The sequence below is a fragment of the Anaerococcus hydrogenalis DSM 7454 genome (assembly GCF_000173355.1).
GTDB lineage: Bacteria > Bacillota > Clostridia > Tissierellales > Peptoniphilaceae > Anaerococcus > Anaerococcus hydrogenalis.
In genome coordinates, this window is the sequence record NZ_ABXA01000043.1 from 1 (window position 1) to 57330 (window position 57330).

61 protein-coding genes and 2 pseudogenes (1 of these 63 only partly in view) are annotated in these 57330 nt (G+C 28.5%); 45 read left to right on the top strand and 18 right to left on the bottom strand.

From position 1 onward, the window contains the following. Positions 1-8: 8 nt before the first annotated feature. The 5 genes from ANHYDRO_RS06955 to ANHYDRO_RS10775 form a co-directional block, all read right to left on the bottom strand. Positions 9-545, bottom strand: a complete 537-nt coding sequence (locus ANHYDRO_RS06955; RefSeq protein WP_004815001.1) for a 5-formyltetrahydrofolate cyclo-ligase — start codon at positions 543-545, stop codon at positions 9-11. Further along, a complete protein-coding gene (locus ANHYDRO_RS06960; RefSeq protein WP_004815003.1) occupies positions 545-1237 on the bottom strand; it encodes a radical SAM protein in 693 nt (230 codons plus the stop codon). The genes ANHYDRO_RS06955 and ANHYDRO_RS06960 overlap by 1 nt, the downstream gene beginning before the upstream one ends. Beyond that, complete coding sequence (locus ANHYDRO_RS06965) at positions 1237-2112, bottom strand: YihY/virulence factor BrkB family protein (RefSeq protein WP_004815004.1); 876 nt, start codon at positions 2110-2112, stop codon at positions 1237-1239. Before ANHYDRO_RS06965 ends, ANHYDRO_RS06960 begins: the two co-directional genes overlap by 1 nt. Continuing rightward, complete coding sequence (locus ANHYDRO_RS10770) at positions 2109-3263, bottom strand: alpha/beta hydrolase family protein (protein WP_004815007.1); 1155 nt, start codon at positions 3261-3263, stop codon at positions 2109-2111. The genes ANHYDRO_RS06965 and ANHYDRO_RS10770 overlap by 4 nt, the downstream gene beginning before the upstream one ends. Positions 3264-3333: 70 nt before the next feature. Next, entirely contained in the window at positions 3334-4017 is a 684-nt protein-coding gene (locus tag ANHYDRO_RS10775) for a hypothetical protein (protein ID WP_004815008.1), read from the bottom strand. 114 nt (positions 4018-4131) lie between these two features. Here ANHYDRO_RS10775 and hpf point away from each other — a divergent pair, with 114 nt between their 5' ends. The 12 genes from hpf to ANHYDRO_RS07020 all read left to right on the top strand — a co-directional run bounded on the left by hpf (position 4132) and on the right by ANHYDRO_RS07020 (position 16186). Then, positions 4132-4662 (top strand): ribosome hibernation-promoting factor, HPF/YfiA family, encoded by a 531-nt coding sequence (gene hpf / locus ANHYDRO_RS06975; protein WP_004815010.1) that lies wholly within the window; start codon positions 4132-4134, stop codon positions 4660-4662. Positions 4663-4765: 103 nt separating this feature from the next. Beyond that, entirely contained in the window at positions 4766-5572 is an 807-nt protein-coding gene (locus ANHYDRO_RS06980) for a prephenate dehydrogenase (RefSeq protein ID WP_004815012.1), read from the top strand. Beyond that, positions 5572-6603 carry a 3-dehydroquinate synthase gene (aroB, locus tag ANHYDRO_RS06985; RefSeq protein WP_004815013.1) on the top strand — a complete coding sequence of 344 codons (1032 nt, stop codon included), beginning with the start codon at positions 5572-5574 and terminating at the stop codon, positions 6601-6603. The genes ANHYDRO_RS06980 and aroB overlap by 1 nt, the downstream gene beginning before the upstream one ends. After that, positions 6590-6961 carry a 3-phosphoshikimate 1-carboxyvinyltransferase gene (locus tag ANHYDRO_RS11230; RefSeq protein ID WP_004815016.1) on the top strand — a complete coding sequence of 124 codons (372 nt, stop codon included), beginning with the start codon at positions 6590-6592 and terminating at the stop codon, positions 6959-6961. Before aroB ends, ANHYDRO_RS11230 begins: the two co-directional genes overlap by 14 nt. Then, complete coding sequence (locus ANHYDRO_RS06990) at positions 6924-7820, top strand: 3-phosphoshikimate 1-carboxyvinyltransferase (RefSeq protein WP_262359362.1); 897 nt, start codon at positions 6924-6926, stop codon at positions 7818-7820. Before ANHYDRO_RS11230 ends, ANHYDRO_RS06990 begins: the two co-directional genes overlap by 38 nt. Then, a complete protein-coding gene (locus ANHYDRO_RS10780) occupies positions 7821-8321 on the top strand; it encodes a chorismate mutase (protein ID WP_004815019.1) in 501 nt (166 codons plus the stop codon). It abuts the gene before it with no gap. Then, entirely contained in the window at positions 8269-9309 is a 1041-nt protein-coding gene (locus tag ANHYDRO_RS06995) for a shikimate kinase (protein WP_004815020.1), read from the top strand. The genes ANHYDRO_RS10780 and ANHYDRO_RS06995 overlap by 53 nt, the downstream gene beginning before the upstream one ends. After that, positions 9290-9721, top strand: a complete 432-nt coding sequence (aroQ, locus tag ANHYDRO_RS07000; RefSeq protein WP_004815022.1) for a type II 3-dehydroquinate dehydratase — start codon at positions 9290-9292, stop codon at positions 9719-9721. Before ANHYDRO_RS06995 ends, aroQ begins: the two co-directional genes overlap by 20 nt. 120 nt (positions 9722-9841) lie before the next feature. Then, positions 9842-12556, top strand: a complete 2715-nt coding sequence (secA, locus tag ANHYDRO_RS07005) for a preprotein translocase subunit SecA (protein WP_039914356.1) — start codon at positions 9842-9844, stop codon at positions 12554-12556. Continuing rightward, a protein-coding gene (prfB, locus tag ANHYDRO_RS07010) for a peptide chain release factor 2 (protein WP_187366933.1) occupies positions 12557-13662 on the top strand; the annotation gives its coding sequence in 2 pieces (ribosomal slippage) (positions 12557-12866 and positions 12866-13662; 1107 coding nt in all). Between the two features lie 40 nt (positions 13663-13702). Continuing rightward, the gene (gene trpS / locus ANHYDRO_RS07015) at positions 13703-14800 is read left to right on the top strand and encodes a tryptophan--tRNA ligase (RefSeq protein ID WP_004815029.1); all 1098 of its coding nucleotides are present in this window, start codon (positions 13703-13705) and stop codon (positions 14798-14800) included. A 135-nt stretch (positions 14801-14935) separates the two neighbouring features. After that, positions 14936-16186, top strand: a complete 1251-nt coding sequence (locus ANHYDRO_RS07020; protein ID WP_004815032.1) for a dicarboxylate/amino acid:cation symporter — start codon at positions 14936-14938, stop codon at positions 16184-16186. Positions 16187-16222: 36 nt separating this feature from the next. Here the strand turns inward: ANHYDRO_RS07020 and ANHYDRO_RS07025 are convergent, their stop codons facing one another. Both ANHYDRO_RS07025 and ANHYDRO_RS07030 read right to left on the bottom strand, forming a co-directional pair. After that, the gene (locus ANHYDRO_RS07025; RefSeq protein ID WP_004815033.1) at positions 16223-17341 is read right to left on the bottom strand and encodes a HAMP domain-containing sensor histidine kinase; all 1119 of its coding nucleotides are present in this window, start codon (positions 17339-17341) and stop codon (positions 16223-16225) included. Continuing rightward, positions 17338-18012, bottom strand: a complete 675-nt coding sequence (locus ANHYDRO_RS07030) for a response regulator transcription factor (protein WP_004815036.1) — start codon at positions 18010-18012, stop codon at positions 17338-17340. Before ANHYDRO_RS07030 ends, ANHYDRO_RS07025 begins: the two co-directional genes overlap by 4 nt. A 104-nt stretch (positions 18013-18116) precedes the next feature. Here ANHYDRO_RS07030 and ANHYDRO_RS10060 point away from each other — a divergent pair, with 104 nt between their 5' ends. The 3 genes from ANHYDRO_RS10060 to ANHYDRO_RS07040 are packed head-to-tail and all read left to right on the top strand — an operon-like array spanning position 18117 to position 20098. Next, complete coding sequence (locus ANHYDRO_RS10060) at positions 18117-18272, top strand: CD1871A family CXXC motif-containing protein (RefSeq protein ID WP_004815038.1); 156 nt, start codon at positions 18117-18119, stop codon at positions 18270-18272. A 1-nt stretch (position 18273) separates the two neighbouring features. Next, on the top strand, positions 18274-19155 hold the full coding sequence (locus ANHYDRO_RS07035) for a 4Fe-4S binding protein (RefSeq protein WP_039914409.1): 882 nt from the start codon (positions 18274-18276) through the stop codon (positions 19153-19155). Then, positions 19145-20098 carry a TlpA family protein disulfide reductase gene (locus tag ANHYDRO_RS07040; protein ID WP_004815043.1) on the top strand — a complete coding sequence of 318 codons (954 nt, stop codon included), beginning with the start codon at positions 19145-19147 and terminating at the stop codon, positions 20096-20098. The genes ANHYDRO_RS07035 and ANHYDRO_RS07040 overlap by 11 nt, the downstream gene beginning before the upstream one ends. A gap of 58 nt (positions 20099-20156) precedes the next feature. On the opposite strand, the gene ppdK is transcribed toward ANHYDRO_RS07040, so the two are convergent. Continuing rightward, positions 20157-22787, bottom strand: a complete 2631-nt coding sequence (gene ppdK, locus ANHYDRO_RS07045) for a pyruvate, phosphate dikinase (protein WP_004815045.1) — start codon at positions 22785-22787, stop codon at positions 20157-20159. Next, positions 22780-23601, bottom strand: a complete 822-nt coding sequence (locus ANHYDRO_RS07050; RefSeq protein WP_004815046.1) for a pyruvate, water dikinase regulatory protein — start codon at positions 23599-23601, stop codon at positions 22780-22782. The genes ppdK and ANHYDRO_RS07050 overlap by 8 nt, the downstream gene beginning before the upstream one ends. Positions 23602-24023: 422 nt before the next feature. Here ANHYDRO_RS07050 and ANHYDRO_RS07055 point away from each other — a divergent pair, with 422 nt between their 5' ends. The 7 genes from ANHYDRO_RS07055 to ANHYDRO_RS07085 all read left to right on the top strand — a co-directional run bounded on the left by ANHYDRO_RS07055 (position 24024) and on the right by ANHYDRO_RS07085 (position 32120). Continuing rightward, a complete protein-coding gene (locus ANHYDRO_RS07055) occupies positions 24024-26651 on the top strand; it encodes a valine--tRNA ligase (RefSeq protein WP_004815049.1) in 2628 nt (875 codons plus the stop codon). Further along, positions 26651-27379 (top strand): class I SAM-dependent DNA methyltransferase, encoded by a 729-nt coding sequence (locus ANHYDRO_RS07060; protein WP_004815050.1) that lies wholly within the window; start codon positions 26651-26653, stop codon positions 27377-27379. The genes ANHYDRO_RS07055 and ANHYDRO_RS07060 overlap by 1 nt, the downstream gene beginning before the upstream one ends. Before the next feature lie 2 nt (positions 27380-27381). Further along, complete coding sequence (locus ANHYDRO_RS07065) at positions 27382-27588, top strand: cold-shock protein (RefSeq protein WP_004815052.1); 207 nt, start codon at positions 27382-27384, stop codon at positions 27586-27588. Beyond that, entirely contained in the window at positions 27585-28586 is a 1002-nt protein-coding gene (locus ANHYDRO_RS07070) for an alpha/beta fold hydrolase (RefSeq protein WP_004815054.1), read from the top strand. The genes ANHYDRO_RS07065 and ANHYDRO_RS07070 overlap by 4 nt, the downstream gene beginning before the upstream one ends. A gap of 57 nt (positions 28587-28643) precedes the next feature. Continuing rightward, complete coding sequence (pcp, locus tag ANHYDRO_RS07075; protein ID WP_004815056.1) at positions 28644-29285, top strand: pyroglutamyl-peptidase I; 642 nt, start codon at positions 28644-28646, stop codon at positions 29283-29285. Between the two features lie 455 nt (positions 29286-29740). Beyond that, positions 29741-30496: an ABC transporter ATP-binding protein gene (locus ANHYDRO_RS07080; RefSeq protein ID WP_004815059.1), complete on the top strand. Its 756-nt coding sequence runs from the start codon at positions 29741-29743 to the stop codon at positions 30494-30496. Continuing rightward, complete coding sequence (locus ANHYDRO_RS07085) at positions 30489-32120, top strand: hypothetical protein (RefSeq protein ID WP_039914362.1); 1632 nt, start codon at positions 30489-30491, stop codon at positions 32118-32120. The genes ANHYDRO_RS07080 and ANHYDRO_RS07085 overlap by 8 nt, the downstream gene beginning before the upstream one ends. 211 nt (positions 32121-32331) lie before the next feature. Here the strand turns inward: ANHYDRO_RS07085 and ANHYDRO_RS07090 are convergent, their stop codons facing one another. Continuing rightward, complete coding sequence (locus ANHYDRO_RS07090) at positions 32332-32604, bottom strand: YkvA family protein (protein WP_004815061.1); 273 nt, start codon at positions 32602-32604, stop codon at positions 32332-32334. 171 nt (positions 32605-32775) lie between these two features. Between ANHYDRO_RS07090 and ANHYDRO_RS07095 the strand changes: the two genes are divergently transcribed. Both ANHYDRO_RS07095 and ANHYDRO_RS11235 read left to right on the top strand, forming a co-directional pair. Beyond that, a complete protein-coding gene (locus tag ANHYDRO_RS07095) occupies positions 32776-33267 on the top strand; it encodes a macro domain-containing protein (protein WP_004815063.1) in 492 nt (163 codons plus the stop codon). 74 nt (positions 33268-33341) lie between these two features. Then, positions 33342-33470 carry an LDCC motif putative metal-binding protein gene (locus ANHYDRO_RS11235; RefSeq protein ID WP_004815065.1) on the top strand — a complete coding sequence of 43 codons (129 nt, stop codon included), beginning with the start codon at positions 33342-33344 and terminating at the stop codon, positions 33468-33470. Positions 33471-33503: 33 nt separating this feature from the next. Here the strand turns inward: ANHYDRO_RS11235 and wrbA are convergent, their stop codons facing one another. Then, positions 33504-34094: an NAD(P)H:quinone oxidoreductase gene (gene wrbA, locus ANHYDRO_RS07100; RefSeq protein ID WP_004815066.1), complete on the bottom strand. Its 591-nt coding sequence runs from the start codon at positions 34092-34094 to the stop codon at positions 33504-33506. A 159-nt stretch (positions 34095-34253) separates the two neighbouring features. Here wrbA and ANHYDRO_RS07105 point away from each other — a divergent pair, with 159 nt between their 5' ends. Both ANHYDRO_RS07105 and ANHYDRO_RS07110 read left to right on the top strand, forming a co-directional pair. After that, positions 34254-35186 (top strand): hypothetical protein, encoded by a 933-nt coding sequence (locus ANHYDRO_RS07105; RefSeq protein ID WP_004815067.1) that lies wholly within the window; start codon positions 34254-34256, stop codon positions 35184-35186. 136 nt (positions 35187-35322) lie between these two features. Further along, positions 35323-36396, top strand: coding sequence for a TIGR04086 family membrane protein (locus ANHYDRO_RS07110; RefSeq protein WP_004815069.1), 1074 nt, complete (start codon positions 35323-35325; stop codon positions 36394-36396). A gap of 25 nt (positions 36397-36421) precedes the next feature. On the opposite strand, the gene ANHYDRO_RS07115 is transcribed toward ANHYDRO_RS07110, so the two are convergent. From ANHYDRO_RS07115 to ANHYDRO_RS07125, 4 genes are read right to left on the bottom strand one after another with little or no spacing between them, the layout of a single operon-like run. After that, positions 36422-37399 (bottom strand): hypothetical protein, encoded by a 978-nt coding sequence (locus ANHYDRO_RS07115; protein WP_004815070.1) that lies wholly within the window; start codon positions 37397-37399, stop codon positions 36422-36424. After that, positions 37365-37832 carry a hypothetical protein gene (locus tag ANHYDRO_RS10785; RefSeq protein ID WP_004815073.1) on the bottom strand — a complete coding sequence of 156 codons (468 nt, stop codon included), beginning with the start codon at positions 37830-37832 and terminating at the stop codon, positions 37365-37367. Before ANHYDRO_RS10785 ends, ANHYDRO_RS07115 begins: the two co-directional genes overlap by 35 nt. A 45-nt stretch (positions 37833-37877) precedes the next feature. Then, positions 37878-39194: a sensor histidine kinase gene (locus tag ANHYDRO_RS07120; protein WP_004815075.1), complete on the bottom strand. Its 1317-nt coding sequence runs from the start codon at positions 39192-39194 to the stop codon at positions 37878-37880. Next, positions 39175-39888 (bottom strand): response regulator transcription factor, encoded by a 714-nt coding sequence (locus tag ANHYDRO_RS07125; protein WP_039914367.1) that lies wholly within the window; start codon positions 39886-39888, stop codon positions 39175-39177. The genes ANHYDRO_RS07120 and ANHYDRO_RS07125 overlap by 20 nt, the downstream gene beginning before the upstream one ends. 159 nt (positions 39889-40047) lie before the next feature. Between ANHYDRO_RS07125 and ANHYDRO_RS07130 the strand changes: the two genes are divergently transcribed. The 3 genes from ANHYDRO_RS07130 to ANHYDRO_RS07140 all read left to right on the top strand — a co-directional run bounded on the left by ANHYDRO_RS07130 (position 40048) and on the right by ANHYDRO_RS07140 (position 41788). Further along, positions 40048-40296 carry a GlsB/YeaQ/YmgE family stress response membrane protein gene (locus ANHYDRO_RS07130; protein WP_004815078.1) on the top strand — a complete coding sequence of 83 codons (249 nt, stop codon included), beginning with the start codon at positions 40048-40050 and terminating at the stop codon, positions 40294-40296. A gap of 68 nt (positions 40297-40364) precedes the next feature. Then, on the top strand, positions 40365-41231 hold the full coding sequence (thyA, locus tag ANHYDRO_RS07135) for a thymidylate synthase (RefSeq protein WP_004815081.1): 867 nt from the start codon (positions 40365-40367) through the stop codon (positions 41229-41231). A 50-nt stretch (positions 41232-41281) separates the two neighbouring features. Further along, positions 41282-41788, top strand: a complete 507-nt coding sequence (locus tag ANHYDRO_RS07140; protein WP_004815084.1) for an AAA family ATPase — start codon at positions 41282-41284, stop codon at positions 41786-41788. Between the two features lie 24 nt (positions 41789-41812). Here ANHYDRO_RS07140 and ANHYDRO_RS10790 read toward each other — a convergent pair whose 3' ends face one another. The 3 genes from ANHYDRO_RS10790 to ANHYDRO_RS07155 all read right to left on the bottom strand — a co-directional run bounded on the left by ANHYDRO_RS10790 (position 41813) and on the right by ANHYDRO_RS07155 (position 44743). After that, entirely contained in the window at positions 41813-42211 is a 399-nt protein-coding gene (locus ANHYDRO_RS10790) for a hypothetical protein (RefSeq protein ID WP_004815085.1), read from the bottom strand. Further along, complete coding sequence (locus ANHYDRO_RS10795; RefSeq protein ID WP_004815087.1) at positions 42168-42473, bottom strand: hypothetical protein; 306 nt, start codon at positions 42471-42473, stop codon at positions 42168-42170. The genes ANHYDRO_RS10790 and ANHYDRO_RS10795 overlap by 44 nt, the downstream gene beginning before the upstream one ends. A gap of 119 nt (positions 42474-42592) precedes the next feature. Beyond that, positions 42593-44743: a transglycosylase domain-containing protein gene (locus tag ANHYDRO_RS07155; protein WP_004815090.1), complete on the bottom strand. Its 2151-nt coding sequence runs from the start codon at positions 44741-44743 to the stop codon at positions 42593-42595. A gap of 173 nt (positions 44744-44916) precedes the next feature. On the opposite strand from ANHYDRO_RS07155, the pseudogene hflX reads away from it, so the two are divergent. The 16 genes and pseudogenes from hflX to ANHYDRO_RS07225 all read left to right on the top strand — a co-directional run. Continuing rightward, a pseudogene (gene hflX / locus ANHYDRO_RS07160) lies at positions 44917-46153 on the top strand (GTPase HflX). Then, on the top strand, positions 46128-46775 hold the full coding sequence (locus ANHYDRO_RS07165; protein WP_039914372.1) for a YigZ family protein: 648 nt from the start codon (positions 46128-46130) through the stop codon (positions 46773-46775). The pseudogene hflX and the gene ANHYDRO_RS07165 overlap by 26 nt, the downstream one beginning before the upstream one ends. An 11-nt stretch (positions 46776-46786) precedes the next feature. Then, positions 46787-47524: a YebC/PmpR family DNA-binding transcriptional regulator gene (locus ANHYDRO_RS07170; RefSeq protein ID WP_004815099.1), complete on the top strand. Its 738-nt coding sequence runs from the start codon at positions 46787-46789 to the stop codon at positions 47522-47524. 1 nt (position 47525) lies between these two features. Next, a pseudogene (gene lgt / locus ANHYDRO_RS07175) lies at positions 47526-48288 on the top strand (prolipoprotein diacylglyceryl transferase). 188 nt (positions 48289-48476) lie between these two features. After that, entirely contained in the window at positions 48477-48890 is a 414-nt protein-coding gene (gene mraZ, locus ANHYDRO_RS07180) for a division/cell wall cluster transcriptional repressor MraZ (RefSeq protein WP_039914375.1), read from the top strand. A gap of 1 nt (position 48891) precedes the next feature. Continuing rightward, a complete protein-coding gene (rsmH, locus tag ANHYDRO_RS07185) occupies positions 48892-49812 on the top strand; it encodes a 16S rRNA (cytosine(1402)-N(4))-methyltransferase RsmH (RefSeq protein WP_004815107.1) in 921 nt (306 codons plus the stop codon). A gap of 1 nt (position 49813) precedes the next feature. Beyond that, on the top strand, positions 49814-50212 hold the full coding sequence (locus ANHYDRO_RS07190) for a septum formation initiator family protein (protein ID WP_004815109.1): 399 nt from the start codon (positions 49814-49816) through the stop codon (positions 50210-50212). A gap of 5 nt (positions 50213-50217) precedes the next feature. Next, entirely contained in the window at positions 50218-51168 is a 951-nt protein-coding gene (gene mraY / locus ANHYDRO_RS07195) for a phospho-N-acetylmuramoyl-pentapeptide-transferase (protein ID WP_039914379.1), read from the top strand. Beyond that, positions 51165-52082 (top strand): UDP-N-acetylmuramoyl-L-alanine--D-glutamate ligase, encoded by a 918-nt coding sequence (gene murD, locus ANHYDRO_RS07200; RefSeq protein WP_004815114.1) that lies wholly within the window; start codon positions 51165-51167, stop codon positions 52080-52082. Before mraY ends, murD begins: the two co-directional genes overlap by 4 nt. Beyond that, entirely contained in the window at positions 52061-52474 is a 414-nt protein-coding gene (locus tag ANHYDRO_RS10800; protein WP_004815115.1) for a glutamate ligase domain-containing protein, read from the top strand. Before murD ends, ANHYDRO_RS10800 begins: the two co-directional genes overlap by 22 nt. A gap of 37 nt (positions 52475-52511) precedes the next feature. After that, positions 52512-53081, top strand: coding sequence for a UDP-N-acetylglucosamine--N-acetylmuramyl-(pentapeptide) pyrophosphoryl-undecaprenol N-acetylglucosamine transferase (locus tag ANHYDRO_RS10805; RefSeq protein WP_262359363.1), 570 nt, complete (start codon positions 52512-52514; stop codon positions 53079-53081). Between the two features lie 17 nt (positions 53082-53098). After that, positions 53099-53470: a UDP-N-acetylglucosamine--N-acetylmuramyl-(pentapeptide) pyrophosphoryl-undecaprenol N-acetylglucosamine transferase gene (locus tag ANHYDRO_RS10810; protein ID WP_244261663.1), complete on the top strand. Its 372-nt coding sequence runs from the start codon at positions 53099-53101 to the stop codon at positions 53468-53470. A gap of 275 nt (positions 53471-53745) precedes the next feature. After that, complete coding sequence (locus ANHYDRO_RS07210) at positions 53746-54339, top strand: cell division protein FtsQ/DivIB (protein WP_244261668.1); 594 nt, start codon at positions 53746-53748, stop codon at positions 54337-54339. 33 nt (positions 54340-54372) lie between these two features. After that, positions 54373-55458 (top strand): cell division protein FtsZ, encoded by a 1086-nt coding sequence (ftsZ, locus tag ANHYDRO_RS07215; protein ID WP_039914382.1) that lies wholly within the window; start codon positions 54373-54375, stop codon positions 55456-55458. A 1-nt stretch (position 55459) separates the two neighbouring features. After that, entirely contained in the window at positions 55460-55912 is a 453-nt protein-coding gene (nrdR, locus tag ANHYDRO_RS07220) for a transcriptional regulator NrdR (protein ID WP_004815125.1), read from the top strand. 137 nt (positions 55913-56049) lie between these two features. Continuing rightward, on the top strand, positions 56050-57330 hold the 5' portion of the coding sequence (locus ANHYDRO_RS07225) for a replication-associated recombination protein A (protein ID WP_004815128.1). The gene runs 51 nt beyond the window's last position; the window shows 1281 of its 1332 coding nt (coding positions 1-1281); the start codon lies at positions 56050-56052; the stop codon falls past the right edge of the window.

The following is a 57330-nucleotide window of genomic DNA, read 5'->3' on the forward strand; positions in this document are numbered from 1 at the left end:
AGGATTTTTTAATAATTTTTTTTATCTGTAATTACCAAATCTAATTTTCGGTCAAAATCATTGAAATTTAATTTATAAGATTTATTTATTTGATAAAACAAACCTACATAAAAGGACTTATGATTTTTTAAATAATAATCATAAAAGCCTCCGCCATAGCCAAGCCTATATTTATTTTGATCAAAGGAAAGTCCTGGCACTATGGTAAGGTCAATATTTTCTTTTGTTTCATCTCGTTTTGAAGTTTTTATCTTGTAATTTCCATCAATAAGATCATCAAAGGATTTAAGTAAAACAGGAATCATTTGATGCCTTCCTGTAATTTTTGGAATATAAACTTCCTTTTTATCTAAAAAAGCCTCTTTAATTATTTTTTTTGTATCAATTTCATAATCTGTCGAATAATAAATGAAAATTGACTTGGCATTTTTATAAAAATTACTTTTTGTGACCTTTTCTTTAATTTTTTTATCCCAATTTTTTTTATCATCTAGGTTAATTTTTTTCCTATTATTTATAAAATATCTTCTAAGCTCATTTTTCATCAGCCTACTCCAAAATCTGTAATATTATAAAGGTAGTCAATTTTTGGATTTTCTTTTAATTTGTCGTGATATTTTTTCAAAAACCAATTTACAAGCTCATCATCTCTTTTGACATCTGTTGAATTTTCATTAAAGACATTTACAGTGGCATGGGGGAAATTATTTAAAATAATTTCCATATCCCTATCAATCATTTCTTTTGTCTGTCCCTTTATGCCAACCATAAGGCAGGGAGAATCAAAATACTTTAAAACCTCCTTATAATTTTTAAAACCAGCTCCTTTTTTTAAATAATTTTCACGAAAATCATTGTCAAAAGTTTCAACTCCAGTTTTAATAATTATTTTTTGATTTTTAAAATATTCTCTAATTTCGTGGACTTTGTTTCTGTAAATCCAATGGCATTCAAAAAATAGGGTGTGGATGTTTTTTTCATTGACTATTTCTTTAATCATCTTTTTGGTATTTTCTGTTAACTCAAAAAACGAAGCTGAATCTATTACTTCAAGAACCCCATATTTTCCTGTAACTTTTTTCAAAACTTTTTTATTTATTTGGTCAATTTTTTCTTCATCTATTTCATTATCTTCTATATAGTCGCAAAACCTACATTTTCCCCACCTGCATGGTCTTGCTTTTAAAAGGACTATTTCTCTTTTATATTTTTTATCTATAGTTGAATATCTTTCCATTATCTTAACTTCCTATAATTATTTTTAGTTTTCATATAAGCTGCTATGATTTCTGCTCCCAAAATTATGGTAAGGGAGAATAGTAGCATCCAAACTAAAAGAGCTATTATTCCTGCCAAGGCCCCATAAATTACTGACATATTACTCATGTTTTTTAGGAAATAGGAATATCCAAAACTTGTAATAAAAATCATAAGGCTTGTAGAAATTGATCCTACAAAGGCATCTTTGAATTTTATTTTTATTGAATTATTATATGGTGCAGCCTTGTACAAGAGTGTTAATCCCAAAATTAATATTATTGGTGGAATAATTCCAGAAATTAAATTTATTAGCCAGGTAAATTCATCCAGGGAGAATGAAGAATTTACAATTTTCAAAACATCTTCTATTATTCTTAAGATTCCATTTGAATAAATTTTTAATAAAAACATAAAAATCAAAATAAATATTAGGATAAAGGTATACAAAAATCCAAATATTTTATTTTTTATCATTGAATGATCATCTTCAAGTCCATAGGCTACATTTATGGCAAGAATTATTTTTGAAACTCCCTTTGATGCAGACCAAAGTGCAAAAATTAGGGTGATTGTTGAAATTGTTGAGGCTGAGCCTGAATCAATTATTGATTTTACAATCAACAAAATTACTCCCCTTATTGAATCGGGAAGTAATTTTATAAATTCAATTACCACATCCTCATTTCCCTTCATATATTTTGTAACAAGGTTTAATAAAACCAATAGCATGGGAATTGCTGCTGACAAAAAATAATAAGAAAGGGAAGAGGCAAGGGTCATAAGGTCATGGTTCCTAATTCTTTCTATCAAATTTAAGATGAATTTTTTAATATTAGACGATTTTATTTTCATTTTAAATACCTATCAAACCATTCTTTTATTGCCTCAAGTCTTTTTATTCTTGCTTTTGGCTTGCCTGATCTTGAAAGTTCGTGATTTTCTCCATGGAATATATACATTTTTGCCTCCACTCCATTTTCTTTTATCCTCGTATACATTTGAAGACCTTGTTCCAATGGACACCTATAATCTTCATCTGAATGGATAAACATGGTTGGAGTTTTTACATTTTTAGCATATTTAATAGGAGATTGGTCCCACATTTTTTCTAAATTATCCCAAGGATTTGCTCCTGTTTGGTCAGGTCCAAAATAATATCCTATATCTGAAACCCCATAAAAGGAAGTCCAATTTGAAATTGATCTTTGAGAATTTGCAGCCTTAAAGCGATCATTGTGAGAAATTATCCAATTTGTCATAAAGCCGCCATAAGATCCACCATAAACTCCCATATTATCTTTATCAATTTGTGGGAATTTTTCTATGGCATTATCTGTAAAATTCATCAAATCTTGGTAGTCAATAGATCCATATTTTCCCCTAATATCAGAATATTTTACACCATTTCCACTTGATCCGTGAGGATTTGTGTAAATAATTATATAGCCATCATTAGCAAAAACTTGGTGTTCGTGGTGGAAAATATTTGATAGTTCTGTTTTTGGTCCACCGTGGATTGATAAAAGAGTTGGATATTTTTTATTTTTATCAAAATCCACTGGCAAAATAACATAGCCACGAATTTTATCCCCATTTGATTCATAGAAAAATTCATTAATTTTTCCAAGTTTTGAATTTATTTTATTATCAAGTAAAATCAAATTATTTTTCTTATCTTTTAAATGAGAAAGCCTATCTTCTGTTATATAAAAATAATAAATATTGTCATCAGCTATTACAAAATCTTCTACACATCCAGATATTTCTAGCTTTAATTCTCCCTTTAAATCCATAGAATAAAGCTTAGCTTCTTCCTTTTCTGTAACTATAAAATAAAGCTTATCATCTTTAAACTCAAAACTTCTACAAGATCCATATCTTGCGTCAGTTCCTATTGAATTTCCAAAGGACTTGTCAAAATCATCTGGAGAAATTTTCTCAAAATTTCCTGAACAATCACTTTTAAAAATAAAGGCATCTTCATTTATGCCACCTTTTTTCATATCAGTAGCAATAAAGATTATTTCGTCATTACTAGAAAAAATAAATCATAATAAGAAAAAGTATTTTCTATTATAATTTTCTCTTTTTTATTTTTAAATCTAAAAAAACTAAATCATCTTTTAGCCTTGCTAGCTTATTATCATTTTTTCCTATAACAAGGGCAATTTTATCTAAATTTTTGTTAATTGCAAAGGCATTTAAGGTCTCATTTTCAAATTCTCTAATTTTTTCTAGTTTGTTTTCATCCTTTTTATAAAAATATAAGGACTCAACTTTATCTTTTATATAACCTGACCCATTAAACCAAAAAGGTACATTTGTAACTTCTTTATAAAAAGAATTTTCTTTTTGAGTTTTTAATTGGTCTTTTGATAATTTATTGCTGGCCTTGATTAAAAAATATCCGTTTTTTAAATCTTTGATAAAGGACACATTTTTATCTATTTTAAAATCCAAGGACCCTATTTCCATTGACCTATCCTTTTTATAAAAATAATCAAATTCGTCATCAGATTTTTCCCTATAAATAATATTATCATCCTCATCAAAAATAAAAAGTCCAATATTTTTATTATCAGCAATTTTAAAACTTTTCTTTTTTTCTATATCATAAGCATATAAAAAAGAATCATATTTATTTTTATGAAAATTTGCATTTGTTTTTAAAAATGCAAGATATTTTTGATCGTTTGATATTTCAAGATTTGAATAAAAATCATATTTTAAAATATCATTTATTTTTGTTTTCTCCATACTTCCTCCTCATTTTTATATATTATACATTAATTTTTTAATAAAGAAAAATAAAAGGTTTACCCACAGCTTATCAGGGTATATATATAATATCAAAATGATGGAGGTTCAATTATGAAACTAAATATTAAAGGTAAAAACATCAATGTTTATGAAAGCTTAAAAGAAGAAGCTAAGGAAAAATTTGATAGGCTTGACAAATATTTTAACAAGGAAGAAGAAATGGACCTCAAATTTTCTACCGAAGGTAATTTTAAAAAAGTTGAATCAACAATTTTTCTTAAAGGCGGAACAATTTTAAGGGCTGAGGAAGTAAATGAAGATTTCTCTACAGGAATTGATAAGGTAATAGATGCCTTGGTTCGTCAAATTAGAAAACAAAAAACAAAACTTCAAAGAAACAGAAGAAGTGGAGAATCTATAAAGTTTGAATCCTTTGATAAAGTTGATGAAGAAAAAGAGGATGATCCAATAATTAAAAGAGAAAAAGAAATTCTCCTAAGGCCTATGAGCGATGAGGAAGCTTGTATGCAAATGGAACTTTTAAACCATGATTTCTTTTTATACTTAGATGATCAAGATATGAAAACAAGACTTGTATATAAAAGAAAAGATGGTCATTACGGATTAATTATTCCAGAATAAATAATTTTCACTGCTGCATTTTTTGCAGCAGTTTTTTTGTTTTTACTAATTAAAATATTTTGATATAATATAAAGAAAAATATTTAAATATAAGGAAAGAATAATGAAAAAAATTGCTATAGTAGGTTTAGGATTAATGGGTGGTTCTTTTGCTAAAGCTTTTATAGAGTATAGTGATAATATAGTTTACGGATACGATATTAATGAAAAAACCATAAAAGATGCCCGAAATTTAGGAATAAAAATAATAGATAATAAAAATGAGTTTAAAAATATGGACCTTACAATCATTTGTTTGAATCCTTCAAGTATTAAAAAATTTGTTGAAGAAAATTATAAATATTTATCCAATACAGTTATGGAAATCTCTGGAGTGAAAAATAACTTGTATCCATATATAAAAGACTTATCAAAAAAGTATTCTTTTACCTATAAGTCTATCCATCCAATGGCTGGAAGAGAAGTTTATGGATTTGAATCTTCTTTGAAAGATTTATACACTGATGCTTCTATGATTTATCTTGATGATTTAGATGACGAGGAAATTTTCTTGTTTAAAAAAATTGGTTTTAATAAATTTGTAAAGGCAAGTCTTAAAAAACATGACCAAATGATTTCTTTTACATCCCAGCTTTGCCATGTGATTTCTAATGCCTATGTTTTAAATGAAAAATCCATTGACCATGATGGCTTTTCTGCTGGAAGTTTAAAAGATATGACCAGGGTATCAAAAATTGATGAAAATTTGTGGTCAGAATTGTTTTTATTAAACAAAGATTTTTTGATTAAAGATATAGATCTAATGATAAAAAATTTAAAAGATTTAAAAAGTGAACTTGAAAATGATGACCTAGAAAGGTTAAAAGCCCAACTAAAAAAAGGAAATGATATAAGAAAGAAGATGTGGTAATGAGATTAAGAGTCGATTTAGCAAATCCTTATGATATAGACATAGGGGAGAATGTAATAGAAGAATTAAATACATATTTGAAAGAATTTTATCCAAATTCTAAAATTTTAGTAATTAGTGATGATTATCTTTATAAAATTCACGGAGAAAAACTTGAAAAAGAGCTAGAAGGATTTACTTTTAATAAATACATTTTAAAAAATGGAGAGAAGTCAAAGTCTACAGAAAATTTGATAAGTATCCTAGAATTTGCAGCAGAAAATGAATATAGAAGGTCAGATTTAGTAATAGCCTTTGGGGGCGGAGTAGTTGGAGATATTTCAGGTCTTTTTTCATCACTTTACCTTAGGGGCCTTGATTTTATTATGGTTCCAACTACATTTTTATCTGCGATTGATTCATCTGTTGGAGGCAAAACTGCAGTAAATTTAAAAGCTGGGAAAAATTTGTGTGGAGCCTTTTACCAACCAAAAAAAGTTTTTATTGATACAAATTTCCTAAAAACTTTATCAGATTATTATTTTAAAGATGGTTTGGGAGAGGCCATTAAATATGGAATGATTAGGGATAGTTCCATATTTGATGAAATTTCAAAAGAAAATGTTACAAAATCTTATCCAAACCTTCCATCAATTATAAAAAAATGTCTGAATATTAAAAAAGATTTGGTAAAAGAAGACGAAAAAGATTATGGTATCAGACAAATTTTAAACTATGGTCATACCTTTGCCCATGCCATAGAAATAAAGTCTGATTTTAATATAAGTCATGGCCATGCAGTTGCCCTTGGCATGAAAATTATGGTCAAATATTTTTATGAAGATTTTTACCATGATTTTGTAAAAGTTTTAGAAAAATATGACCTAGACTACGACATAGACTTTGATACAGAAGATATTATAAAAATTTGCAAGGTGGATAAAAAATCCAGAGAAGATAAGATTAATATAATAATTGTTAAAAAACTTGGAACTTGTGAAATTTTAAAGATAGACTTTAATGATTTGAGGAAAATTTATGAAAACAGATGACATTTTAATCCACCCATCAAAACTTGTTGGAGAAATTGATGCAATTTCATCCAAATCTTTTGCCCATAGGGCCCTTATTATGGCAGCTCTTTCAAATAATACTACTAATATTTATATAAATGAATTTTCAAAAGATATAAATGTTACTATAGATGGGCTTAAAAATTTGGGGGTAGGAATTGAAAAAAATGAAAATTATGTAAAAATTATTCCTCCAAAAGAAAAAATAGATCAAGCTTCAATTGATATGTACGAATCGGGATCTTCTTTGAGATTTTTTTACAGGAGTTTCTTCTCATTTTTCAAAAAATACAAAAATAATAGGAGAAAAAAGACTTGCCCAAAGACCAAACCTTGAACTAATTAATAATTTAAGAAAGCATGGCCTAGAAATTTCAGCTGACAAAATTCCCTACACTATAAAAGGAAATTTAAAAGCAGGCCAGTTTGAATTTTTGGAAAATAAATCAAGCCAATATATAACAGCAATTATGCTTGCTGCAAGTAAATTAAAGGGAAAAACTTATATAAAATTATCTGAAAAACCAGAATCTATTGGTTATATTGATATAACAAGAAAAGTTTTAAAGGATTTTAATGTAGATGTAAAAAAAGATAAACACTCCTATATTATCGAAAATCCAGAATTAAAATCACCAAAAAATTATATAGTTGAAGGTGATTGGTCAAATGCTGCTTTTTTTTATGGGGCAAATTTACTTGGTTCAAAAATAAAAATATCTAATTTAGATAAAAATTCCCTACAAAAAGATAGGGAAATTGTTGAAATTTGTCAAAAAATTAAAAAGTGTAAAGAAGAGAACAAAGAATTAAAAATAGATATTTCACAAATACCAGACCTTTGCCCAATAGTTGCAATTTTACTCACATCTTTAGATAAAACTTCCTACATTATTAATGGAGAAAGATTAAGACTTAAGGAAAGTGATAGGTTAGAATCAACTTCAAAGATGTTAAATGATTTGGGAGCAAATTGCCAAATCCTTGGAGACGGTCTTAAAATTTCTGGAAAAATAAGTGGAGGAGTAGTTGATTCTTTTAATGATCACAGGATAGTAATGGCTGCAAGTATAGGATCTTTACTTGCAAAAGAAGACATAATAATAAAAAACTATAAGGCAGTAAATAAGTCCTACCCATCATTTTTCAAAACTTTTGAAAAACTTGGTGGTAGAATTAAATATCTAGGAGCTTAAATGGACGATATAAAAGATATTAGAGAAAATATAAACAAAGTCGATGATAAAATTATAAAATTACTAGAAGAAAGGTTTGACCTTTCAAAAAAAGTAAGGGCCTACAAGATATCTCACAATAAAAAAGTTTATGATCCAATTAGGGAGAAAGAAATTCTAAAAAAAATTCAAGAAAAAAATCCTGAATACGGGAAATATTTCGTAAAAATTTATCAAGAAATAATGGACCAATCTAAAAATCTACAAAGAAATGATAAAAATTATGGACTTTTAGGAAAAAAATTAGGCCATTCTTATTCAAAAATAATCCATGAAAAAATCGGTTATTATGATTACCAATATTTTGAAAAAAACCAAGAAGACTTAGATGATTTTTTTGAAAAAAAAGATTTTAAGGGGATAAATGTTACTATTCCATATAAAGAAAAGGTAATTAAATACCTAGATTTTGTGTCTAATAAGGCAAAAAAAAATTGGGGCTGTAAATACAATTGTAAATAAAAACGGAAAACTTTACGGATATAATACAGATTATTATGGTTTTTTATATAATCTTAAAAAAAATAAAATAGAAATAAGGGATAAGAAGTGTTTGATTCTTGGAAAAGGAGCATCATCAAAAACAGTTGAAGCAGTTTTAAAAGATTTGGGTGCAAAAGAAATTGTATTTTTATCAAGAAGATTTAAACCTTATTTTAAAGATGAAAAAGATTATAGGGATTTTGAAATTATTGTAAATACAACCCCTGTTGGTATGTATCCAAATAATGGAGAATTTTTAGATCATATAAAGCTTGATAATTTTAAAAAATTAGAGGGACTTGTGGATTTAATTTACAATCCAAATATGACAAGAATTTTAATAGAGGCAAAGTTAAAAAACATAAAATATGCCTGTGGGATTGACATGCTTATTGCCCAAGCTGTTAAGGCAAGTGAATTATTTCTGGATAAAACTTTTGACCAAGATCTTATAACAAAAATTAGAAATTCTCTTATGAAAAATCAGCTAAATATAGCCCTCATTGGAATGCCAGGATCTGGAAAAACATCTCTTGGAAGGATATTGGCAGAAAATATGAAAAGAAATTTTATTGACCTTGACTTAGAATTTGAAAAAAAATATGGAAATATAGAAGAATTTTTCAAAAATTATGGAGAAGATAAGTTTAGAGATAAGGAAAGTCAAATCCTTAAAGAATTTTCAAAAAAAACAGGACAAATTATTAGCTGTGGTGGTGGAATTGTAGAAAAAGAAGAAAATTATTATAGGCTTAAAGAAAATTCTATAATTGTTAATGTAAAAAGAGATTTAGAAAATTTAGAAATTGAAGGAAGACCCCTATCAAAAAAATATGACTTAGATTTTTTATATAATAAAAGAAAAGATTTATATGATAAATTTAAAGATTTGGAAGTATATAATACAGATTTAGACAAATGTGCAAAAGAAATTGAGGAGAAATTTTATGAGAATATTAGTAATTAATGGACCCAATATAAATATGCTCGGAATTAGAGAAAGAGAACTTTATGGAAACAAGACTTATAAGGATTTGATTAAATGCATAAAAGATTACACTGATGATAAGGATATAGAAATTGAAATCTACCAATCAAATTCTGAAGGACAAATTATAAATAAAATTCAAGAAGCTTACAAACTTTATGATGGCATAGTTATAAATCCTGCAGCCTACACCCACACATCAGTTGCAATCCTAGATGCCCTAAAAGCTGTAAATATTCCAACAGTAGAAGTTCATTTAACAGATGTTGATAAGAGAGAAGAATTTAGAAAAATATCCTACGTTTCTTATTTTGCAAAAAAAACTATAAAGGGTAAGGGCTTTGAGGGCTATATAGAAGCAATTGATTATTTAGAAGAAAATTTTAAATAGTAAATTTATTTTACAATTGATAGATTTTCATTTAATATTATATTTGTGATAATTTAATCCTATCTTATTGATAAAAGTAATAAAAAAGGTAGGATATACAGTGAATTAGAGGTGAAAGATTTGGCGTTATTAAATATATTTAAAACATTTAGTCAAAAAGAAATTGCCAACAACCAAAAATTAGTTGACAAAATTTTAGCACTAGATGAAGACATGCAAAAATTAACAGATAAACAGTTACAAAATAAAACAAATGAATTTAAAGAAAGACTAAAAAACGGAGAAAGTTTAGATGATCTTTTGGTAGAAGCATTTGCCACAGTAAGAGAAGCAAGTGACAGGGTTTTGGGTATGAAACATTATCCTGTGCAATTGTTGGGAGGCATTGTTCTACATAATGGACAAATAGCAGAAATGAAAACAGGAGAAGGAAAAACTTTAGTTGAAACTCTTCCTGCTTATTTAAATGCCCTTGACGGAAAAGGCGTCCATGTAGTTACAGTAAATGATTACCTTGCAAAACGTGACCAAGAGTGGATGGGAAAAGTTTATTCATTTTTAGGTCTTACTGTAGGTTGTATTATTTATGGGCTTACAAATTCTGAAAGACAAAAAAATTATAACTGCGATATAACTTATGGTACAAACAACCAATTTGGTTTTGATTACCTAAGAGATAACATGGTTATTTATAAGGATAATATGGTTCAAAGAGGACTTCATTATGCCATAGTCGATGAGGTTGACTCAATTTTAATAGATGAGGCAAGAACTCCACTTATAATTTCTGGAGAAGGTGATGAATCTACAGATACTTATAAAAAAGCCGATGAATTTATAAAAGGACTTGAAGGAAGAATTTTAGATCCAAATGAAGACTTAGACCAAGATCCTTTTGATAGGGAATTTGTTGTAGAAAAAGTAGATTTCTTGGTAGATGAAAAAAGAAAATCATCAAACCTTACAGAACAAGGTACAGCTAAAGCTGAAAAATTCTTTGGTATTGAAAATTTATCAGACCCAGAACACTTAGAGCTTGCTCACTACATTAACAATGCCCTAAAAGCAAATACAACTATGACAAGAGACATTGATTATGTTGTAAACAAGGGCGAGGTAATGATTGTAGATGAATTTACAGGTCGTATCATGCAAGGAAGAAGATACTCAGATGGTCTTCACCAAGCAATCGAGGCCAAAGAAGGAGTTGAAGTTCAATCAGAATCAAAAACCCTTGCAACAATTACCTTCCAAAATTACTTTAGGATGTATGATAAATTATCAGGAATGACTGGTACTGCAAAAACAGAGGAAGAAGAATTTTCAGAAATTTATAACCTAGACGTTGTAGAAATTCCTACAAATAGACCAATCCAAAGAGTTGATGATGTAGACTATGTTTATATAAATGAAAATGGAAAATACAATGCAATAATTGAAGAAATTAAAAAAGTTCATGCAACAGGTCAACCAATCCTAGTTGGTACAATTTCAATTGAAAATTCTGAAAAATTATCAAATGCTCTTAAAAAAGAAAAAATTAAACACGTTGTATTAAATGCTAAAAATCACGAAAGAGAAGCTGATATTGTAGCACAAGCAGGTAGACTTAATTCTGTAACAATCGCTACAAACATGGCAGGTCGTGGTACTGATATTATGCTTGGTGGAAATGCTGATCATATGGCGAAACAAAGACTTAAAAGAGAAGGAATTTCTGATGAATTATTAGAACAAGTAGACTCTTTCCAAGAAACAGACAACCAAGAAATATTAGATGCAAGAAAAAAATATAAACATTATAAATCACTTGTAAAACCTGAAATTGATAAAGAAGCTAAAAAGGTAAGAGAAGTTGGTGGTCTTTATATAATTGGTTCTGAAAGACACGAGTCTAGAAGAATTGATAACCAATTGAGAGGACGTTCAGGAAGACAAGGAGACCCAGGAAAATCTAGATTTTTCATCTCATTAAAGGATGATCTAATTAGATTAAATGTAGGAGAACAAATTTCTAAATTTGTAGAAAATTACAATTATCCAGAAGATGAACCAATTGTATCAAGAATGGTTACAAGATCAATTGAAAAGGCTCAAACAAGAGTTGAAGCAAATAACTTTGCAACAAGAAAAAGAGTCCTCCAATATGATGATGTAATGAATAAACAAAGAACAATAATCTATAACGAAAGAAAACAAGTTCTTTATGGAGAAAACATGAGAGATTCTATCTTATCAATGATAAAAGATTCAATTTCTCAAGCTGTATATTCATTTACAAACCCACAAATTAAACCGGAAAATTGGGAAATGGTAGCCTTACTAAACCATTTAAAATCTATAGCAATCCCGGTTGAACTTTTAAGATTTGAAAATATTAACGATTATACCCAAGAAAAATTAATAGATTATATTTACCAAACAACCTTAAATAAATATGAAGAAAAAGAAAAACAATTTGGTGAAGATAATATGAGAGAAGTTGAAAGGGTAGTTCTTCTAAGAGTAATTGATACAAAATGGATGGAACACATCGATGCAATGGATCAAATGAGAAAAGAAATTGGTGTAAGAGCTATGGGAAATGATGATCCTGTTCGTGCTTACACAAACTCTGGATTTGAAATGTATGAAGAGATGACAAATTCTATCCAAGAAGAAACTGTTAGACTTATGATGGGTGTTGAAATAAGACAAAATATTGAAAGAAAACAAGTCTTAAAACCTGATGAAGAAAGTGTTGAAAACGCAGAAAGTCCTGACCAAGCAACAAATAGGGCTGAAAGAAGAAGATTAAAAAGAGAAGCAAAAAAAGGAAATATTAAGGGTAATTAGATGGCAGAAATTTATGAGTTAAGAGAAATCATTAAAGAACTTGATAAAAATCTTAAAATGATTGGAGCTCATCTTGATCCTGATAATCTTTTTAAAGAAATAAAAAATATTGAAAAAGAAACCTTAAAAGAAAATTTTTGGGATGATAGTCAAAAAGCCCAAGAAATTATGGCTGATCTTTCAGATAAAAAAGATGATTATAAAACTTTTATAAATTTAAAAGAGGAATTAGAAGATCAATCAGATCTAATTGATATAATTGAAGAAACAAACGAAGAGTTAGATAGTTTAGTTGATGTAGAAAATTCTTTAAATATGTTAAAAAAGAAATATCATCTTTTAAAATAAAAACTGAACTTGACGGAGAATATGATAAAAATAATGCATATATGGTAATTCATGCAGGCGCTGGTGGTCTTGAGGCTACTGATTGGGCAGAAATGCTTATGAGAATGTACACAAGATTTTTTGAAAGACGAAATTTTAAATTTGATATTACAGATTTAAACAATGAAGAAGCCGGTGGAATAAAGTCTGCAACTATTCATATCAAAGGATCTTTTGCTTATGGATATTTAAAAGGAGAAAGAGGAGTTCATAGACTTGTTAGAATTTCTCCTTTTGACTCATCTAAAAGGCGCCATACATCTTTTGCATCAATAGATATTTTTCCAGAGCTAAATGATGATATGAGTGTTGAAATTGATCCTAAAGATTTAAGGATTGATACTTATAGGGCAAGTGGAGCTGGCGGCCAACACGTCAATAAAACTGATTCTGCTGTAAGAATTACCCATATTCCTACAGGAGTAATTGCCTCAAGTCAGGCTGAAAGAAGTCAAACTCAAAATAAGGAAACTGCTATGAAACTTCTTTTAGCAAAACTTACTCAAATTAAGGAAGAAGAACATAGAGAAAAAATTGAAGATATTCAAGGAAACTACACCCAAATAGCATGGGGAAGTCAAATAAGATCTTATGTTTTTCATCCGTACACTTTGGTTAAAGATCATAGAACAAATTTCGAAGTTGGAAATGTAGAAAGTGTTATGGATGGAGATATTGATGGATTTATAGATGCATATTTAGCTAATAAGGGAGAGTAATAATCTTTCCCTTATTTTTTATTAAATAAAAGGAGAAAAAATGAAAGATATAATATTAACCGGTGATAGACCAACAGGAAAACTTCACTTGGGCCATTATGTTGGATCTTTGAGAAATAGGGTTAAAATTCAAAATGAGGGAAATTATGACAAAATGTATGTTATGATTGCTGATGCCCAAGCTCTAACAGATAATTTTGATAATCCTACAAAAATCAGGGAAAATATAACTGAGGTTATGCTTGATTATTTGTCAGTAGGACTTGATCCTGAAAAAGTTACATTTTTTGTTCAATCTTACGTAAAAGAACTTACAGAATTAACTTTTTATTTATTAAATTTGGTAAGTCTGTCAAGACTTGAGAGAAATCCTACAGTAAAAAATGAGATTAAATCAAAAAATTTTGAGACAAGTCTTCCTACAGGATTTTTAATTTACCCGGTAAGCCAAACATCAGATATTATTTTATTTGATTCAAATATAGTTCCAGTAGGAGAAGACCAAGAGCCTATGCTTGAACAAGCTAGAGAATTGGTTAGGTCATTTAACCATACTTATAAGGAAATTTTTAGGGAGCCTAAGGCTGTTATTCCAGAAAATAAAGTTTGTAGGAGACTGCCAGGAATTGATGGATCTAATAAAATGAGTAAGTCCTTAGACAATTGTATTTACTTATCAGATTCTAAAAAAGAAGTGAAAAGAAAAGTAATGTCTATGTTTACAGATCCAGACCATATCAAAGTATCTGATCCTGGAAAAGTTGAAGGCAATACTGTCTTTACTTACCTTGATGCTTTTTGTGAAGATTATCATTTCGAAAAATTTTATCCGGAATATAAAAATTTAGATGAATTAAAAGATCATTACAGACGTGGGGGTCTGGGTGATGTTAAAATTAAGAAATTTTTAAATAAAGTTTTGGAAGATTTTCTAGAACCAATTAGAGAAAGAAGAGCATATTACGCTAAAGATATTTCTAAACTATTTGAAATTATGGAAAATGGTTCAAAAGAAGCAAGTGCCTATGGTCAAAATAAATTAAAACAAGTAAAAGAAGCTATGGGGATAAATTATTTTGATGATATAAATTTAATTTCTGAACTTCAAAAAAAATATGACCAAGAATATAATAATTAAATTAAAAATTGTTAAAAAAGTGCGATTTTATTTGCACTTTTTTATTTTTTGTCTTATAATGAAAAGGTAGTCATGAAAAGAACTATATAAATTTTACATAATAATATAGTTGAAAAAAGGAGTATTTAAATAAATATGAGTAAATCTGAAAAGAAAAAATTAGGTTTAATACCAAAATTATTGATAGCGATTGCCTTAGGTACTCTAGCAGGTTTATATTTACCAGAATGGTTTGTAAGAATTGCAGTTACATTCTCATCTATTTTTGGTGCATTTTTAAACTTTGTTATACCACTTATGATTATCGCTTTTGTTACTAAAGGAATAGCTGACCTTGGAGAGGGAGCTGGAAGGTTACTTGCAGTAACAGTTCTTATTGCATACACTTCAACAATAGTTGGTGGATCCTTATCCTATTTGATGAGTTCAAATATTTTCCCAGCTTTTATAAGCCAAGACCAAGTTTCTAAAATTCAAGCTTCAAGTAAAATTGAAGTTAATCCATTTTTTGAAGTGCCTATCACACCATTTTTTGATGTTACATCAGCAATTATTTTTGCCTTTATGATGGGAATTTCAATTTCTTGGTTAAGAAAACACGGCAAGGGAGAATTTTCTTATGGTCTTATTGGGGAATTTAATGAAATAATTACTAAAGTTTTATCAACAGCAATTGTTCCATTATTACCATTTTTCATTTTTGGTAATTTCTCAAAAATGGCCTTTACAGGATCTGTTTTCGCAGTTTTATCAATATTCTGGAAAATTTTCATATGTGTAATTGCCCTCCACTTATTATATGTATCTGCTTTATTTATAATAAATGGTGTTTACACAAAGAAAAATCCTCTTACATTAATAAAAAATCAAGTAAAGGGATATCTAACAGCTGTTGGTACACAATCATCAGTTGCTACAATTCCAGTAAACTTAGAATGTGCTAAACAAAATAGCGTTAGTAAGGGAATAAGAGATTTTGTTATCCCTCTTGGAGCTACAGTTCACATGCCAGGATCAATGATTACAATCACAGCTTGTACATTTACAATCTTAACTATGTATGGAATGGATCATTCTTACCTATTAATGTTAAGATATATGTCAATTTTAGGAATAGCAATGGTTGCAGCACCTGGAGCACCAGGTGGAGCTGTAATGAGTGCCCTACCATTTTTACCAGTTGTAGGAATTCCTTCAGAAGGGGAACTTGCATCATTATTGATCACACTTTATCTAACACAAGATTCATTTGGAACTGCAGCAAATATATCAGGAGATACAGCAATCTCTGTTGGTATAGATAAGATCTTTAATAAACATATAGTTAAAAATAATGACTACAAAGACGGTTTCAATGATGAAATTATAAATGCTAAAGAAATTTAATGTAAAAAACTAGGCAATAGCCTAGTTTTTTTGTGCTCATTTTAATATTGGAAGGGAGATTTTTATAAGTGATCCCTTATCTATATTTTCAACTTTAATATTTCCACCATGAATTTTTATTGTCTCCATAGCAAGGGATAGGCCAAGGCCTGATCCTTTTTCGTTTGTATTATTTATCCTATAAAAGGCTTTAAATATATTTTCTTTTTCTTTTTCATCTATGCCAATTCCGCTATCTTCTACAAAAATTTCTACAAAATCATTATTTATTTTTGAATAAATCTTTATGTATCCATTTTCTACATTATATTTTATAGAATTTTCTATAAGATTATAAAAAACCCTATAGATTAAAGTATCATTAGCAAGGATATAGATTTCTTGGCACATATTTTGAATGCTTATATTTTTCTTATCAGCAATAAATGATAAATCTTGAATAGCCTCTTCTATTAAGGAAGATAGCTCTATTTTTTCATTTCTTGAAACTGACCTTAATTCGCTTAAATCAAGCAGGCTTGTTACAAGTTTTGATAACCTGTCACTTTCAGTCTTTATCTTATCCATCAAATCCTTGGTTTCTTTTTCATCCATCTCGCTTTCTTCATAAAGGTCGATTTGAGAATTTATTATTGTAAGGGGAGTCCTTAATTCGTGGGCAGCCCTTGCTGTAAAATCTCTTTCTATTTCATAGGACTTATCGAGTCTTTCAAGCATTTGGTTGAATGTTTTGGTTAAATTTTCAAATTCTTTTATAGGGTTTTCCTTTACTTCGAATGAGGTCAGATTTTTAAGCTGAATTTGCTCGATTTGTTTAGAAAAATCATCTAAGGGTTGTAAAAATTTTCCACTTAGAAAATAAGAAATTAGCCCACCTAAAATAGTGATAAGGGATGTAATTAGCCAGGTTTTTTTTGTATAATTAATTTTTGTTGTATTTATTTGATTTGAAAAGTTATTTTCGAAATTTACTATCTTATCCTTATCTATATTTATATATAGGTCTTCATCTTTTACATTATCCACAAAGCCACCTAAGGAATCTATATAAAAATAAGCAGTCTTATTTGTGAAAAAGTTTAGACTAATACTTGTTAATGCTATTAGGATACTGGTAAGAATGGCAATCCTAAATCTTAATGATATTTTTTTCATTTAATTTTCCTCAATAAATACCCAACTCCAATCCTGTTTTCTATTGGATCATAATTTAATTTATTCTTTAATTTTTTTCTCAAAGCAGAAATATGAACCCTAATAGAATTGCTCAATAAATCAACACTTGAATCCCATACGTGCTCTATTAATTCTTCCTGGCTAATTGGCCTTCCTTGGTTTAAAAGTAAATACTCTAAAATTCCTATTTCCTTACGAGTTAATTTAAGTTCTTCACCATCAACAAAAACCCTCCTATTTTTGCTGTCAAATTCAATCTTATCAAAGGAAATTTCGCTATTTTTTTGGATAAAATTTCTTCTTGTAAGTGACCTTACCCTTGCCTTTAATTCATCCAAATGAAAGGGCTTTTGCAAAAAATCATTGGCACCAGCATCAAGTCCTTCAACCTTATCTTTTATTTGACTTCTGGCTGAAAGAATTAAAACTTTGGTTTCCTCATCTTCTTTTCTTAAATTTTTCAAAATTTCCATCCCATCCATATGGGGAAGGTTCAAATCCAAAATTATTAAATCATAAGATTCAATTTCTATCATTTCCATAGCATCAATCCCATCAAAGGCTGATTCAACCTCATAACCTGATTTTTTTAAGGACTTATTTATGGTATCATTTAAAATTTGTTCATCCTCAACAATTAAAATCTTCATAAGACCTCCTTTATAATAATTATAACAAAATAAAATAAAATAGATGTTAAGAAAATCTTAACAGAAAATTTATACCTAATCTGTTATCATAAGTTTGTAAAGGGGTGATTGGTATAGAAATAAGAAAAAAGAAAAATTTACAAATAGGATTTTTGCTTTTAGGAGTCTGTTTTATAATCCTTGGTGCTTTTAGGGGAGAAGTTGATACAGTCTTATCAAAGGCAATAAACTTATGTTTGGAGTGTGTTGGAATTGGGTAAAATGAAATCTATTTTTTTGGCAAAATATAGACTCTTAATTCAAATTGTTGCCACACTTCTTACAAATATCCACCTTCCAAATTTTTTGAAAGGAACTATATACAGAGGAAAATTTAAAAAGATATGTGTACCTGGACTAAACTGTTATTCATGTCCTGCAGCTGCTGGATCTTGTCCTATTGGAGCCTATCAGGCTGTAGTTGGGTCATCAAAATTTAAATTTTCATATTATATAACTGGATTTTTAATTTTTGTTGGGGTAATACTAGGAAGAGTAGTCTGTGGTTTTTTATGTCCTTTTGGTTTTTTCCAAGAAATATTACATAAAATTCCAACGAAAAAATTCTCAACAGAAAAACTAAAAATTTTAACCTACCTAAAATACATAATCCTTCTCGTAGCCGTTATAATTTTACCAGTTTTTCTTACAAATAAGCTTGGTATGGGAAATCCATACTTTTGTAAGTATATTTGTCCTGCTGGAGTTTTGGAAGGGGCAATACCACTTTCTCTTGTAGATTCATCAATAAGAGCAAGTCTTGGATCCTTATTCAATTTGAAGTTAACAATATTAATAATAAGTATAGTACTTTCTATAATATTTTTCAGGCCATTTTGTAAGTGGATTTGTCCTTTGGGAGCATTTTATGCCTTATTCAATAAAATATCTCTATTTAAAATAATATTTGATAATAGTAAGTGTATTTCTTGTAAAAAATGCAAAAAAGCTTGTAAAATGGACGTAGATGTTAGAAAAGATCAAAACCACACTGAATGTATAAGGTGTGGAATGTGTATCAAGGCTTGTCCAACTTGTGCACTAAAATATGAATTTGGACTAGATAAGACAAAAGAAATTAAAGGAGAAAAAAATGAAAAATAAAAAATTACAAATATCAGCCCTAGCCTTGGCTTTGGCATTTACCTTCGTAGGATGTGGAAAAAAGGAAAACTCAGAAAATTCAACAAGTAATAAGACAAGTGTAGAAAGTAAGGCAAATGATAAGGAAAATGCAAAAGACAATTTATCATCTGATAAAAGTTCAACAGATTCAAATGATCAATCAGTAGATGATTTAATGCAAAAACAAAATGATATCTTACAAAAACATGACAAACAATGGCAAGTTGCATTTTCAAAAGCTGATAAGAGTAAAATTGCAGGAGAACCGGATGTCTCTTATGATGCTTATCTCCTAGATTTAGTAGAAAAATCAAAAGATGAACTTTCAAAAGAAGATTATGACCTACTAAAAAAAGATGTAGAAGAAATTGGAAAAATAGAAAAAATAATAAATAAGAAAAAGGGGATAGATGAGCAATTTAATAAGGATAAGAAAAAACAATCAGCTTCTACCAAAGAATTAAAATTATTCCCAGAATTTAAATCAAAAGACTTTGAGGGAAATGAAGTAACAAAGGAAATTTTTAAAGACAAAAAATTAACCCTAGTAAATTTCTGGTTTAATGGATGTGCTCCATGCGTTGGAGAAATTCCACATTTACAAAAATTAAATGATGAAATAGAAAAAATGGGTGGACAAGTAATAGGAATAAATACAGAAGCAAAAGTTGGCGATGAAGAAATAATAAAAGAAGCTAAAAAAATCCTAAAAAAACAAGGGGCAACTTATAAAAATATAAGCCTTGATCCAGACAGCGAACTTGGAAAATATGCTGAACAAATAATGTCATATCCAACATCTGTTCTTGTAGATAGCGATGGAAATATTGTCGGTGATCCAATAGTTGGAGCAATAGACAAAAAAGATAATTATAACAAAGTAAAGACAATGATAGAAAAAATTATAAAAGATGAAATATAAAAATATCCTTCTTGAAATGAAAAATACCAGAGTTCAAACTCTGGTATTTTTGTATTTATTATTTATTTCTTGGATGTTCGATAGCTTCTTGGGCTGCAGCAAGTTTTGCTATTGGAACTCTATATGGTGAACATGAAACATAGTCAAGTCCTACATTATACAAATATTTTACAGTTGTAGGTTCACCACCGTGTTCTCCACAAATTCCCAAATGAAGATTTGGATTTGCTTTTTTACCACGTTCAACAGCAGTTTCTACTAAGAAACCTACACCTTTTTGATCTAAAACTTGGAAAGGATCTTTTGCAAAAATATCCTTGTCTAAATAAAGTCCTAAGAATTTACCGGCATCATCTCTTGAAAGACCAAAGGTCATTTGTGTTAAGTCGTTTGTTCCAAAAGAGAAGAAGTCAGTAATTTCACCGATTTCATCAGCAGTAATTGCAGCTCTAGGAATTTCAATCATTGTTCCTAATAAATAGTCAATTTTCTTTCCTTTTTCTTCAAAAACTTTTTCAATTTCTTCTCTTACTTTAGATTTTACATAAGCTAACTCTTTTACATCAGATGATAATGGAATCATAATTTCAGGAACAACCTTTATTCCATCTTCGTGACAATGCATAGCAGCTTGAATTATAGCACGAGCTTGCATTTTTGAAATTTCAGGATACCTAACCCCAAGTCTAAGACCTCTAAATCCAAGCATTGGGTTTACTTCTTCAAGGTCTAAAATTCTTTTCTTAACTTCAGAAATTTCCATATTTAGATCCTCAGCCAAGGTTCTAATTTCTTCTTGTCCTCTTGGTAAAAATTCATGAAGAGGTGGATCTAAAAGTCTAACTGTAACAGGTCTTTCTCCCATTAGAGAATAAATTTGATAGAAGTCATCTTCTTGCATTGGTAAAATTTTATCTAGAGCTTCTTTTCTAGTTTCAGAGTTGTGAGCTAGAATCATTTTTCTAACTTGGAAAATTCTATCAGCCTTAAAGAACATGTGTTCAGTTCTACATAAACCAATTCCTTCAGCACCAAATTCTAAGGCTTGTTTTGCATCATGAGGAGTATCGGCATTAGTTCTAACTTTCATATCACGATACTTATCAACCCAGCCCATAAATTCACCGAAGTCTCCTTCAAGTTTTGGATTTTCAGTTTCAAGGGATCCTATATAAATATTTCCTGTAGAACCATCTATAGAAATTGTATCTTTATCAGTATATTTTTTGCCATCAATTCTTACAAATCTTTCAATTTCATCAACATAAATATCATGAGCTCCAGATACACAACATTTACCCATTCCTCTAGCAACTACAGCAGCGTGACTTGTCATACCACCCCTTGCAGTTAAAATACCAGATGCTGAAACCATTCCTTCAAGATCTTCTGGAGAAGTTTCTTCACGAACAAGAATTACATTAATTCCCTTAGCAGCTCTATCCTTAGCTTCTTTTGCAGTAAAGGCAATATAACCTACAGCTGCACCTGGACTTGCTGCAAGTCCCTTAGCTACAGGTTGATTTTCTTTTTTAGATTTTTCAGAAAGAGTAGGGTGGAGGATTCCATCAAGGTCTTTTGCCTCAACTCTTAAAATTGCTTCTTTTTCATCAAGTAAACCTTCATGAACCAAATCTACAGCAACTTTTACAGCAGCTTGTGCAGTTCTTTTACCATTTCTTGTTTGTAGTAAGAACAATTTACCTTCTTGGATAGTAAATTCCATATCCTGCATATCTTTATAATGTTGTTCAAGTTTTTCTGAAGTATCATGGAATTGTTTATAAACATCAGGCATTGAATCTTTTAAAGTAGCAATTTCTTTTGGTGTCCTAACTCCAGCAACAACATCTTCACCTTGGGCATTCATTAAATATTCACCAAATAATTTGTTTTCACCAGTAGCAGGGTTTCTAGAAAAAGCTACACCTGTACCAGAATTATCTCCCATATTTCCAAATACCATTGATTGGACATTAACTGCAGTTCCCATAGCATCATCTATATCATTTAATCTTCTATATAAAATTGCACGTTCATTATTCCAAGATGCAAATACAGCAGTAATAGCCTTATCTAATTGGTCTCTTGGATCTTGTGGGAAATCTTCACCTTGTATTTCTTTATAAACTTTTTTATAGCTTTCAACAACATCTTTTAAATCGTTTGCATCAAGAGCAGTATCTTCTACTACATTTTTTTCTGCCTTCTTAGCACTAAGAACCTTTTCAAAGTTGTTTTTATTAATTCCCATTGCAACATCAGCAAACATTTGAATAAATCTTCTGTAAGAATCATAAGCAAATCTTTCGTTGTTTGTTTTCTTGCTAAGACCTATTACAGCATCATCATTTAAACCAAGATTTAAAATTGTATCCATCATTCCTGGCATAGAAATTGGTGCACCACTTCTTACAGAAACAAGTAAAGGATCTTCAGTTGATCCAAAGGTTTTCTTATTGTGTTCTTCTAAATCTTTAATATGACTTGTGATTTCATCATTTAAATCATTCCATAATTTTTTATCTTCTTCATAAAATCTTGCACAAGCCTCAGTTGTAACTGTAAAGCCATATGGAACATTAATTCCCATATTTGTCATTTCTGCTAAGTTTGCGCCTTTACCACCAAGCAAAGAGCGCATTTCCTTGTCTCCTTCATTGAAATTATAAACATATTTTTCAGTCATTTTTTTCCCCTTTCCTACTATTAATATGATTGATAATAATATCAGACGTTTCTTCTATAGATCTGTTTGTAACATCAATTATCACACATCCTAAATCATCCATAATCTCTTTTGCATGGTCAAGTTCTTTTTGAATAATATTAAGGTTTGAATATTGACTTTTTCCTGACAAATTCAAACTTTTTAGTCTTTCATCTCTAAAAGATTTTAAAATATTTTTATCGATAGTAAGGCCTATAATTTTATCGCTATCAATTTCAAAAAGTTCATCTGGTAGGCTTGCATTTAAAAGTAAAGGAATATTACATACCTTATAGCCCCTGCTTGCCATGTAAATTGATAAGGGTGTTTTTGAAGAACGAGATACACCAATTAAAGCTATATCACAAACCTTGAGCGACCTAAAATCTTTGCCGTCGTCATATTTTATGGCAAAATCTAGGGCGTTTAATGTTTTAAAATGGTCAGTTTCATATAAGGATTCGCTAGAAAAAGTATTTTTTGGTTCTAAGCCAACTTTTTCAGCAATAGTCCTAATTGAATAACCAGTAATGTCAACATAGCTAATATTATTTAGCTCACAAAATTTATTGATATAAACATTCATCCTTGAATCTTGGAAGGAGTGATAGATCATAAAATTATCGCCAGTTTCAATTATAAAATTTAATATATCTTTTAATGCATCTAAATTTCTTACATCTGGATATATATTTGTAATTGTTTCAACATCAAACTGACTTAGGGATACTTTTACAATTTGTTCTGTTGCAAATCCGCTAGTATCAGAAATAATGTTTACACTAAGCTTCATTCCATCACCTCGTTTTATATAAGATTCTACTTATATTATAGCACCTTTTAATAAAAATCCAAGACTCGAAAACATTTTTCACTCATTTAAACTAATAATTATTAATTTATATTTTGAAATTTCAAACTTTAACCTAATTGACAAAAATATTATTTAAAATATAATAAATGAAAGAAATGAATATAAAACTTTGACAAAAAGGAGTAGTAGGGGAAATTTTTTAGAGAGAAGATGGTTGGTGAAAATCTTTAAATTAATCCTATGAAGGTTGTTTTGAAACAGTTTAATGTAGCATGCATATATGCAAATAAGAGCCTTTTTTATAAAAAGGAAGATAGGTGGTTACGCGATAATCTCGTCCTTGAGAATTGTGTTACTTTTTTTATTATTTATTTTTAAAATTTTATTTTTAAGGAGAATTTATGCAAACAAAATATGAACCGCAAAAGTTTGAAAAAGATATTTATAAAAAGTGGGAAGATGGTGGTTATTTTAAAGCTAGGGTAAATAAGGATAAAAAACCATTTACTATAGTTATGCCACCTCCAAATATTACTGGGAAATTACACCTTGGCCATGCCTTAAATAATACCATCCAAGATATTATTATAAGATATAAGAGAATGCAAGGTTATGAAGCTTGCTGGATACCAGGAACTGACCATGCATCAATTTCTACTGAGGCAAAAGTTGTAGGAAAAATAAAAAGTGAAGGAAAATCCAAAGATGAGCTTGGCCGTGATAAATTTTTAAAAGAATGTTGGGACTGGACAGAAGAATATGGTGGAACAATCAAAAAACAATTAAGAACTGTTGGAGTTTCTTGTGATTGGGACCGTGATTCTTTTACAATGGATAAAAACCTTACAAGAGCTGTAAGAAAAGTTTTCAAAAAAATGTATGATGATGGCCTAATTTATAGGGGAAATAGGATTGTAAATTGGGATCCTGAAGCAAAAACTGCCCTTTCAGATGCAGAAGTTTACCACAAAGACCAAGAAGGTCATTTATGGTATATAAAATATTTCTTTGAAGATAGTGATGAATATATAACTATTGCTACAACAAGACCAGAAACCATGCTTGGAGATTTGGCAGTAGCTGTAAATCCAGAAGACGAAAGATTTAAAGATAAGATTGGTAAAAATTTAATCCTACCTCTTGTTGGTCGTAAAATTCCTTTGATTGAAGATTCTTATGTTGATATGGAATTTGGTACAGGTTGTGTAAAAATCACCCCTTCCCATGACCCTAACGATTTTGAAGTTGGAAAAAGACATGATCTTGGCCAATGTATAGTTATTGATGAGTCTGCAAAAATTAAAGAAGGCTATGGAAAATATTCTGGTCTTGATAGGTATGAGGCTCGTAAAATAATGATTGAAGATTTAGAAAAAGAAAATCTTTTGGTAAAAACTGAAACAATTGAGCATGCTGTTGGATATAGTGAAAGAACAAATGTTGTAATTGAGCCATTAATTTCTAAACAATGGTTTGTTAAAATGGGGGATTTGGCAAAAGATGCAATCGAAGTTTATAAAAATGGAGATTTAAATTTAATTCCAGAATCTTTAGGAAAAACCTACTTAAATTGGCTAGAAAATATTAGAGATTGGTGCATTTCTAGACAATTATGGTGGGGACACAGACTTCCAGTTTTCTACACTGAAGATGGGGAAATCATTGTTTCAGAAGAAGATCCTGATGAAAATGGATATTTAAATGGGAAAAAAGTCACTCAAGAAGAAGATACTCTTGATACTTGGTTCTCATCAGCTCTTTGGCCTTTTGCGACCTTGGGATGGCCAGAAGAAACTGAAGATTATAAGTATTTCTTCCCAACAGATATTCTTGTAACAGGTTATGATATTATCTTTTTCTGGGTTATAAGAATGGTATTTTCATCTCTTTATAATACAAATAAAACTCCATTTGACCATGTACTTTTCACAGGTCTAATTAGAGATCCTCAAGGAAGAAAAATGAGTAAGTCTTTAGGAAATGGGGTTGATCCAATTGATGTTGTAAATAAATACGGAGCAGATGCCCTTAGATTTACAATTATTACAGGAAATTCTCCTGGAAATGATATGCGCTATGATGAAAAAAGAATTGTAGCAAGCAGAAATTTTGCTAACAAATTATGGAATGCAACAAGATTTGTATTGATGAATATAGATGAATCTGATGATCTTGAATTTAAAGATTTAGACTTAAGTCTTGAAGATAAGTGGATTTTAAAAAGATTAAACAATGTTGTTGAAGAAGTTTCTAAAAACTTAGACAAGTATGAAATTGGTCTTGCTGCAAGTAGGATAGAAGATTTTATTTGGGAAGAATTTTGTGATTGGTATATAGAATTTGCCAAGGAAAGATTAAATTCTGATGATGAAAATAAAAAATCAACTGTTAAAAAAGTTCTTCTTTATGTATTAAAAGATATGATTTCACTTCTTCATCCATTTATGCCTTTTATTACTGAGGAAATTTATAAGCAATTGCCAAACAAAAATGATATGCTCATAGTTGAATCTTGGCCAGAGGTTAGGGAAGATTTCAATTTTGATAGCGAGGCAAGGGTTGTTGATGGAGCAATCGAGGCTATAAAAGCTATAAGAAATCAAAGACAAACTTTAAATCTTGGATCAAAAACAAGACAAGATTTAATAATTTACTCATCTGATGCAAATACTAGAAAATTCTTAGAAATTTTGAAGGGACAATTTGTAAATCTTTCAAAATCTGGAGAAATTTCAATAATAGATGAAGACAAAGAAGTAGAAGATGCAGTATCCTTAATTTTTAATGATTTCAAAATTTATATTCCTTTAGAAAATTTAATCGACTATGACAAGGAAAGAAAAAGATTAAAAGATGAAATTAAAAAATTAGAATCTGAAATTAAAAGGGCTGAGGGTAAATTAAATAACCAAGGCTTTGTTTCAAAAGCACCAGAGAAAGTTGTAAATGAAGAACGAGAAAAATTAGAAAAATATAAAGACTTACTTGTAAAAACTCAAGAATCTTACAAGGAAATAGAAGATAAGTAATGTATAAAGATTTTGCTTATATTTATGATAAATTATCCTTTGACCTTGATTATGAAAAATATGCAGAAAATATAAAATATTTGGTCGATAAAAATAATATAAAAAGAGAAAAAATGTTGGAGTTAGCATGTGGAACAGGCATGCTAACCAATCATTTTTTTGATTTTTTTGAAAAAATTGATGCCTTGGACTTATCACAGTCTATGCTTGAAGTTTTTTCAAAAAAGTTTCAAGAAGAAAACTTATCCTTGTATAATTATAATATGGTAGATTTTGAAAATGAAAATTCATACGATCTTATTGTAATTTTACTTGATTCTATAAATTATATTTTGGATAAGGATGATCTAAAAAAATTGATAGAAAATTCTTATAAAAATTTAAAAAAGGGTGGACTATTGATTTTTGATATAAATTCAGAATATAAAATGGAAGAAGTTTTTGGGTCAAAATCTTATATTTACGAGTATGAAGATATTTTTTATACTTGGGATAATATTAAAGATGATGATATTATTGATATGGAGCTAAACTTTTTTGTAGAAAATGATGATGGGACATACCAAAGAATTATTGAAAATCAAGTTGAAAGATATTATTCTGTAGATTTTATGAAAAATATTTTAAAAGAAAATAAGTTTTCTGATATTGAAATTTTTGATGAAGACGATATGGAGGAGATTAAGGATAATACTTTGAGGATCTTATTTAAGGCTAAAAAGGAGTAAAAATGGAAGGAAAAGTTAAATTTTTTGATGAAAAAAAAGGATTTGGTTTTATAGAATCAGAAAGTGGTGACTATTTTTTTCATTATTCTGAGATAATTTCTGATAAGGATTATAAAACTATTGAAAACGGGGCAAGGGTAGAATTTGATGTTAAAGATTTAGGCAGGGGAGATACTGCCTTTAATGTAAAAAAAAAGGAGTTAAGATGAAATATTTTATTTTGTTTTTATTTATAATTCTTCTTCCTCAAATTTATTACTTGTATAGGAAAAAAACTTATCTAGATTTAAAAAATGGGTCAAGGTTTTTTATAAAAGAAGAAAGTTTTATAAATGACAATAGGTTTAAGGTTATTCTTACAAATTCCGATGGTTTTGATATTTATGCCAACCGTTTTGATGTTGAAAATCCAAAAGCTGTTGTTCAAATTGTTCATGGTATGCTTGAACATTCCCTTAATTATTTACATTTTATTAAATTCTTAAATGAAAAAGGTTATGCGGTTGTAATTTCAGATAATAGGGGACATGGAAAATCTATTTCCGAAAACCATCCTTCTGGATTTATAAAGGAAAAAGATGAATTGGTTGATGATCAATTTGTAATAAATAAATATATTAGAATGTATTACAAGGATAAAAAAGTATTTATGTTGGGTCATTCTATGGGGTCTTTGATTTGTAGAAATTATTTACAAAAATATGATTATACTATAGACAAGTTAGTTTTGACAGGAACTGTAGCCTATATTCCGATTGCAAAAATTGGTATTTTTATTGGAAATATTCTTACTTTTTATCTAGGAGAAAAAAGAAGGTCTCACCTTTTGGATATGCTTTCAGGAATTACAGGAAAAGATCCATCTTGGATTTCGTATAATGAAGAAAATGTAAGGATAAAAAATAATGATCCTATGAGACTTAGTGGTTTTTTGGCAAGAAGTAATGTCTGTTTATTTACTCTTGTAAATGATTTAAATAAAAATAAAAAATACAAGCTAAAAAATGAAAATTTACCAATAGCTTCCTTAAATGGAGTTGACGACGATGTGACTGGTGGTGACAAGGGACTTAAGAATACACAGAAAATTTTATCATCTCTTGGCTACAAAAATTTATTTTTCAAATCCTATAATCATATGAAACATGAAGTTTTAAATGAAGATAATAGGTTAGAAGTTTTTGAAGATATTGAAATGTTTTTTTAAAAATGAGCTAGGCTCATTTTTTAATGTAAATTTATAATTTTATAAGAGGAAGAAAAAATGAAAATATTACTTACAGGTTTTGATCCTTTTGGAGAAGATAAGATTAATCCATCTATTGAACTAGTAAAAAAAGTTGAGGGAAAAATTTCTAATGCTGAAATTTTTAAATTAGAAATTCCAACAGTTTTTAAAAAATCTGGTAAAATTTTAGAAGAAAATATCAGAAAAATAAGGCCAGATGTAATTTTGTGTATAGGTCAAGCCGGCGGAAGATCTTCTATTACTGTTGAAAGAATTGCAATTAATATTGACGATGCGAGAATTTCTGATAATTTAGGAGAAAAACCAATTGATAAAAAAATAAGAGATGATGGAGATAATGCTTATTTTTCAAATTTACCAATTAAAAAAATAGTAGAGGAAATTAAAAAGGAAAATATTCCTGCAGAAGTTTCAAATTCGGCAGGAACTTTTGTTTGTAATCATTTGATGTATGAGTCCTTGTATTTGGCAAAAAAATATAAAAATATAAGGGCGGGATTTATTCACATTCCATATTTGCCAGAACAAGTTATAAATAAGGCAAATACTCCTTCAATGGATTTGGAAAATTCTTTAAAGGCAATTAATATTGCTATAAAAACAATAATTAACTATGATGGAGAAGATGTAAAAATTTCTGGCGGGAAAATTTCATAAATTCTACAAGCAAGTTTTGTATTTGCTCAGAGCATATACAAACCCTCAAGCACGAATATCTGACTTCAAAAATTGTTGATTTCTAAATTTCAAAATTCTAAAATCGCAAACTCGCTAACGTGAGGACAGATAAATAGCTTAAAATTGTGCCAGTGGCACGATTTTAATATTTATCCCTCGGAGTAAACCGAAGAATTAAAATTTAATTGAATTTAATTTATTTAACAAATAAGTCATAGCTTTAAAATTTAGAGTGCGATTTTTGACGAATTTTCAAATTTGAAATCAAATTAATTTTTTACGTATGATATTCTTAGCGTGAGGATTTGTATACTTTGTCAAAAGTTTAAGCAAGTTTTGTACTTGCTTATTTTTTTGTTATAATAAAAAATATTAATGATGAAATAAATAATATTATTCGTAAAATAAATATAAATTTTCTTAAAGGAGGATTTATGAAACTTGAAATAAAAAATCTTTCCAAAAAATTTGGAAAAAAAGAAGTTTTGAAAAATATAGATTACACTTTTGACCAGGGAGTTGTTTATGCTCTTTTGGGAAGAAATGGAGCTGGAAAAACTACGCTTTTTTCTTTGATTAGTGAACAAATTAAAAAAGATTCTGGAAATATTTATCTTCTTGATGAAAATGGAAAGAAAGAACTTGATTTTAGGGATGTATTTTTTATGGTGGCAGAACCAGACCTTCCTAAATTTCTTACGGGAAGAGAATTTATAAAATTTTTCTTAGAGGCAAATAAGGAAAATATTAAGAATGAAAAATCAATAGAAGAATATTTTTCTCTTGTAGATTTTGATATGGAAGATACCGATAGGCTTATCCAAGATTATTCAACAGGGATGAAAAATAAACTTCAAATGCTTATGTTTTTAATTTTGAGACCAAAGGTAATTTTGATGGATGAGCCTCTTACAAGCCTTGATGTAGTTGTTCAACTTGAAATGAAAAAAATAATTAGGGATATTCACAAGGACCATATAATTATTTTTTCAACTCATATTTTACAACTTGCAAAGGATATTTGTGATGATATTGTCCTTCTCCATGATAAGAATTTACAAAAAGTTGATAATATGGTTTCAGAAGATAAGGATTTTGAAGATAAAATAATAAAGCTTTTGACAAGTAAAAATGTTGAAAATATTGATATAAATTTAGGTGATGAAAATTTGGGTGATAAAGATGAGTAGGTATTTTTCTAAATTTCTATTAATTGAAAGAATAAAGATCACCAAAGTTTTTAATGGGATGGTTTATGGGATAAGAAAAATTCCCTTAATTGGAAAACACTTAGGAGATAAGTATTATTTTTACGATTTAAAAGAAATCATAAATACATTTGTTCCTATTTTTTCAATAATCTGGCAATTTATTAAATCAATTCTAACCTTTGGCTTTGCAATTTTTATTTCAAGGACTTTATTAAAGCTATTATTTGAGATTTCCGATAAATCTCCCTTGTTTTTTAGAGAAAATTTTGATTTAAGTCCAGGTGCAGTTCTTCTAACTTGTATTCCTTTTAGTTTTTATATATCAAATATGATTACATCATCATTATTAACTGATAATGGGAATGCTTTTTCTGATTTGAGTAAAAATTTTAATTTTTTTCCAAATGACTTGGCACATATATTTTTGTATTTAGAGCCATTTTTGATTTTTGTTGGAAGGACTTTGGGATTTATTATTTTTGGTAAAATTTTTGCAAATATAAATCCTATTTACACATTTTTATTTAGTCTTGGTATTTATTTTTATAATATAAATATTACGGGATTTTGGACAAAAATATATGAAAAAAGAGAAAAACCATTTTTTGAAGATAGACCATTTTTACAAATTATTTTGATTTTAATTTTGGACTTGGCTATAAGTTTATTAGTTTTAATAATAAAACTTGATTTTAAAGTTTTAAGTCTTGGATTTTTCTTTATAAATTTAATTTTATTTCCCTTTGTTGTGAAATATTTTAAAAATTTCAAGGGCTATGACAAAATAATTGAAAAAACAATAAGGGTATATAAACTAGCGGTAGAAGATTCAAAAGATGTGCAAGAAAATGTTGTAAAAATTAAAAACAAGGATATAAATAAAAATGAAAAAATAAAGGGAGAAGGCTTTGTCTATTTAAATAAGTTATTTTTTAAAAGGCACAAAAGACATCTTTTAAAACCAACTTTAATAAAATCAGGAATCTTTTTTGTCCTTGGAATTACAATATTTTTTATTTTATCAAGTCTAACAATGAAGAGCAAGGAAGTTTATAATATTTTAATATATGCAATACCTATAATTTCATATATTTTATTTAAGCAAGATATAATTTTGATGGCTTTTTATAAAAATTGTGACTCATCGCTTTTATACTATAATTTTTATAGGGAAGATAAAAATTTATTGAAAATGTTTTGGTTAAGATTTAATTCAGTTTTTAAACTTATGTCAATTCCTATGGGAGCTATGTTTATAATTTATATTGTTTTTGCAACAAAATTTTTGACCAAAACTGATTTAAATTTATCATTACCAATTTTTTATATAGTATTAAATGCTATATTTTTTACAGTTTTGCCCTTGTTTCAATATTATATAATTCAACCCTTTGACAAGGAAGGAAAACAAAAATCTGTAGTCTTAGTTTTAATGAACATGTTTTTGTATTATATATTTATATTTGGACTTCCAGCCTTGGCAACAAAAATTGGAGAGATTAAATTTATGTTAATAATTTCAATTTTTATAATAGCCTTTGTAGGGCTAGCAAGTTTTTTAATATATAAATTTGCACCAAAAACTTTTAAAATTAAGCAATAAAAAAGACCTAGTGGTCTTTCAGGCTGTTGACAAGCTAAAAATTCGACCATTTCGACCGAGTGCAACGAGCGGAGAAATCTCATGAGATCTCTCCGTGCGTTCATTTCATTCACTTAGTCGAGATGGTATATAGCTTAATTTTTATTTTCAAATAAATTATTATCTACATTCATACTTTGTCTACACTCTGAAAGACCCGTTGGGTCTTTTTTTATTTATTTTCTTCTATATATTCAATTTTTTCCTTATTCATTACAGAATCAGGAATCATTTTGCTTGTTATATAAATTAAAAACGGAAGGACGATTGCATCATCCAAAATTCCAAAAAATGGAATCATATCATTTATCAAATCAGCTGGCATTACTGCATATAAAATTGCTCCAAGGCCTAAAAGTTTTGCAAGTTTTGGAGTATTTTTATCTTTCATAGCCCTAAAATATACTGGTATAAAATTTGTAATTTTTGAAAATTTATTTTTCATTATTTCCCTTACTTTCTTTTTATATTAATTATTTTAACTTTCATTTTAATTATACTAGAAAATCTCTGTTTGTAAATTAAATATCTTAAAATTAATTTTAAAAAAATCTTACAAGATTAGTATATTATGATTTTTTTAAATTTCAAGTTATAATATTATAAAGGAGTTTTTATGACATTACAAGTAGTTGATATTGATATTTTAAAATTAAAAGTTGATGCAGTTGTAAATGCAGCAAATGTTGATTTGATAGAAGGCGGAGGAATCTGTGGACAAATTTTTGAAAAAGCAGGAAGGGATAAGCTAAAAGAGGCTTGCCAAAAATTATCCCCAATAAAACCTGGCCAGGCTGTACTTACTGATGGATTTGATCTTTACCAAAAATATATTATACATGCAGTAGGACCAATTTATAATGAACTTTACAAAGAAGCTTGCCAAAAAATTTTAGAAGATGCCTATAAAAATGCCTTAGAACTTGCAAAGAAAAATAAAATAAATTCTATAGCTTTTCCCTTAATCTCAGCTGGAATTTATGGATATCCCGACAGGGAGGCTTTTATGATTGCAAAAAATACTATAGATGAATTTTTGAAAGAAAATAAAATGGATATTTACTTATCTACATATGGGAAGGATATGCTTTCTTTAATAATGGGATAGATTGAATTTTTTATTTACTTCTAGTATAAATACTAGTGTAGAAAAGTTACAAAATTTAGGTTAGGAGTTTTTAAATGAAAATTTTTAAAGCAATTAAAAATAGGTGGGAGAAGTTTTTAAAAAATTTAGCAGAAGAAAATAAAAAATCTTTTGGAGACCAAAAATTAGATTGTTGTACAATGAACAAAAAAGAATATAAATAAAAAAATGACCCGTGTGGGTCATTTTTTAGTGTCTTAATCTACAAGTTTTTTTGTAACTTCTACTACTCTTCTTGCTTGAGCTTTGACTGCATTTTCAATTTGGTTTGCAAACCCTTCATTTGTTGCAGTTCCACTTGCTCCGTAAGGATTTCCACCTTGAGCATAAATTGCATCATCAGTGTATCCAACTGGAACAATTATTGCTCCCCAGTGAGCAGCGCTTGTATAAATTGTTTTTATGGTTCCTTCTTGTCCACCGTTATTATTTTGAGCAGAAGTCATTGCAGAAATTACCTTATTTGTCAATAGACCTTTAGCCCAAACTCCTCCTTGTCCGTCTAAAAAGGCCTTTAATTGGAAAGGAATATTTCCAAATCTTGTTGGTGCTGAAAAAATTATTGCATCAGCCCAAATTAAATCATCAGATGTGGCCTCTTTTATTTCTTTTGAATCTTCTAAATATTTTTTCCAAGCAGGATTGTTATCGGCTCCACTTTCATCAAGATATTCTTTAACCTTTAAAAGTCTAACCTCAGCTCCGTTTTTTTCAGCTTCTTCCTTTGCCCATTTAGCCATCTGGAAATTGTGTCCGGTTTGTGAATAATATATAATTGCAAGTTTCATCTATTACTCCTTTAATTTTTATTTCTACATCGTCTCTAGAAATATAACCAATTACAAACAAACTTAAACAATTACTTTTTATTTAACTTCTTTATTTAATGAAGTAAAGTAAATCATTTTATTTTTTGGGTAAATTAATAAAAAGAAAAGGAGGATTATATGGAATTAACTGAAAAATTTGAAAAAGACCAATGCAAAAATCCTGTAGAATATTCTATTATACATAAAGAAATTCCTATTAAAATGCCAGGGGATATGTGGGAGGCAATTTCTTATTTGTTGTGGTATGTGCCAGATATTTCTTCAATCCAATCAAAATCAAACGAACTTATTTCAAATATGGAATACGATTATTATACTTTTATTGAAATAATGACCTATATGGATTTAAAAGATGAAGATTGTTTATTTACAGATAAAATTGATGAAAAACTTGCTGATGAATATAAAAAAAAGATTTGCACAAATTCACAAAAATTAATATTGACACAGTCTGATGGCGAAACAAAAACAGAATCTTTATTAAGGCATATAAGAAATGCTATAGCTCATGGATCTTTTAATATTGTAGAGGATCTTATGGTTGGTTTTGATGAAAAAATCGTAGGTAAAGATTTAAGTAAGACAACTGCAATTTTTAAGATAAAGCCAAAAAATTTATTAAATGCTCTAAAAATGCTAAATGAAGATTTAACCAACCAAAAACTTATTGCCAAGGCTTTAAAAAATACAAAATATTGGGTGGAACCTTACCAAGAAGGTTTCGAAAGAAGCAATAAATTTGATTTATTTGCCAAAAAAGATAAGAAAAAATATGCCATTGAAATTAGAAATTATAAGTCTAAAAAAGATATAGACAAGGGCTTTGCCAGAGAGCTTGCCCATAATTTTAAAAATTTAAAAGATGAAAGAGTGAGGCCTGTTCTTGTAATCAACACTTCATTTTTAAAAGAAGAATCAAAAAATGAGTTAATTGCCTATGATGTTTTAATTTTGGATGTTAAAAATATCAAAAAAATGTTAAAGGGAAGGGATATGATACGTGAAATAGAACAAGCTCAAACTTTGTACAAATATAAAAATAAAATTTAATTTTATAAAATATTAAAGATATAAAATTAAATTTTTAAATTATAGTTCTCAAATTATTTAATATTATTTTTAAAAAAATTGATTTATAAATGAATCGTAGTATAGTTACTAATGTAATAAAAATTTAGGAGGAAAAATGACAGAAAAGTATAATGAAAAAAATTCTAGAAAAAACTCTAGTGAAATAAGAGAAAAAAGAAGAGAAAGGTACAAAGATGATTTTTCAAGAGATAATACAATATCTTGGGGATCAATCATAGCTGGGGCTGTTTCCTTTGCAGCTGTTTTTACAGTTTTAAGTTTAATTGTTGCAGCTTTAGGACTTGGAATATTTTCACCAAATAATGAAAATCCTATTTCATCAATGGGAATAGGAGTAGGAATTTCAACAGTTATAATTCTTATTATTTCCTTTGGAGTTTCTGGATTTATTTCTGGAGCTTTTTCAAAAGGACAATCTTTACTTCATGGATTTATGAGCTGGGCTTTATCAATTATTTTATTATTTGGTCTAGTAACTAGTATGGTTTCATCTGCACTTGGACTTGTTGGTTCTGCAACAAAAGCTGTAGCAAATACTGCAGGAGATGCTGTAGGAACTGTAGCAAGTACAACAGCTGACGGGGCAGGAAATGTTCTTTCAAGCGTTGCTGATTCTATTAGTGGAGTTGACACAAAAGAACTTGAAAAAAATATCAATGATACTTTAAGTGAGACTGATGTTAAAGAATTACAACCAGAATATTTAAAATCTCAATTAGATGATTCTAAGGATGAAGTTTTAGAAGCAGGAAAGAAACTTTTAACAAACCCTGAAGATTCTGACAAGATTTTTGATGATTTATCAAAATCTTTAGAGAAAAAAGCAAAAGATATTACTGACTCAGTTGATAAGAAGACAATAAAAGATGAAGTTTACAAAAATTCATCCCTTTCTGCTGAAGAAAGTGACAAGGCTGTAGATAATATCTATGATGGAATGGATAAGGCATCAAAAGAAGCTAGCAAGCAAATTGAAAATGCTAAAAATTCTTTAGAAGATGCTAAAAAAGATGCTAAAAAAATGGTTAAAGATGCAAAAGATGGGGCAGAATCTGCTACTAATAAAGCATCAGCAGGAGCTGTTTTAGTATTTTTATTCCTTCTTGTTGGTCTTGCAATAGAAATTTATTGTGCAAGAATAGGAGAAAGATACGTAAATAGTTTATAAAATAAAAAATCTTGAGAAAATTTTCTCAAGATTTTTTTATTTTATCATATTTAAAACTTCTTTGTGGGGGGTCAGAGGAGTTTATTGTTTGATTATATTTTATAAATTTATCATCTTCATTTAAACTTTTTGAAGAATTAATTGATATTAAAAATCCAGAATGATCTAATTTGAATATATCTGACCTTAAATTATAAATTATTTCGTTTTGATTTTGATCTCCCTCAAAGCCATTTTTTACTATATAAGCATCAGCATTTGCCTTTAAAATACTAGCAAATCTTATAGGATCATTTTTCGTATTATCGTTTGTTAGAATATATATTTTTTTATTTCCAATATCCTTATCTTTTTTTATATCGATTCTTATTTGATCATAATACATATAATAATCTTTGTTGATTTCCTTTGTTTCCTCTGGAAATTTTATAGACTGATTTTGCATGAAAGATGACCTAGTATTTAGCCTATCCTTATTATTTTTCATATAAGATAAACTTTGTTTTAATAAATTTCCCCTATAAAAAACCACCTTTTCTAATGTATAATCTTCATGGATTAGTAGGGGAAGAATTTCATTTGCATACTTATCATCTATTGAATCATTATTAGATAAGTCTATAAAAATATTTTGTATATTTTGATTTTTTTGCAAAACTTCTTTTAATTTTTCCTTATCTTTATTGAGGGTGTTCGTATCAAAGTCTGGCCAATAAATCTCTAAGGTATTTTTATTTTCTTTTATTTCCAATCCTGTGTTTTCTAATTTTCTTCCTAAAAGTCTCTTGTACCTATTAACAACTTGAGCATCGCCCAAATTTTTTGCTCTAGGTGACTTATTTTTTTCCTTATAGTAAGGAAAGGTTAGTTGGTAAGTTTTTTTATCAAGTATTTTTGTCCTATTATCTTTTAATATAGAAAGGTAGGATGAAATAATATCATAAAATTCTTGATCAGATTTGGAATTTTTAACTCTTTTTTTTGTAGATATCAGTTTGGTCAATTAAATTTTTATAATTTTCCTCGTTATTATTGTCAATTGCATAATTTCTAATTATATAATCATTTAATTTGTTAAAATCAGATATTTTTTCAGCACTTGTAAGAGACCTATTTTCTGTATTTGTTACAAAAATATCCTTGGTAAGTGAATCCATTACCTGGTCTCTAAATTTTGGATAAGAATCTGACTTATATCTATTTAATCTTTTGCTTATTGCACTTACAAGAAAAATTATTATAAAAATCAACAAGAGAAGAAGAATAATTCTCCTTCTCATATAAATTAATCTTTGATTTTTACGTCTTTTTTTCGATCTTTTTCTTATATTTGAATCTTTTGACCTGATTTTTATATCTTTTTTTCTAACTTTTGTATTTTTGTGTCTTGATCCAGACCTATTTTTATTATTTAATCTATTTTTTTTACTTTTCATAATCCACCTTATTATAATATATCAAAAAATAGGACCTAAACAAAATTATTTGGGAAAAATAACAGAGAAGGTGGATCCCTTTCCAAGCTTCGATTTTAATTTGATTTTTCCACCCAAACTTTCGACAAAATTTTTAGTAATAGACAATCCCAAACCATGGCCATTTATCTTTGTATTTCTAGCATCATCTATCCTATAAAATCTTTCAAAAATTACTTCTTTTTTCTCATCACTTATGCCTACGCCGTTATCTTTTACGACAAGATAAATATTATTTTTATCCTCACTAAGACTTACTCTAATTAATCCATCATCTTTAATTGCCTTTATAGCATTAGAAATTAAATTTTGGGTTATTTGACTAATCTTATCCTTATCAGAATAAATCATAATACCATCTTTTATTTCTTCTATTAAAGAAATATCAAGCTTGTTAAGTCTTGGTTTTATAGTATTTAAAATTAATTTAATGTGATTGGATAAGTCAAATTCTTTTTTATTAATTTTTAAATATTCAGAATTATCATTAAAGGACTTATTTAAATTTACAACAAGACCTTCAAGCCTATGGATCTCTTCCAATAGAGAGTTGAGCGTTTGATCATCAACATCTATGACCCCATCTTTTATAGCTTCTATATAAAGTTGAAGGTTGGTTATTGGCGTCCTAAGCTCGTGAGAAATATCTTGGGCATATTGTTTTCTTACATATTTTTGATTTTTTAAATTTATAGATAAGTATTTAATATTATTTTGTAAATTTTCAAGCTCTATAATTTTGCTATCTTTTAAATCAATATCATAATCCTCATCTTTAATTTTAAGGGTGGCATCTGAAATTTGTTTTATAGGATTTGTAATTTTGGTTGATAGATATAAGGCTATAATAAGGCCTATAAAAATAGAAAGAAAAATGGCAATAAAAATCGAAGTTTTAATATTTGTTATAAGCTCATTTGCCTCAAACTCATCAGTCCCATAAGTAATAATCAACTGACCCATATAATCATTTAAATTTGGGTTTATAATATCATAGGACTTACTTTCAGTAAGTTCTGACGCATCCTTATCCCTACCCTTAAAACTCATTACAGGTTCGTTGTTTTTATTTAAAATAGAAATATCAACATTCAAAGTTTTAGAAACTTTTCCAAGTCTTTCTTTCATAAGGTAGGGGTCTTTATCAGTTAACAAGTCCTCAAATTGTTTTTTAATTTGCCTGGGCCTATTATCTTGGGTAGTATTGATAAAATTTCTTGTATAGACATTTATCAAATAGGAAATAGCAAGAGAAAAAACTAAGATGCAGGCAAAAATACCTGCAAGTAAGTTTCTAATTATTTTATTTCGTAGAGTTGTCATCAATACCACCAGACTTATAACCCATGCCGTAAATTGTTTTTATATAGGATGGTTTTTTAGGATTATCTTCAATTTTTTGTCTGATATTTTTAATATGAGTATCAATAGCCCTATCATAAGCGTCATAATCAAATCCAAAAGTAATTTCTATAATCTCTTCCCTGGTAAAAATTTTGTTAGGATTTGAAAATAAGGTTTTAATAATTTGGAATTCATTTTTTGTAAGAAAAATTTCTTCCCCATCCTTAAAAAACCTATTATATTCAAGGTCCATCTCAAGTCGGCCATCGGTAGTTTTTATAATATCTGCCCTTGGTATATTATATTTTTCAATTCTTCTAAGAACAGTTTTGATTCTTTGCATAAGCTCTTTTGGCGAAAATGGCTTTGTAACATAATCATCTGCACCTAGTTTTAGACCGTTAACAATATCATCCTCACTAACTTTTGCAGTTACCATAATTACAGGAACATTTGATTTATTTCTAATTTCTTTAATAAGGTCTTCACCAGAAATTTTAGGAATCATTAAATCAAGCAAAACTAGATCAATATCTTCACTTTCAAAAATTTCCAAACCTTCTTTTCCATCAAAGGCTTGAAATACTTTATAATCTTCTTTTTCTAAATAGGATTTCATAATTTTTGAAATGCCTTTTTCATCTTCAATAAGCAATATTTTTATTTTATTCATTTCTTTCACCTCTATATAGTATACCTTACCATTTTAGACTAATATATCTTTTCAATTCGTGATAATTATGTAAAAGATTAAAAATAAATGGTGATTAAAAGAATTAATGGGTAAAAATAATATATAAGAAACGAAAATAAAAAAAACGAAGGAGGAAATATGATTAGTTCAATAGTAATAGGTGCTTTATGCGGATGGATCGCAAGCATGATAATGAAAACAGATGCTCAAATGGGAGCAATAGCAAATATAGTTGTAGGTATAGTAGGAGGAGCAGTAGGTTCTTGGGTACTAAATTTATTAAATATTAGTGTATCTTCAGGATTTATTGGAAGTTTGATTTCAGGAATTTTGGGATCTGTAATTTTAATTTATGTATATAATTTAATTACTAAGAAAAATAAATAATGAAATAATTATGACTGGCAAGTGCCAGTCTTTTTTTATGAAAAATTTTTTCATGATATAATAGGAATATGAATAAGACAGATAAAAAATATATAGAAATTGCAAAAAATATTTTAGAAAACGGATACGACGAAGAAAAGCTAAATCATGAGGTGAGGGCTGTTTGGGAAGATGGTGAAAGTGCCTATACGAAATTTCTTCCCCAAGAGATTGTAAGATATGAGAAGGGAGAAGTACCTCTAATTAGTTTAAGAAAAATAGCTTGGAAATCTGCTATTAAGGAAATTTTATGGATTTACCAAGATAGGTCTAATGATGTAAACTTACTGAAAGAAAAATACAAGGTAAATTATTGGGATTCCTGGAAAAATGATGAGGGAAATCTGGGAACAGCCTATGGCTATCAAGTAAATAAAAAATTTAAATCACCTGAAACAGGAAATATGACAAATCAAATTGAAAGATTAATTGATCAAATAAAAAATAATCCCTTAAATAGAAGATTAATTATGAATTTAATTGATGTGGATGATATGGCTGATATGACCTTAATACCTTGTGCATTTTTAACTATGTGGACTGTTAGTGGAGATTATTTAAATTTAACCTTAATTCAAAGAAGTGGTGATTTTTTGGCAGCAGCTGCTCCTGGTGGGATAAATGCCTTTCAATATTATGTTTTATTAAGAATGATTGCCCAAGTAACAGGCTATAAGGCAGGGGATTTTGTTCATTTTATCCAAAATTATCACATTTACAAAAAACACATACCGATTGTTAAAAAAATCATGGAAGTTAAGGTAGATGAAAAAAGTAGGCCAATACTTGAAATAAATCCTGACATAAAAGATTTTAAAGATTTTACTATAGATGATTTCAACTTGGTAGATTATTATCCTGACCAAACAAAGTATGATATTGATATAGCACTTTAGGTATTGAAATATAATAATTTTTAAGTATAGTCAATCGGTATGGAGGAATTATGGAAAAAATAACTATAATTGGATCCGGAGGTTCCGGAAAATCAACTCTTGCCAAACAACTAGGCGAAAAACTTGGTATAAAAGTTTTTTATTTAAACAAAATATGGTGGCTTAATGATAAAGAACATATAAGCGATGAAGAATTTTTAAAAATTCAAAAGGATATTATAGAAAGTAATCAATCTTTTATATTTGATGGCTACTATCCTGATACTTTGGATTTAAGATTAGAAGCGAGTGATACAATAATATTTTTAGATTTTCCGCCTGTCACAAATTTAAAGAGGTCAGTAAAAAGATCATTAACTGAAAAAAATAATGAGGATGATCCAAGCTTAGATAGGACTGAGAAATTAAATAAGGAATATATTTCTTGGTTGCTAAATTTCAATAAAAATGAAAGAGAAAAAATAATAGCAAAATTAAATAAATTAAAGCTAGAAAAAAGAATAGTAATAATCGATAATGATAATAAAAAAGATTTATTTCTTCAATCTATAGCATAAAAAAAGAGCCGGTTGGCTCTTTTTTTAGTTATTATTTCTAATTCCTTGCTGATTTTGAGGATTTATTTGGTTTTGAGGATTGGTATTTTGCTCGTTACCATTTAGATTAGTATTAGTTTTTGTATCTTCTTTATCCTTATTCTCATCCTTTTCTTTTTCTTTATTAGAATTATTATCTGCTTTCGGTAATTCTGCACCTAGAGTAGAATATCTAGTTGGTATAGAATATTTCCAATCTTCAGGAACAATTCCATCCCACTTGCTAGGGTCATATGAATTTTTCCTATCTATAAAAGACCTATTAGCTTGTAAAGATTTTGGTGTAGAATTTGAAGCAAGCAAATTATTTCTTGTATCTACAGTTATCCAAACATGAACATCATCTTCTTTTTTTTGGAAGATTATCTTTGGTAAATATTTCATCTTTTACAGTATTTCTTGGATCAGAATAAGAAGCTTGAGTTGGAAGTTTTCCACTTATTGTATCTACTTTTGCATGGATTATTCCTTTAGGTTCTTTAAATTTCTTAGTCTCATATCCTTCAAGAATTTGATTATTAATATTTTTCCAAATAACTTGTGCTCTTGTTGTAGAATAGTCATCTTGATAAATATTTTGATCATCAGCTCCCATCCAAACACCTACAGTATAGTAAGGACTATAGCCTATTGACCAGAAATCCACATTAGATTCACTAGAACCTGTTTTTGTACCATAATCAATACCGATAGGGCTGATTGTTTGATAATGCTCGGCAGCTGATTTTAGGGCTGAAGTAATTTGGTAAGCTGTTTGAGGGCTTGTTACCTTATTTCTTTTTTATTTTTTTCACTAAAAATAATTTTTCCTTGATTATCTTCTATTTTTGAAAAAGCCAAAGGTTCTATATATTCACCCTTGTTAGCAAGTGCTGCGTAAGCTGCTGTCATATCAATTAAGGTCATTCCGTTTGTCATAGCTCCAAGCCCCATTGAAGCAAGATTTTCATCATTATTTTTTGGATTTTCATCCTTAGTTATGAAATTATCATCGCCATTTTCTTTTATTAGTCCAAATTTTTCTAAGTATTTTTTTGAATTTGCAATTCCCACATCTTTTAAAGTACGAACAGCGTTTGTATTTATAGAATATACAATAGAATCTCTAAGAGAAACAATTCCCTTGTAAGATTTATAAATATTTTCTGGCCAAATTTCTCCATTTTCTTTTCTCATAAAAGGAACATCATCAATTCCTGTAGCAAGCGAATAGCCCTTATCTATAGCAGGTGTGTAAGTTGCAAGAGGCTTCATTGTTGATGCAGGTTGTCTTGGTTGGTCAATCGCCCTATTTAAAATTTTAAGACCTTTTTGATCACGTCCTCCAACAACTGCTTTAATTTCTCCGTTTTTATGATCAATTACAATTGTTGCAGATTGTGGTTGAATAACTCCTTCAAGGTCAATATCATAATAACTTTTATTAAATGAATATGATCCAGAGTCATTTTGAATAATTAAATCCTTATGTTTTTTTAGATAAGAAGATGTAATAATTATTGACCCATCATTTCCTTCTTTTACATTTTCATTAGAATTTAACTCCATATAACCGGTTTTATGTGTTCTTAGATTTGAATCTTTTTCATCTAAGGTGTAGAAATTTTTAAGTATTAAATTTGTTTGATTTAGCTTTAATTTTGATGAATTAATTACAAAATTATTATAATCGTCAAAATATGCTTCATTATTTGATAAAGTAAAATCATTGTTATCATTTATAATGTTTGATTTAGCAAAATAAATTACATTTCCATTCTCATTGATTATATTTCCATATCCATCATAAGATAAGTTTAATAGGGGAGCGGTATTTCTACCTTGAGTATTTCCTAATATATATTCTGAGAAATTTTCGTAAATATTTTCTACTTGTTCTTGTATTTTTGAATCTATAGTTGTTGTGATTTTAAGACCACCATAATAAAGTTTGTTGTAAGCTTCTTTTTCATCAATTTTATAAATATCTTGAAGTTTTTCTACAACTTGTTTTTCTAAAAGAGTATTAAAGTAGGATGCCATTACAGGTTCCCTATCTTCTGGTGGGTTAATAGAACTCGCTACATCTTCATTTAAAGCATCTTTATATTCTTTATCCGAAATATATCCTTCTTCATTCATTTTCTCTAGGACATATTTTTCTCTTTCATATGGTTTTGGATTGTAAATTGCAGAATACTTTTGTCCATCAATTGTAAATTCACCAAGAACTTTTTCATTTGTAACCTCTGAGGTTGGTATTGTTTTAAATAAGGCAAATTCTGTTGGTGATTGGACTATTCCTGCTATTGTTGCACATTCGGCAAGAGATAGTTCGCTTACATCTTTTGAAAAATAAGTTTGGGCTGCAGCTTGGACTCCAAAAACATTTTGTCCAAGAAAAACCCTATTCATATAAGCTTCAAGTATTTCATCTTTGCTTAATGATTTTTCTATGTCTAAGGCTAAAAATATTTCTTTGATTTTTCTTTCGTATGTTTGGTCATTGGAAAGGTAAGTATTTCTTGCGAGTTGTTGAGTTAGGGTAGATCCACCTCTTACAATAGAACCACTTTTTAAATTTTGTAGGGCAGAACCGACTATTGAAAGAGGATCTATTCCGCTGTGCTTATAAAATCTTCTATCCTCAGCTGCCACAAAAGCATTTTTCAAATAATCAGGTACTTTTTCAATATCTACAATTTCCCTGTTCTCACTAGTTCTTATCGAATCAATTTCTTTTCCATTTTTATCAACTATAGTTGAATTTTCGCTCATCTCGTATTTTATATTTTCTGGATTAACTTTTGGAGATTTTTTCATAACCTCAACTATTCCGCCTCCAATTAATCCGGCAAAAATAGTCCCTATAATTCCAAAAGCGAGTAAGGCTATAAGCAAAATTTTCAAAACTATAGAGGAAATTTTTTTATTCATTTTGACCTCCTGTTTAAATCTATATTAAATTTTAAAAATTCTTAAATTTAAATCTTATTCTTATTTTATCATTTTTTTAAAATTTAATCTATCAAGCTAATAAATATTTGTATTTATTATAAATCTTTAATTTATAATAAAAAAATGTATAATCTCTTATAGAAAGGATGTTTATGCAAGAAGTTATACAAGTAAATGTTTTTGAAAATAAAGAAAACCCAAATAAGGATTTTGAACTTGAATCTTTAATTAATACTGCAGGTGGAAAGTCTGTTGCGAAAATTAGTCAGGTTGTATCAAAAGTAAATCCTGCTTACTATATTGGATCTGGAAAAGTTTCTGAAATTGAAGATATAGCAAAAAAAATTAAATGTAAATACAGTTGTTTTTGATGTAGAACTTTCAGCATCTCAATTAAGAAATCTTGAAGAGAGAATGAAACTTCACGTTGTAGATTGGACAACTTTAATTTTGGATATTTTTGCCCAAAGAGCAAATACAAAAGAGGCTAAATTAAAAATAAAACTTGCCCAATTAAAATATCAACTTCCAAGAATAAATAAGTGGTTTGCTTATCTTTCTCGTCAATCAGGTGGAATTGGTACAAGAGGACCAGGTGAAACCATGCTTGAAACAGATAAAAGAGCAATAGTACGTGATATAAGAAGTCTTGAAGAAAAATTAAAAGATTTGGAAAAAACAAAGGTAGTTAATAGAAAATCTAGAGAAAAGATTTTGAATATCTCACTTTTAGGATATACCAACGCTGGAAAATCTACTATTTTAAATAATATGTTAAAAATATTTGGTAAAGATAAGTTTGTTTATTCTGATGATCTTTTATTTGCAACCCTAGATACTTCGACTAGAAGGCTAGATTTTTCAAACACAAAAGTCACCCTAACGGATACAGTAGGTTTTATTGATAATTTATCAAAAGAATTAAATGATTCATTTCTTACAACTTTAGAAGAAATTAAATTTTCTGATATGCTTTTAGTTGTAATAGACTCATCTTATGACATACAAACTCAGCTGGATACAATCGATAAGGCCCTTGATGACATAGATATTGGAGAAAAAAAGATTCTTTATGTTTTCAATAAGATTGATAAAATTGAAGATGAAATTATTCTTTTAGGATATAAAAATAAAGAAGAAAAAATTTATATATCAGCAAGAGACGAAGCTGATATTATAAGACTAAAAGATAAGATAGTCGATGTTATAAAAAATGACTATGTAAGAGTTATAATGAAAATACCTTATGAAGATGGGAAAGTTTTAGATTATATTATGACAAATTACGATATAGATAAAAAAGATTATGATGAAAATTCTTCTATATTAGAATTTGATATTTCAAAGAAAGATTATAATAAATATGAGAGATATATCGAGAAAAATTAGCCCAAATTATAAAACTATTGAAGGGCAAATACAAGATGAATTTGAAATAGAAAAATCAGTCTTTATAACAAACATAAAATATGTTGAAAATGAAGAAGATGCCATAGCTTTTATCGAAAAAATAAAAGATAATTATAAGGATGCAAATCACAATTGTTCAGCCTATATTATTAATGAAAAACCAGAAATAAAAAGATATTCAGATGATGGAGAGCCACAAGGATCTGCTGGTCTTCCTATGCTTTCAGTTTTGGAAAAAGAAGAACTTTTTAATCTTGTAGCAGTCGTTACAAGATATTTTGGTGGAAAAAAACTTGGCAAGGGCGGTTTGGTAAGAGCCTATACAAAAGGCGTTTCTGATTGCTTGGATGGGAAAATTACTTATAGAAAAGTTTTTATAGAAAGTAAAATAACTTTTGATTATAATTTACTTGGAATAATAGAAAACTTTCTAAATGAAGAAAATTATATTATTATAGAAAAGAACTTTCTTCAAAATGTAAGTATAGATTTATATATAGAAGAAAGTAATTTTGAAAATTTCAAAAAAAGACTTATAGACATGACCTCATCAAATATAGAAATAGAAAAACTTGATAAGATCATGTTATATGATAAATAAAAGGAGGAAATATGTCAGGACATAATAAATGGAGCAAAATTAAAAATAAAAAAGGTAGTGAAGATGCAAGACGTGGAAAAATTTTTACAAAACTTGGTAGAAATATTTCTGTTGCTGTAAGAGAAGGCGGGGATAATCCAGAATATAATCCAGCACTAAAAGCTGCAATTGATAAGGCTAAGGCTGAAAATATGCCAAATGATAATATCGAAAGAGCAATCAAAAAAGCAAGCGGCGATATGGATGGGGCAAATTTTGAAAGAATTATATATGAAGGATATGCTAAAGATGGAGTAGCTGTAATTGTTGATTGCCTAACAGACAATAAAAATAGAACAGCTCCAGATATTAGACATATTTTTGATAAAAATGGTGGAAATCTTGGAACTGATGGATCAGTAATGTTCATGTTTAACAGAAAAGGACTAATCGAAATTGAAAAAGCTGGAATTGATTTTGATGATTTAATGTTAGAAGTGATTGATCTTGGAGCAGAGGATGTGACAGATGAGGGCGATACTTATCAAATTATAACAAGTGTCGAAGATTTTCAAAGCATAGTAGATGGAATTAAAAAATCAGACTATAAACTTACAAAGGCAGACATTTCATACATTGCTGATAATTTAATTGATGCACAAGAATCAAATAACAAACAAATAATGAAATTAATCGATGCTCTTGAAGATAATGACGATGTTCAAGAAGTTTATACAAATTGGAATGTGCCAGATAGCATAGAAGATTAATATGTTGAATTTTAATATAGATAGGGTTGCTTTTTCCTTATTTGGAATTGATATATATTGGTATGCCATATTAATAATTTCAGGAGTTTTAATTGGGGCAAAAATTGCACAAAAAGAATTTGTAAAAAGAGGATTTTCTGAAGATTTCATTTATGATTTACTTTTTGTAACCCTTCCTTTTGCAATAATTGGAGCTAGGATTTGGTATGTAATATTTGAATGGGATTTTTATAAGAATGATCCAATACAAATTTTAAATTTTAGGGCAGGTGGACTTGCCATTCACGGTGGTATTTTGTTTGCGATAATTGCAATATACTTTTATACAAAGAAAAAAAACCTACCCCTAATTGATATTTTAGACATTATGGTCCCTTCCCTTGCTTTGGGCCAAGCTATTGGTAGGTGGGGTAATTTTGTAAATGGAGAAGCCCATGGAAGTGCTACAAATTTACCTTGGGCTATAATTGTTGATGGAGTAAAAGTTCACCCAACTTTTTTGTATGAATCACTTGGAGATTTTTTGATATTTTTATTTTTACTAATATATAGGAAAAAAAATCCAAAAAAAGGAATACAAACATCAGTTTATTTTATGGCTTATGGAGTTTTAAGATTTTTTTGTGGAAGGACTTAGAACCGATTCTTTGATGATAGGACCTTTTAGGATGGCACAAATAACAAGTGTTGCATATTTAATAATCGGAATATTTTTATTTGTAAAATACAAAAATATAAATTTAAAACCATATAAGAAAAATTAACAGCTTAGGCTGTTTTTTTCTTTGCAAATTTTTATTTTGGGAAATTAAACCACCTTACTTTTAAAAAAATAAAAAATACTCTTAAAATATATAAATTTGACCATTAAAATAATTTTATAATCCTTTACAATTTAAAGGATTTGGTATAAAATAATTATGAAGTGGAAATATGTGGTAGAAGGTGGGTCATGTTTTTAGGAGAATTCATTCATAAATTAGATTCTAAAAATAGAATAATGATGCCAAGTGAATTTAGAGATGATCTCGGTAGTGAATTTTATGTAACAAAGGGACCAGAGCGTTCTTTAGTTTTATATACTATTGATGAATTCGAAAAACGTGCCAAAAAGTTTGAAGACTTATCCTACCAAAATAAAAACAATAGGGCGATGAAAAGATTGTTTTTCTCTTCCACTATCAAAGCTTATTTAGATAAACAAGGGCGAGTTTTATTAAATAAGCAATTGCGCGAGTATGCCAATTTAAATAAAGAGGCTATTATAATCGGAAATAATACCAACATAGAAATATGGGATTTGGATAATTGGAATGATTATATTGGTGATGTAGAAGTGAACTTATCAGAAATTATGGATCAGTAATATGGAATTTTCTCACAAATCAGTTTTATTAAATGAAACTATAAAAAATTTAAATATTAAAGAAGATGGTATATATGCTGACCTAACTTTGGGTAAGGGAGGCCATTCTAAGGAAATTTTAAAAAACTTATCACCTGAAGGTCTTTTAATTGGCTTAGACCAAGATAAGGATGCTATCAAAGCAGCTAGAGAAAATTTGAAAGATTTCTCAAATGTTTTATTTTTTAATGAGAACTTTGAAAAAATTTCAGATGTTCTTGATAAGGCTAGCTTAAAAATGATAGATGGCGCTTTGATGGACATTGGCGTAAGTTCATATCAAATTGACAATGGAGATAGAGGTTTTTCTTATATGAAAGACGGACCTTTGGATATGAGAATGAACAAAGATAATGAGTTAACAGCAAAACAAATTGTCAATGATTACTCTTTGGATGAGCTTTGGGAAATTTTTTCCAAATATGGTGAAGAAAGATATTCTAAAACCATTGCGAAAGCTATAGTAGATTACAGAAAATTGCACGAAATTAATACAACTTTACAACTCCGAAATATTGTTATGAAATCTGTAGTTACTAATGAAGCTCATCCTGAAAAAAGAGTATTCCAAGCTTTAAGAATAGAAGTTAACAGAGAGCTTGAAGTTTTGGAAAATACTTTAGAAAAAATAGTAGACCGTCTTAATAAGGGAGGAAGGTTGTGTGTAATAACTTTTCATTCTTTAGAAGATAGGATAGTTAAAAATAAATTTAAAGAGATGAGCAAAAAATGTATATGCCCACCTGAATTTCCTGTTTGTGTTTGCAATCACGAAAAAAAGGTAAAGATAATAAGTAAAAAACCTATTTTGCCATCTAAAGATGAACTTAAAACAAATAGAAGATCTCATAGTGCCAAGCTAAGGGTTTGCGAAAGGGTTTAAAATGTCAGCTGCTTTGAAAAAAAGAAAAGTTAATAAAAATTTAAATAAAAGAAAAAAGCTAAGTTTACATAATCAAACTTCTTACGACACTAAGTTTAGCTATAATAGGCTTAAAAAGAAGGATAAGAAGTTTAAGAGAAATGTCTTAGCTTTATTAATTTTATCCTTTATTTTTATGGGGATTTTTTCTTTACATAATTATATGAAATTGAATAATATGAGAAACGAGTATAATAATTTACAAAGTCAATATACATCTTATCAATTGACAAGGGATAGGTTGAATAAAGACCTTGAAGATTCAGTTGATTTAAAAGAAATCCAAAGATATGCAATGGAAAATCTTGGCATGATTTATGAAAACAAGGACAACACTGTTTATCTTAATATTGATAGGTAGGAGAGATGAAAAATATTATTTTAATTATTTTAATAAGTTTAATGCTAACTTTAATTTTAGGAAAAATTATAATTCCAATTTTAAAGTCTAGTCATATTGGACAGAATATTAGACAAGAAGGACCAAAAAGTCATTATGATAAAGCAGGAACACCAACTATGGGTGGTATTATATTTTTAATTTCAGCTCTTGTTTTAACATTGATATTTGTTCCTTTTTCTATGAAAACTTTTATATTATTATTAGCAACATTTGGTTTTGGAGCTATTGGTTTTATTGATGATTTTAGAAAACTAGTTTTGAAAAGATCTCTGGGACTAACTGCTATGCAAAAAATAATCCTTCAAGTTGGATTATCATTTGCTATTGCAATTTTATGTTTTATCTTTCAAAATGATACAATTACAAAATTATGGATTCCATTTACAGATATTAGATTAAATGTTTCTATTTTAGGAATTCCAATAATGATGTTTATAATGATAGGAACATCAAATGCAGTAAATTTAACTGATGGGCTTGATGGTTTATCTACCCAAGTTTCAATTCCAGTTTTTATTACTTTTATAATTTTAGCTAAAAATATAGAAGATGAATTATTTGCAAGCATCATGCTTGGAGCAGTTTTAGGATTTTTATTTTTTAACTCAAATCCAGCAAGCGTATTTATGGGGGATACAGGATCTATGGCTATAGGTGGGGCTGTAGTTGCTCTTGCTATAAATATGGGGATGACTTTGTTTTTGGTAATACTTGGAGGAGTATATGTAGCTGAAGCACTAAGTGTAATAATCCAGGTTGCATCATACAAACTTAGAAATAAAAAGAGAATATTTTTAATGACACCAATCCACCACCATTATGAATTGAAAGGATACAAAGAACCAAAAATAGTTACTGGTTTTACAATAGTATCAGTAATTTTATCTTTGATTACTTTATTAGCAGTACTATGAAAAAAGTTTTAGTTTACGGTTTAGGAATAACAGGAATATCTACAGTAAAAACTTTAGATAAATTAGGATATGAAGTTTTTACTTATGATAAAAATAAAAATAAAGACGAAAGATTAGAGGGCTATAATTATAGCCCTATTTCTGATTTAAAAATTAATGAAAAGTATGATTTTGTAGTAAAATCACCAGGAATTAGGCCTGATGATAAGATTGTACAAAAATTAGAAAAAAATAATCAAATTATTTCAGATATAGAACTATCATATAGGATTTTTAAAGATAAAAAAATAATTTCAGTCACAGGAACAAATGGTAAAACCACAACTACATCTCTAATTACATATGTTTTAAATCAAGCAGGGCAAAAGGCAATTAGTGTAGGAAATATAGGTGAGGGGATTTTGTGGCAAATGTACAATAAGGATGCTGTATTTGTTGAAGAAGTTTCATCCTTTCAACTACATGATACAAAAACATTCAAACCACATATTGGAGCGATTTTAAATATTAGTCCAGACCATATAGATTGGCATGGATCATTTGAAAATTACGCCAATGATAAGTTAAAACTTGCAGTTAACCAAGATGAAGATAATTTTTTAGTTATTAACCATGATGACAAAATATTGTTAGAAAATAAAAATAAATTTAAGACGAAAATATATGAATTTTCTATGAAAGAAAAAGTAGAAAGAGGAATATATTTAAAAGATGATAGTTTGTATTTAAAAGATCAAAAAGATATATTTTTATTAAATAAAAAAGATTTAAAGATAGTAGGAAATCACAACCTAGCAAATGCAGCCTGTGCTATGCTTTGCTTATACTTATATGGAATAGACTTAGAAAAAATAAAAAATATACAAAAACCTTTAAGGCAATTGAACACAGGTTGGAATTTGTCAAAAAAGTAAACAATGTTTCATTTTATAACGACTCAAAAGCAACCAACGTTGATAGCACAATAAAGGCCATAGATTCTTTTGACAAAAACATAATTTTACTTGCAGGTGGCTATGATAAAAAAATTGATTACTCACCAATGTTTGAAAAAGAAAATGGAAAAATAAAGGCCATGATTTTATTAGGTCAAACAAAATATATTTTAGAAGATTTATGCAAAAAATATAAAATAGAATATTACCTTGTAGATGATATGCAAATGGCTGTTGACAAGTCTTTTGAAATCATGAAAGATTCTGATACAGTTTTATTATCGCCTGCAAGTGCAAGTTGGGGAATGTATAATAATTACATGCAAAGAGGAGATGACTTTAAAAAAAGAGTTTTAGAAAAGGAAGTTTAAATGAGAGTAATAGTATCTGGAGGAGGCACAGGTGGACATATATATCCTGCCATTGCAATGTGCCAAAAAATTAGAAAAAGAAATAAATGATATAGAAATTTTATATGTTGGAATAAAAGGAAAGCCAGAAGAAAGAATAGTAAAAAAATATGGCTATAAATTTAGACCAATTGAAGCTATGGGTCTTCCTAGAAAAATTTCCAAAAGACTTTTTAAATCATTAATAACAAATTTTAAAGGATTTAAAGAGGCTAAAAAAATAATAAAAGAATTCAAACCTGATCTTGTAATTGGAACTGGTGGCTATGTTTGTGCACCAATACTTTATCAAGCAAGCAAGAAAAATATCAAAACTCTTATTCACGAGTCAAATTCATTCCCAGGAATTACCACAAGATTTCTATCCAATAAAGTTGACTTAGTATGCATTTCTTTTGAAGAAGCGAAAAAACACATAAAAAATCAAAAAAATATCCATATAACAGGTAATCCTGTAAGAGGAAATTTTAATACTAATTATACAAAAGAAGATTTAGAAAAATTAGGCATAAAAAAAGATAGGCCGGTAGTTTTTCTTTTGGAGGATCAAACGGGTCAAAAGCCTTAAACAAGGCCGTGCAAGAAATGAGTAACTTGATGGATGGTAAATTTTATCTCCTCCACCAAACAGGACCTATTTTTTATGATGATTTTCTAAAAAATACAAAAGAAAATGAATTTATTAAAGTATTTTCATACATAGATAATATAAATCTTTTTTATGGGGTAAGTGATCTTGTAATTGCCTCATCAGGAGCCATGAGCCTAAGTGAGATTTCAAGCCTAGAAAAAGCCTCAATACTAATTCCCAAAGCTTATACAACAGAAAATCACCAAGAATATAATGCAAGAACCTATCTTGAAAAAGGTGCAAGTTCTATGATTCTTGAAAAAGATTTAACAGGTGAAGTCTTATATAAAAACATAGTTGATATAATTGATGATAAAGAAAACTAAAAAAGATGGGCCAAATGGCAAAATCTTTACAAAATCCAGATGCTGCTGATGAAATATATAAATTAATAAAAAATTTAATGGAAAATTAAAATGAGTAATAAAAACAGAAAAAGAAGAAAAATAAAAAGAAAAGAAAAATTATTTACTCCGTTTTTATTATATTTTTAGTAATTCTTAGCCTTGGAATTTTAATATACAATTTTTTCAACCATGAATACTTTAAAATATCTCAAGTATTTATAGAAGGAAATAAAGTTTTATCAGATGATCAAATACTGAAAAAATTAAATAATCCAGTAGGCAAAAATATTGCCCTATATGACGAAAAAGAAAGTATAGAAAAATTAAAAAAGGATCAAATAATTAAAAAAATCTCTATAGATAAAGAAATGCCAGATAAAATTGTGGTTAAAGTCAAAGAAGAATATCCATATATGTACACGACATATAAAAAAGATAAGTATATTATTACCAATAATGGAAAAGTTTTAGATAGGACAATAAAATTAAATAATAAAAGTCTAATAAAAATAAAACTTCCAAAAAAGAAACCACAGATAGGTAAAAAATTTACTGATGATAAAAATATTTTGGAATTTATATCTTTATTGCAAAAGCTAAAATATAGTAAGGACATAAAAGAAATAGACTTGGAAAACTATAATGATATTGGTATAATAATAAAAGATATTCAGATTAATTTCGGAGATTTAAAAAATTATAAGTATAAATTGAAATTACTTGATTCGGTTTTAAAAGATATAGATAATAAAAAACTAAAAGCATATTCTATTAGTCTTGATAAAGGAAAGAATCCAGTAGTGGAAGTTGAAGAAAAAAGTCTTGACGAAAAAGATGAAGATAATTAAAAAATATTATTCTTAATGAAACGGGGGAGGAAGATGGCAAATATCAATATGGAAGTAGAAAATAACGCCTTAGCCAAAATAAAAGTTATTGGAGTAGGTGGAGGTGGAAATAATGCAATAAGTAGAATGAGAGAGGGTGGCCTTTCTGGTGTAGAATTTATTGCATTAAATACAGACCTACAAACTTTAAATGAAGCAAATGCCGATATAAAATTACAAATTGGTGCAAAGCTTACAAGAGGACTTGGAGCAGGAGCTAATCCTGAAATTGGTGAAAAAGCTGCTGAAGAAAGTGAATCAGAAATTGATGAATCACTAAAGGGAGCAGACATGGTATTTATAACTGCCGGAATGGGTGGTGGAACTGGTACTGGAGCAGCCCCTGTTGTAGCTAGAAAAGCAAAAGAACAAGGAATACTTACAGTAGGCGTTGTAACTCGTCCTTTCACTTTTGAAGGAAGAAAAAGACAAACATCTGCAGAAGGTGGAATTGAAGCTTTAAAAGAAAGCGTTGATACATTAATTACAATACCAAATGATAGACTATTACAAATAGTTGAAAAAAGAACATCAATGGTAGAGGCCTTCAAAATGGCAGACCAAGTACTTATGGATGCTGTAAGTGGTATTTCAGAACTTATAGCTATACCAAATGTAATTAACCTTGACTTTGCTGATGTTAAATCAATAATGTCAGATCAAGGAATAGCTCACATGGGAATTGGTAGAGCAAGTGGTGAAAATAGAGCAGTTGATGCAGCAAAAGCAGCTGTTAACTCTCCACTTCTTGAAACATCTATTGAAGGTGCTAATGCTGTATTATTAAATGTAACAGCAGCAGAAGTTGGTCTAATGGAAGCAAATGAAGCAGCAGAATTAATCAGAGATCACATCGATTCAGATGCAAATATCATTTTTGGTGTAGGTAGCGATGAATCACTAGGCGATGATATTAAGATTACTGTAATTGCTACAGGATTTGACCAAGATAGTCAAAAAAGAAGAGAAACAATTGAGACTAGAAGATCAAGTCAAAGTACAGGACAAAGACCTGCACAAAGAAGTCAAAAATCTTCAAATCCATTTGATGATATAGATTTACCAGATTTCTTAAAATAAAATGAAATGTCCATATTGCGACTCAAATGACACAAAAGTCATAGACTCTAGAGCCACAGAAGATAATCACGCTATTAGAAGAAGAAGACTTTGCCAGACTTGCAATAAGAGATTTTCAACTTACGAAAGATATGAAGATCAAACTCTAATGGTTGTAAAAAAAGATAACACAAGAGAATCTTTTGATAGGGCAAAACTTATCAGTGGAATAGTAAAATCGTGTGAAAAAAGACCAGTAAGTATGGATCAAATAGAAAAAATTGCAAATGAGATAGAAATTTCTATTAATCATATTGGTAAAAAAGAAATACCATCATCAAGTATTGGTAAATTTGTCATGGACCATCTAAAAAAATTAGATCCTGTTGCTTATGTTAGATTTGCATCAGTATATAGAGAATTTAAAGATGTTGAGTCTTTTTATAAAGAAATTAAAAATTTAGAAAATGATTAGATAATTTAGGGCTTTTGCAAACATGAATTAAGTCTAACTTTAAGATAAGTCAAATAAAAATTTAAATAATTTTTGTTTAGATTTTAAAGATTAACTTATTCGTTATGCAATGGTCCTTTTTTTGAAAGAAGTTTAAAATGGATTTATTCGAACTTAATAGACAAAGACAATTAGAAAAATCAGCTCCCTTGGCAGATAGGATGAGACCTGACAATATCGAAGATTTTTTGGGCCAAGACCATTTGTTGGGAGAGGGTAAAATTATTAGAAGGATGATAAAATCAGATAGAATTTATTCATCTATTTTTTATGGCCCGCCTGGAGTTGGGAAAACTACCCTTGCAAAAATTATTTCAAAATCTACAAATATGGCTTTTGAAAAAGTTTCTGCCGTAGCTAGTGGAATAAGTGATCTAAAGAAAAAAATTGAAATAGCAAAAGATAATCTTAAATATGAAAATAAAAAAACTATATTATTTATTGATGAGATTCACAGGTTTAATAAGAGTCAACAAGATTATCTCCTTCCTTTTGTTGAAGATTCTACTATTATTTTGATAGGGGCTACAACAGAAAATCCATATTTTGAGGTAAATAAGGCTCTAATTTCAAGAATGTATGTTTTTGAATTAAAAGCTCACACTAATGATGACTTGCATAAGTTAATTGGTATGGCCTTGACCAAGGATAAAGTTTTACAAAATAAAAATATAAAAATTGATAAGGATGCAAGAAATACCTTAGTAAAATTTTCGAATGGAGATTGTAGGGCCTTATTAAATGCATTAGAAATTGCTATATTTTCACAAGAGGATAAAGAAGGTATAATAGAAGTTGATCGACAAAGTATACTTAATTCTATACAAAAAAAGATTTCTATCTATGATAGAAATGGGGATAGACATTATGATACTATATCTGCCTTTATAAAATCTATGAGAGGCTCTGATCCTGATGCTGCAATTTTCTATTTAGCAAAAATGTTAAATAGCGGGGAGGATATAAAATTTATAGCAAGAAGGATGATTATTTTTGCATCAGAGGATATTTCCCTTGCAGATCCTTATGCTTTAAGCCTTGCCACTAATACCTTTACAGCAATAAATACTGTTGGCATGCCGGAAGCTAGAATTATTTTAGCCGAAACTTGTATTTATCTATCTTTGGCAAAGAAAAATAATTCTACTTATCTTGCCATAAATAAGGCTATGGATTTTGTAAAAAATGAAAAAGATCTGGAAGTTCCTAATAAACTAAAAGACACACATTATAAGGGGAGTAAAAATCTTGTGAAAGATACTTATTTATACCCACATGATTATAATGGTTATGTAAAACAAGATTACCTTCCAGATGGATTTATAAATGAAAAATTTTATAAATCAAAAGATATAGGTTATGAAAAAATACTTAGTAAA

What these genes read in the sequence shown, in the direction of transcription:
- ANHYDRO_RS07035 (WP_039914409.1), top strand. Translation starts at nt 18,274, where the DNA reads ATGAAATCTATTTTTTTGGCAAAATATAGACTCTTAATTCAAATTGTT.
- mraZ (WP_039914375.1), top strand. Translation starts at nt 48,477, where the DNA reads ATGTTTTTAGGAGAATTCATTCATAAATTAGATTCTAAAAATAGAATA.
- ANHYDRO_RS07110 (WP_004815069.1), top strand. Translation starts at nt 35,323, where the DNA reads ATGACAGAAAAGTATAATGAAAAAAATTCTAGAAAAAACTCTAGTGAA.
- ANHYDRO_RS07130 (WP_004815078.1), top strand. Translation starts at nt 40,048, where the DNA reads ATGATTAGTTCAATAGTAATAGGTGCTTTATGCGGATGGATCGCAAGC.
- ANHYDRO_RS07095 (WP_004815063.1), top strand. Translation starts at nt 32,776, where the DNA reads ATGACATTACAAGTAGTTGATATTGATATTTTAAAATTAAAAGTTGAT.
- ANHYDRO_RS07090 (WP_004815061.1), bottom strand. Translation starts at nt 32,604, where the DNA reads ATGAAAAATAAATTTTCAAAAATTACAAATTTTATACCAGTATATTTT.
- ANHYDRO_RS07085 (WP_039914362.1), top strand. Translation starts at nt 30,489, where the DNA reads ATGAGTAGGTATTTTTCTAAATTTCTATTAATTGAAAGAATAAAGATC.
- aroB (WP_004815013.1), top strand. Translation starts at nt 5,572, where the DNA reads ATGAGATTAAGAGTCGATTTAGCAAATCCTTATGATATAGACATAGGG.
- ANHYDRO_RS07120 (WP_004815075.1), bottom strand. Translation starts at nt 39,194, where the DNA reads ATGACAACTCTACGAAATAAAATAATTAGAAACTTACTTGCAGGTATT.
- ANHYDRO_RS06965 (WP_004815004.1), bottom strand. Translation starts at nt 2,112, where the DNA reads ATGAAAATAAAATCGTCTAATATTAAAAAATTCATCTTAAATTTGATA.
- pcp (WP_004815056.1), top strand. Translation starts at nt 28,644, where the DNA reads ATGAAAATATTACTTACAGGTTTTGATCCTTTTGGAGAAGATAAGATT.
- trpS (WP_004815029.1), top strand. Translation starts at nt 13,703, where the DNA reads ATGAAAGATATAATATTAACCGGTGATAGACCAACAGGAAAACTTCAC.
- ANHYDRO_RS07165 (WP_039914372.1), top strand. Translation starts at nt 46,128, where the DNA reads ATGAGAGATATATCGAGAAAAATTAGCCCAAATTATAAAACTATTGAA.
- ANHYDRO_RS07155 (WP_004815090.1), bottom strand. Translation starts at nt 44,743, where the DNA reads ATGAATAAAAAAATTTCCTCTATAGTTTTGAAAATTTTGCTTATAGCC.
- ANHYDRO_RS10790 (WP_004815085.1), bottom strand. Translation starts at nt 42,211, where the DNA reads ATGAAATATTTACCAAAGATAATCTTCCAAAAAAAAGAAGATGATGTT.
- ANHYDRO_RS07020 (WP_004815032.1), top strand. Translation starts at nt 14,936, where the DNA reads ATGAGTAAATCTGAAAAGAAAAAATTAGGTTTAATACCAAAATTATTG.
- ANHYDRO_RS07060 (WP_004815050.1), top strand. Translation starts at nt 26,651, where the DNA reads ATGTATAAAGATTTTGCTTATATTTATGATAAATTATCCTTTGACCTT.
- ANHYDRO_RS11235 (WP_004815065.1), top strand. Translation starts at nt 33,342, where the DNA reads ATGAAAATTTTTAAAGCAATTAAAAATAGGTGGGAGAAGTTTTTAAAA.
- ANHYDRO_RS07050 (WP_004815046.1), bottom strand. Translation starts at nt 23,601, where the DNA reads ATGAAGCTTAGTGTAAACATTATTTCTGATACTAGCGGATTTGCAACA.
- ANHYDRO_RS07140 (WP_004815084.1), top strand. Translation starts at nt 41,282, where the DNA reads ATGGAAAAAATAACTATAATTGGATCCGGAGGTTCCGGAAAATCAACT.
- hpf (WP_004815010.1), top strand. Translation starts at nt 4,132, where the DNA reads ATGAAACTAAATATTAAAGGTAAAAACATCAATGTTTATGAAAGCTTA.
- ANHYDRO_RS07070 (WP_004815054.1), top strand. Translation starts at nt 27,585, where the DNA reads ATGAAATATTTTATTTTGTTTTTATTTATAATTCTTCTTCCTCAAATT.
- ftsZ (WP_039914382.1), top strand. Translation starts at nt 54,373, where the DNA reads ATGGCAAATATCAATATGGAAGTAGAAAATAACGCCTTAGCCAAAATA.
- ANHYDRO_RS10780 (WP_004815019.1), top strand. Translation starts at nt 7,821, where the DNA reads ATGGACGATATAAAAGATATTAGAGAAAATATAAACAAAGTCGATGAT.
- ANHYDRO_RS07190 (WP_004815109.1), top strand. Translation starts at nt 49,814, where the DNA reads ATGTCAGCTGCTTTGAAAAAAAGAAAAGTTAATAAAAATTTAAATAAA.
- ANHYDRO_RS10810 (WP_244261663.1), top strand. Translation starts at nt 53,099, where the DNA reads ATGAGTAACTTGATGGATGGTAAATTTTATCTCCTCCACCAAACAGGA.
- ANHYDRO_RS07105 (WP_004815067.1), top strand. Translation starts at nt 34,254, where the DNA reads ATGGAATTAACTGAAAAATTTGAAAAAGACCAATGCAAAAATCCTGTA.
- ANHYDRO_RS07055 (WP_004815049.1), top strand. Translation starts at nt 24,024, where the DNA reads ATGCAAACAAAATATGAACCGCAAAAGTTTGAAAAAGATATTTATAAA.
- murD (WP_004815114.1), top strand. Translation starts at nt 51,165, where the DNA reads ATGAAAAAAGTTTTAGTTTACGGTTTAGGAATAACAGGAATATCTACA.
- ANHYDRO_RS10770 (WP_004815007.1), bottom strand. Translation starts at nt 3,263, where the DNA reads ATGAAAAAAGGTGGCATAAATGAAGATGCCTTTATTTTTAAAAGTGAT.
- nrdR (WP_004815125.1), top strand. Translation starts at nt 55,460, where the DNA reads ATGAAATGTCCATATTGCGACTCAAATGACACAAAAGTCATAGACTCT.
- ANHYDRO_RS10785 (WP_004815073.1), bottom strand. Translation starts at nt 37,832, where the DNA reads ATGAAAAGTAAAAAAAATAGATTAAATAATAAAAATAGGTCTGGATCA.
- aroQ (WP_004815022.1), top strand. Translation starts at nt 9,290, where the DNA reads ATGAGAATATTAGTAATTAATGGACCCAATATAAATATGCTCGGAATT.
- ANHYDRO_RS10775 (WP_004815008.1), bottom strand. Translation starts at nt 4,017, where the DNA reads ATGGAGAAAACAAAAATAAATGATATTTTAAAATATGATTTTTATTCA.
- ANHYDRO_RS06980 (WP_004815012.1), top strand. Translation starts at nt 4,766, where the DNA reads ATGAAAAAAATTGCTATAGTAGGTTTAGGATTAATGGGTGGTTCTTTT.
- ANHYDRO_RS07025 (WP_004815033.1), bottom strand. Translation starts at nt 17,341, where the DNA reads ATGAAAAAAATATCATTAAGATTTAGGATTGCCATTCTTACCAGTATC.
- ANHYDRO_RS07080 (WP_004815059.1), top strand. Translation starts at nt 29,741, where the DNA reads ATGAAACTTGAAATAAAAAATCTTTCCAAAAAATTTGGAAAAAAAGAA.
- ANHYDRO_RS07030 (WP_004815036.1), bottom strand. Translation starts at nt 18,012, where the DNA reads ATGAAGATTTTAATTGTTGAGGATGAACAAATTTTAAATGATACCATA.
- ANHYDRO_RS06960 (WP_004815003.1), bottom strand. Translation starts at nt 1,237, where the DNA reads ATGGAAAGATATTCAACTATAGATAAAAAATATAAAAGAGAAATAGTC.
- ANHYDRO_RS06955 (WP_004815001.1), bottom strand. Translation starts at nt 545, where the DNA reads ATGAAAAATGAGCTTAGAAGATATTTTATAAATAATAGGAAAAAAATT.
- wrbA (WP_004815066.1), bottom strand. Translation starts at nt 34,094, where the DNA reads ATGAAACTTGCAATTATATATTATTCACAAACCGGACACAATTTCCAG.
- ANHYDRO_RS07125 (WP_039914367.1), bottom strand. Translation starts at nt 39,888, where the DNA reads ATGAATAAAATAAAAATATTGCTTATTGAAGATGAAAAAGGCATTTCA.
- ANHYDRO_RS11230 (WP_004815016.1), top strand. Translation starts at nt 6,590, where the DNA reads ATGAAAACAGATGACATTTTAATCCACCCATCAAAACTTGTTGGAGAA.
- ANHYDRO_RS07040 (WP_004815043.1), top strand. Translation starts at nt 19,145, where the DNA reads ATGAAAAATAAAAAATTACAAATATCAGCCCTAGCCTTGGCTTTGGCA.
- rsmH (WP_004815107.1), top strand. Translation starts at nt 48,892, where the DNA reads ATGGAATTTTCTCACAAATCAGTTTTATTAAATGAAACTATAAAAAAT.
- ppdK (WP_004815045.1), bottom strand. Translation starts at nt 22,787, where the DNA reads ATGACTGAAAAATATGTTTATAATTTCAATGAAGGAGACAAGGAAATG.
- thyA (WP_004815081.1), top strand. Translation starts at nt 40,365, where the DNA reads ATGAATAAGACAGATAAAAAATATATAGAAATTGCAAAAAATATTTTA.
- mraY (WP_039914379.1), top strand. Translation starts at nt 50,218, where the DNA reads ATGAAAAATATTATTTTAATTATTTTAATAAGTTTAATGCTAACTTTA.
- ANHYDRO_RS07065 (WP_004815052.1), top strand. Translation starts at nt 27,382, where the DNA reads ATGGAAGGAAAAGTTAAATTTTTTGATGAAAAAAAAGGATTTGGTTTT.
- ANHYDRO_RS07170 (WP_004815099.1), top strand. Translation starts at nt 46,787, where the DNA reads ATGTCAGGACATAATAAATGGAGCAAAATTAAAAATAAAAAAGGTAGT.